This window comes from Microcoleus sp. SVA1B4 (assembly GCF_036700545.1).
Classification (GTDB): Bacteria; Cyanobacteriota; Cyanobacteriia; order Cyanobacteriales; family Microcoleaceae; genus Microcoleus.
This window is the reverse complement of the sequence record NZ_JAUBPB010000056.1, coordinates 1-45,796: the sequence shown is the minus strand read 5'-3', so window position 1 is coordinate 45,796 and position 45,796 is coordinate 1. Positions and strand designations below refer to the sequence as shown.

Annotated in this window: 42 protein-coding genes and 3 rRNA genes; 23 read left to right on the top strand and 22 right to left on the bottom strand. The window is 44.3% G+C overall.

Annotated elements, in window-relative coordinates; translation table 11 throughout:
- Window positions 1-168: 168 nt before the first annotated feature.
- Both QT987_RS22095 and QT987_RS22090 read right to left on the bottom strand, forming a co-directional pair.
- The gene (locus QT987_RS22095) at window positions 169-642 is read right to left on the bottom strand and encodes a TspO/MBR family protein (protein ID WP_333244364.1); all 474 of its coding nucleotides are present in this window, start codon (window positions 640-642) and stop codon (window positions 169-171) included.
- A gap of 230 nt (window positions 643-872) precedes the next feature.
- Complete coding sequence (locus QT987_RS22090) at window positions 873-1,454, bottom strand: hypothetical protein (RefSeq protein ID WP_333244361.1); 582 nt, start codon at window positions 1,452-1,454, stop codon at window positions 873-875.
- A 72-nt stretch (window positions 1,455-1,526) separates the two neighbouring features.
- Here QT987_RS22090 and QT987_RS22085 point away from each other — a divergent pair, with 72 nt between their 5' ends.
- On the top strand, window positions 1,527-1,679 hold the full coding sequence (locus QT987_RS22085) for a hypothetical protein (RefSeq protein WP_333244358.1): 153 nt from the start codon (window positions 1,527-1,529) through the stop codon (window positions 1,677-1,679).
- A gap of 144 nt (window positions 1,680-1,823) precedes the next feature.
- Window positions 1,824-2,138, top strand: a complete 315-nt coding sequence (locus tag QT987_RS22080) for a zinc ribbon domain-containing protein (protein WP_333052014.1) — start codon at window positions 1,824-1,826, stop codon at window positions 2,136-2,138.
- A gap of 271 nt (window positions 2,139-2,409) precedes the next feature.
- Here QT987_RS22080 and QT987_RS22075 read toward each other — a convergent pair whose 3' ends face one another.
- Window positions 2,410-3,294 (bottom strand): DUF1232 domain-containing protein, encoded by an 885-nt coding sequence (locus QT987_RS22075; RefSeq protein ID WP_333244355.1) that lies wholly within the window; start codon window positions 3,292-3,294, stop codon window positions 2,410-2,412.
- Between the two features lie 79 nt (window positions 3,295-3,373).
- Here QT987_RS22075 and QT987_RS22070 point away from each other — a divergent pair, with 79 nt between their 5' ends.
- Window positions 3,374-4,198, top strand: a complete 825-nt coding sequence (locus QT987_RS22070) for an NAD-dependent epimerase/dehydratase family protein (RefSeq protein ID WP_333244352.1) — start codon at window positions 3,374-3,376, stop codon at window positions 4,196-4,198.
- A 60-nt stretch (window positions 4,199-4,258) separates the two neighbouring features.
- On the opposite strand, the gene QT987_RS22065 is transcribed toward QT987_RS22070, so the two are convergent.
- From QT987_RS22065 to sufB, 7 genes are all read right to left on the bottom strand, one after another.
- Entirely contained in the window at window positions 4,259-4,891 is a 633-nt protein-coding gene (locus QT987_RS22065) for a Uma2 family endonuclease (protein ID WP_333244349.1), read from the bottom strand.
- A gap of 148 nt (window positions 4,892-5,039) precedes the next feature.
- Complete coding sequence (locus tag QT987_RS22060) at window positions 5,040-5,468, bottom strand: Imm1 family immunity protein (protein WP_333244345.1); 429 nt, start codon at window positions 5,466-5,468, stop codon at window positions 5,040-5,042.
- Window positions 5,469-5,555: 87 nt separating this feature from the next.
- Window positions 5,556-6,500 carry a hypothetical protein gene (locus tag QT987_RS22055; protein ID WP_333244342.1) on the bottom strand — a complete coding sequence of 315 codons (945 nt, stop codon included), beginning with the start codon at window positions 6,498-6,500 and terminating at the stop codon, window positions 5,556-5,558.
- A gap of 114 nt (window positions 6,501-6,614) precedes the next feature.
- The gene (locus QT987_RS22050) at window positions 6,615-7,877 is read right to left on the bottom strand and encodes a SufS family cysteine desulfurase (RefSeq protein WP_333244338.1); all 1,263 of its coding nucleotides are present in this window, start codon (window positions 7,875-7,877) and stop codon (window positions 6,615-6,617) included.
- Between the two features lie 170 nt (window positions 7,878-8,047).
- Entirely contained in the window at window positions 8,048-9,412 is a 1,365-nt protein-coding gene (sufD, locus tag QT987_RS22045; protein WP_333244334.1) for a Fe-S cluster assembly protein SufD, read from the bottom strand.
- Complete coding sequence (gene sufC, locus QT987_RS22040) at window positions 9,409-10,200, bottom strand: Fe-S cluster assembly ATPase SufC (RefSeq protein WP_333051994.1); 792 nt, start codon at window positions 10,198-10,200, stop codon at window positions 9,409-9,411. Before sufC ends, sufD begins: the two co-directional genes overlap by 4 nt.
- Before the next feature lie 282 nt (window positions 10,201-10,482).
- On the bottom strand, window positions 10,483-11,922 hold the full coding sequence (sufB, locus tag QT987_RS22035) for a Fe-S cluster assembly protein SufB (protein ID WP_333244331.1): 1,440 nt from the start codon (window positions 11,920-11,922) through the stop codon (window positions 10,483-10,485).
- A 186-nt stretch (window positions 11,923-12,108) separates the two neighbouring features.
- Here sufB and sufR point away from each other — a divergent pair, with 186 nt between their 5' ends.
- The 7 genes from sufR (at window position 12,109) to QT987_RS22000 (ending at window position 15,579) form a co-directional block, all read left to right on the top strand.
- Window positions 12,109-12,816, top strand: coding sequence for an iron-sulfur cluster biosynthesis transcriptional regulator SufR (gene sufR / locus QT987_RS22030; protein WP_333244328.1), 708 nt, complete (start codon window positions 12,109-12,111; stop codon window positions 12,814-12,816).
- A 107-nt stretch (window positions 12,817-12,923) separates the two neighbouring features.
- Complete coding sequence (locus tag QT987_RS22025; RefSeq protein ID WP_333207740.1) at window positions 12,924-13,331, top strand: hypothetical protein; 408 nt, start codon at window positions 12,924-12,926, stop codon at window positions 13,329-13,331.
- Between the two features lie 208 nt (window positions 13,332-13,539).
- A 5S ribosomal RNA gene (rrf, locus tag QT987_RS22020) occupies window positions 13,540-13,656 on the top strand.
- A gap of 416 nt (window positions 13,657-14,072) precedes the next feature.
- A 5S ribosomal RNA gene (gene rrf, locus QT987_RS22015) occupies window positions 14,073-14,189 on the top strand.
- Between the two features lie 448 nt (window positions 14,190-14,637).
- A 5S ribosomal RNA gene (rrf, locus tag QT987_RS22010) occupies window positions 14,638-14,754 on the top strand.
- A gap of 155 nt (window positions 14,755-14,909) precedes the next feature.
- Window positions 14,910-15,128 carry a DUF2283 domain-containing protein gene (locus QT987_RS22005; RefSeq protein WP_106332875.1) on the top strand — a complete coding sequence of 73 codons (219 nt, stop codon included), beginning with the start codon at window positions 14,910-14,912 and terminating at the stop codon, window positions 15,126-15,128.
- Between the two features lie 52 nt (window positions 15,129-15,180).
- Window positions 15,181-15,579: a transcriptional regulator gene (locus QT987_RS22000; RefSeq protein WP_333244325.1), complete on the top strand. Its 399-nt coding sequence runs from the start codon at window positions 15,181-15,183 to the stop codon at window positions 15,577-15,579.
- Between the two features lie 72 nt (window positions 15,580-15,651).
- Here the strand turns inward: QT987_RS22000 and QT987_RS21995 are convergent, their stop codons facing one another.
- Window positions 15,652-15,879 carry a hypothetical protein gene (locus QT987_RS21995; protein ID WP_333244322.1) on the bottom strand — a complete coding sequence of 76 codons (228 nt, stop codon included), beginning with the start codon at window positions 15,877-15,879 and terminating at the stop codon, window positions 15,652-15,654.
- A gap of 169 nt (window positions 15,880-16,048) precedes the next feature.
- On the bottom strand, window positions 16,049-17,956 hold the full coding sequence (locus tag QT987_RS21990; RefSeq protein WP_333244319.1) for a hypothetical protein: 1,908 nt from the start codon (window positions 17,954-17,956) through the stop codon (window positions 16,049-16,051).
- Window positions 17,957-18,156: 200 nt separating this feature from the next.
- On the opposite strand from QT987_RS21990, the gene QT987_RS21985 reads away from it, so the two are divergent.
- Window positions 18,157-19,311: an ISL3 family transposase gene (locus tag QT987_RS21985; protein WP_333244317.1), complete on the top strand. Its 1,155-nt coding sequence runs from the start codon at window positions 18,157-18,159 to the stop codon at window positions 19,309-19,311.
- Here QT987_RS21985 and QT987_RS21980 read toward each other — a convergent pair.
- On the bottom strand, window positions 19,277-19,678 hold the full coding sequence (locus QT987_RS21980; RefSeq protein WP_333244314.1) for a hypothetical protein: 402 nt from the start codon (window positions 19,676-19,678) through the stop codon (window positions 19,277-19,279). The genes QT987_RS21985 and QT987_RS21980 overlap by 35 nt on opposite strands.
- Before the next feature lie 387 nt (window positions 19,679-20,065).
- Here QT987_RS21980 and nadC point away from each other — a divergent pair, with 387 nt between their 5' ends.
- A complete protein-coding gene (nadC, locus tag QT987_RS21975; protein WP_333244311.1) occupies window positions 20,066-20,950 on the top strand; it encodes a carboxylating nicotinate-nucleotide diphosphorylase in 885 nt (294 codons plus the stop codon).
- 318 nt (window positions 20,951-21,268) lie between these two features.
- On the opposite strand, the gene QT987_RS21970 is transcribed toward nadC, so the two are convergent.
- Both QT987_RS21970 and QT987_RS21965 read right to left on the bottom strand, forming a co-directional pair.
- Entirely contained in the window at window positions 21,269-22,297 is a 1,029-nt protein-coding gene (locus QT987_RS21970) for a C39 family peptidase (RefSeq protein WP_333051967.1), read from the bottom strand.
- A gap of 623 nt (window positions 22,298-22,920) precedes the next feature.
- The gene (locus QT987_RS21965) at window positions 22,921-24,249 is read right to left on the bottom strand and encodes a pitrilysin family protein (protein WP_333244308.1); all 1,329 of its coding nucleotides are present in this window, start codon (window positions 24,247-24,249) and stop codon (window positions 22,921-22,923) included.
- A gap of 182 nt (window positions 24,250-24,431) precedes the next feature.
- Here QT987_RS21965 and QT987_RS21960 point away from each other — a divergent pair, with 182 nt between their 5' ends.
- From QT987_RS21960 to QT987_RS21945, 4 genes are all read left to right on the top strand, one after another.
- On the top strand, window positions 24,432-25,304 hold the full coding sequence (locus QT987_RS21960; protein ID WP_333244305.1) for an ABC transporter permease: 873 nt from the start codon (window positions 24,432-24,434) through the stop codon (window positions 25,302-25,304).
- Window positions 25,305-25,668: 364 nt separating this feature from the next.
- Complete coding sequence (locus QT987_RS21955; RefSeq protein ID WP_015176940.1) at window positions 25,669-25,878, top strand: DUF2997 domain-containing protein; 210 nt, start codon at window positions 25,669-25,671, stop codon at window positions 25,876-25,878.
- Window positions 25,879-25,918: 40 nt separating this feature from the next.
- The gene (locus QT987_RS21950; protein WP_333051955.1) at window positions 25,919-26,305 is read left to right on the top strand and encodes a DUF1257 domain-containing protein; all 387 of its coding nucleotides are present in this window, start codon (window positions 25,919-25,921) and stop codon (window positions 26,303-26,305) included.
- An 80-nt stretch (window positions 26,306-26,385) separates the two neighbouring features.
- Complete coding sequence (locus tag QT987_RS21945) at window positions 26,386-26,856, top strand: ferredoxin (RefSeq protein ID WP_333244302.1); 471 nt, start codon at window positions 26,386-26,388, stop codon at window positions 26,854-26,856.
- Window positions 26,857-26,950: 94 nt separating this feature from the next.
- On the opposite strand, the gene QT987_RS21940 is transcribed toward QT987_RS21945, so the two are convergent.
- The 6 genes from QT987_RS21940 to QT987_RS21915 form a co-directional block, all read right to left on the bottom strand.
- Window positions 26,951-27,232, bottom strand: a complete 282-nt coding sequence (locus tag QT987_RS21940; protein ID WP_333244299.1) for a YiaA/YiaB family inner membrane protein — start codon at window positions 27,230-27,232, stop codon at window positions 26,951-26,953.
- Between the two features lie 452 nt (window positions 27,233-27,684).
- Window positions 27,685-28,764 (bottom strand): hypothetical protein, encoded by a 1,080-nt coding sequence (locus QT987_RS21935; protein ID WP_333244296.1) that lies wholly within the window; start codon window positions 28,762-28,764, stop codon window positions 27,685-27,687.
- Between the two features lie 76 nt (window positions 28,765-28,840).
- Window positions 28,841-29,818 (bottom strand): hypothetical protein, encoded by a 978-nt coding sequence (locus QT987_RS21930; RefSeq protein WP_333244293.1) that lies wholly within the window; start codon window positions 29,816-29,818, stop codon window positions 28,841-28,843.
- 56 nt (window positions 29,819-29,874) lie between these two features.
- Window positions 29,875-30,243 carry a hypothetical protein gene (locus QT987_RS21925; protein ID WP_333244290.1) on the bottom strand — a complete coding sequence of 123 codons (369 nt, stop codon included), beginning with the start codon at window positions 30,241-30,243 and terminating at the stop codon, window positions 29,875-29,877.
- A 59-nt stretch (window positions 30,244-30,302) separates the two neighbouring features.
- Window positions 30,303-31,007, bottom strand: coding sequence for a hypothetical protein (locus QT987_RS21920; RefSeq protein WP_333244287.1), 705 nt, complete (start codon window positions 31,005-31,007; stop codon window positions 30,303-30,305).
- Window positions 31,008-31,102: 95 nt separating this feature from the next.
- A complete protein-coding gene (locus tag QT987_RS21915; RefSeq protein WP_006634886.1) occupies window positions 31,103-31,369 on the bottom strand; it encodes a hypothetical protein in 267 nt (88 codons plus the stop codon).
- Window positions 31,370-31,623: 254 nt separating this feature from the next.
- Between QT987_RS21915 and QT987_RS21910 the strand changes: the two genes are divergently transcribed.
- The 4 genes from QT987_RS21910 to QT987_RS21895 all read left to right on the top strand — a co-directional run bounded on the left by QT987_RS21910 (window position 31,624) and on the right by QT987_RS21895 (window position 36,489).
- Complete coding sequence (locus QT987_RS21910) at window positions 31,624-31,947, top strand: helix-turn-helix domain-containing protein (RefSeq protein ID WP_006634885.1); 324 nt, start codon at window positions 31,624-31,626, stop codon at window positions 31,945-31,947.
- Window positions 31,948-31,962: 15 nt separating this feature from the next.
- On the top strand, window positions 31,963-32,652 hold the full coding sequence (locus QT987_RS21905; RefSeq protein WP_333244284.1) for an ImmA/IrrE family metallo-endopeptidase: 690 nt from the start codon (window positions 31,963-31,965) through the stop codon (window positions 32,650-32,652).
- 86 nt (window positions 32,653-32,738) lie between these two features.
- Window positions 32,739-33,581, top strand: a complete 843-nt coding sequence (locus tag QT987_RS21900; RefSeq protein ID WP_333244281.1) for a YheC/YheD family protein — start codon at window positions 32,739-32,741, stop codon at window positions 33,579-33,581.
- A gap of 28 nt (window positions 33,582-33,609) precedes the next feature.
- Window positions 33,610-36,489 (top strand): tetratricopeptide repeat protein, encoded by a 2,880-nt coding sequence (locus tag QT987_RS21895; protein WP_333244278.1) that lies wholly within the window; start codon window positions 33,610-33,612, stop codon window positions 36,487-36,489.
- Window positions 36,490-36,593: 104 nt separating this feature from the next.
- On the opposite strand, the gene argS is transcribed toward QT987_RS21895, so the two are convergent.
- Window positions 36,594-38,351 carry an arginine--tRNA ligase gene (gene argS, locus QT987_RS21890; protein ID WP_333244275.1) on the bottom strand — a complete coding sequence of 586 codons (1,758 nt, stop codon included), beginning with the start codon at window positions 38,349-38,351 and terminating at the stop codon, window positions 36,594-36,596.
- Window positions 38,352-38,700: 349 nt separating this feature from the next.
- Between argS and QT987_RS21885 the strand changes: the two genes are divergently transcribed.
- The 3 genes from QT987_RS21885 to QT987_RS21875 all read left to right on the top strand — a co-directional run bounded on the left by QT987_RS21885 (window position 38,701) and on the right by QT987_RS21875 (window position 45,674).
- Window positions 38,701-39,096: a hypothetical protein gene (locus QT987_RS21885; protein ID WP_333244272.1), complete on the top strand. Its 396-nt coding sequence runs from the start codon at window positions 38,701-38,703 to the stop codon at window positions 39,094-39,096.
- 862 nt (window positions 39,097-39,958) lie between these two features.
- Complete coding sequence (locus QT987_RS21880) at window positions 39,959-41,350, top strand: malic enzyme-like NAD(P)-binding protein (RefSeq protein WP_333244270.1); 1,392 nt, start codon at window positions 39,959-39,961, stop codon at window positions 41,348-41,350.
- Between the two features lie 481 nt (window positions 41,351-41,831).
- Entirely contained in the window at window positions 41,832-45,674 is a 3,843-nt protein-coding gene (locus QT987_RS21875; protein WP_333244267.1) for a PAS domain S-box protein, read from the top strand.
- Window positions 45,675-45,796 lie beyond the last annotated feature (122 nt).

The window sequence follows — 45,796 nt, the reverse complement described above, 5'->3', positions numbered from 1 at the left end:
CAAAAAGGACGGGCGGGACGCCCATCCCACAATAACAATTAAAATTGTAAGTTATTTAATTCGCGATCCTAAAGAAGCCGGGGATCTAACAGCGAGCACATTTTAGGTTTAAAAGGTGCTTTTTTTCTCTGCGTGCAATCCCATTAAAATGACTAATTCCATGAGAGGCTAAACATCCGCCGGATTTAGGTGCATCATTGCCCAAGTGGTGTAAGTGCCGATCGGACTCCAAAGTATGTAAGGCAGCAATAACAGGGCGGCTGGCTCGGAAACTTGCAACACACTTAAAGCTAGCATTACGCTTAAAATAGCGCCCGTTCCGCCGATTATTGTGCCGACTTTTAGGCTCCTAAGTTTGCACATAACCGAGGTATAAGACATAGTTACTATTTCTAAAAGTAGGTACAAACCCATTCTCAGCCAAGTCTCCTGAGTTCCTGGTTGTTTTTCCCACACTATCACTGCTGACCAAGCTGCACAAATAAAAATTACTGTCCAAATTAGCGGAATTGCTTTTTCAATTACTAGCCATCTCGGACGCTGCAATCGGTTGAACCATTGGATGTCGCTGGGCGCGATTATGTTAGCAGCTAGTGCTACTACAAAGGCGACGCCTCCAATTACCATCCAGGATTTAATCATTTTTTTACCTTGGGCTAGATTTACGTCTTAGATCAAACATATATTTTAGGTAATTCCAGCGCAAAATATATCTGCATCCAGTCTTAAATTTATAATTCACAGGTAACGGACACTTGAAAAGAGTAAATTTATTGCCTTTACAGTCCTGGAGGCAGAACCTAATTATGTAGGGTGCGCTAGGCGCACCTTACCGCTATAAGTAACGCTTAGTCTTTCAACGAAATCGGCAGCTAGCCGAGTCGGTGATGCTGTTCTAATTCTAAGCTAGAGTCATCTTCTTTTTTGGGAACCAGAAGCGTATTTTCGCTGCTCGGTTGCAACACGGCTTTAATCACTTGGAGAAAACGGTTAGGCTTTTTGGTTTGACCGTTGAGAGTGCGGCGGTCTTGCACTTTTTTAGAAAGGTGCCGCATCACAGATAAATCGAGTTCATCGATGAAATGGTCTGCTATACGTTCTCCCATTAAATCAATAGCTTCAGCATACTGATCGGTCAGCGTTTCTATAGCATCGTATGCTTCGTCAGCAACTTGACTTGCTACTGTTTTATTTTGGTCGCCCGGTGTCTGGGAATTGGTGCGGCGTCGGTCTAAAAGACTTTGGTACTCAGCAATGCTCATTCCCAAATTGTAGAGATGGTGGTGAGCGTGATCCATCAAATCTACTTCACTGGGATAGAAGAAACCACGGGTGCTGTTGATGCCGTGCAGTTTTGCCCAACGCCGCAGAGTTGTCTCATCTTGCAGTTGGTATCGCTCCAACATTTGAGCTGTGTTCAGCTCTACTTCTGGCGTAACTTTGAAATCGCTCATCGGTAAATCCTCGGTGGTGAGTAAATAAATAAATTTGAAACTTAGAATCTGTGATTTGCGTACAGTCTGAAAATGATGATCAATCCTTTGACGGCATTCACGGAAGTCTTGCGGGCATTTGCTAGCCGTCGATCGTGCGATCGTGCGATCGAGTCAGAGGATTTCAGGGTAGCGTACTTTTGGGCTTTGTCTCGATCGCATCCGGGAGCAAGCACACAGGGTTAATAATATAGCTGATTTATGGTTTCAACAACCGTTAAAAATAGTAAAGTTTAATTTTTAGGGTTGAATTATTAGTAATGTTGAGCTATAATATTCTCAATAACCGTGCAATTAGTAATTTTAGTAGTTGCAAACGAGATTCTTAGTATGCCTGTATACGATTATTTGTGTCCCGAAAACAACCAGCAGTTAGAAGTTTGGCACAGCATGAACCTGGAAGTTTCGACTTGGGGCCAACTGTGCGAGTTGGCGAAGCGCGAACCCGGGGAGACTCCCGCAGATGCGCCGGTACGCCGACTGCTGAGCGCTCCGAGGTTGATGAAGCCGACATCGGACACCGATTATAAAAATCAGGGGTTCAGCAAGTACGTGAAGCGGGATGAAGGGGTTTATGAAAATGTCACGGCTAAGGATGGTGAAAGCCGTATTGTCAATCGAGATGGTAAGCCGATTAAAGACTGAAAATCCACAATAACTAATCAAGTTTTCAGTTGAGTCAATTACAGATATTGGGTAGGGACACGGCAGTGCCGTGTCTTGTATCTTACCTGTATTTTATCCGATTGACAACTGCTATATTCTTCAGATTATGTTAGTCCGATTCATATCATGTTCGGTCGAGCGATCGCGATTGTTGTAGGGGCGGGTTCACCAACAATACCTGCCAATAATTGATAATCTTAAAAACCCGCCCGACCGGGATATTACGGTTAATCGATCGGACATAATATTATTAGCCAAACCAATCTTTCATTTTCTGTTTGGCTTGTTCTTTAGTATCAGCATTAATGTATACTGAAACAGTAGCTATTGCCGCCAGCAATACTCCCAAATCGTCGGTAAATCCGATACCGGCTAATATATCGGGAATAGCATCAACAGGAGATATAAAATAGGTCAAAGCTCCAACTACAACTCCTTTTGCCCAAGCAGGCACGTTTGGGTTATGAGCCGTATAGTAGAGAATCAAAGCTTTTTCAACTACTTCTATTCCTGCGGTTAAAGCAAAGTTTTTAAGCTTAACCCAAAAACTTTCATCTGAATAGTTGATTGGGGGGTTGCTGAGGTTTCTTGTGGTTCCTTTTCGGTCGATTAAATCGAGAGGAATGCCCTTAGTTTTAAGCTGGGAAACAGCAGAATTGAAGGATTCTGATGCCTGATTTTTATTAGGCGCGGCCTCCCGTGTTTGTTTCATGTCTGCGATGAATTCCTGCATGGCTTGGATTTGCAAGTCGGAAACCGCCAGCAGTTTTTTTGCGGATTGGATCGCCTCGCTTTCTGCCGGATGCAGCGTCTTATTTGCGCCAGCAATATTAATTAAAAAATACATGACTCCCAAACGCAGCGGTTGTTGTGAATGGCTGAGTGTTTGCAAACAGTCGCCCAGTGATGGGGGACTGGCTGTGTAGGATTGGATTTGAGTCTTTGCAGAGTCAGAAAATTTGTCTAAATTTATGGTTTTAAACAACAAATCTAGTTCGTCAATATCAACGGTACCATCGGCGGCTGCGATCGCAAACAAAGAACCATAAAAAGCTAAAAGTTCGCTTTCTGAGGAGGTGGCAAAAATATCTCTCTCGGACATGATGCTACTCCGATTGATAACGATGCTTTGCATTTTACCACAAAACTCAGCGCGCCATGATTTCAGAAACCGGCAATAATTTGAGAGAGGATGACACAATGGAGAATTTTTTATGAAAGTTGCGATCGTCGGCTGCGGCTATGTGGGGACTGCGACAGCCAAGCATTTACGCGGTAAATCTGATTGTATCGTGACGGCGACAACTACCACGGCAACGCGAGTAGTTGAGTTGGAGGGTGTCGCGCAGCGGGTAGCCGTGCTCAAAGGAAATGACAAAGATGCAATGACGGCTGTACTGCAAGAACAAGATGCTGTTATGCTGTGCGTCGGTGCTCCAAATTCTCAGGCTTATCGGGAAAGTTATTTAGATACTGCGACAAATTTAGTATCGGTTTTACAGCAGATACCGACAGTCAAGCAGGTTATTTATACGGGTACTTATTCTGTGTATGGCGATCGCCAAGGTGAATTGGTAAATGAAGAATCACCCGTAGCGCCGGCTAATCCAAATGGTGAAATTCTCGCAGAAACAGAACGGGTTTTATTAGCAGCATCGAGTCCCAATCTTCACGTCTGCATTCTCCGTTTGGGAGGAATTTATGGGCCGGGGCGAGAATTAGTTAAAATCTTTAGAGGCGCGGCTGGTAGCACTCGTCCCGGTAAGGGGGAAGATGCTACTAATTGGGTGCATCGGGATGATGTGGTTGGGGGGTTAACATTTGCTTTGGAAAATCGATTGCAGGGAATTTACAATTTAGTCGGGGATGTGTCGCTATCCAGTGGTGAATTGCTCGATCGCATTTTTGAAGCTCATAATCTGCCTAAAGTTTCTTGGGATGGAAGTGCTAGCGTGCGGCCTTACAATGCGAGGGTGTCGAATCAAAAGATTAAGGCGGCTGGTTATCAGTTTGTTCATCCTGAGATTAGGGAGTTTTAATAGTCTTGGGCGCAGCACCTAATTATGTAGGGTGCACACTACGCACCTTGCTAGAGAATATTATATTTTCCCTTTAACCCAAGTTCTAAAGGATTTCAGCAAAGCAATTTCTCCTATCGTTTGAGTGCGACTGAAAAACCCAGCCATTTCTACTACCGATACAAAGGGAAAAGCAATACTAAAGTCGCGCTCAATATATTCAGTTTCTACCAACTGATAAAATTTCAAAACTCGCCCGTTATATAGCCAGAGTTCCGGGACGCGAAGTGCGGAGTAAATGGCCAACTTATCAACTGAACTGCTGGTAATATCTATTTCAATTGCTAAGTCGGGCGGTGGGGCAGTTTCTAAATCTAGTTCTTGCCTGCCTCTAACTGCTGCTTCATTTTGGATATAATAACAGTTATCTGGTTCTATGCCTTTTTTGGCATTTTTGAGTTTGAGAGTAGTTGAGCCAGCACTTTTAATTTCAATGTCTAGTTCTTCTGCTAAAGCAAGGATGAAATTACCGAAATTGCTCTTGTAGTTCTCATGTTCAAATAGTGGCGCCATAATTTCCAGTCTCCCTTCATCGTAAGCTATGCGATAACCTCGCTTATCGCCTATTTCTTGGAGCAACGTTTCAAAGGTCTGCCAGCTAATGTTTTCTAGCAGTGTTCTCTGTTCGGCTAAACTTGAAGTAGTAGCAATCATCTCAAAATCTCCTTGAGCTGAGAAAACTCTAGTTTTATTTTACCACAAGCCAAGATACTATCAAAAAAGGGCGCTCTTTTTTAAACCGCAGATGCACGCTGATGAACGCGGATGAAAAAAAAGGCGCTCGCACTTCACTTAGGTTGTGTTAAATCTTATTTGATGACACCGCTAATTCTTTTTCTTCTTCCCAAGACAGTGATATTTGAAGTTGTCCTGATACTGTAAATGTTTGAGCTGCCAACAGTGCCGTCTCTAAATTTACACACATCCTGGCAGAATAATTACCTTCTTGTCCGCCGACAACTAGCTTTTCTATTGCATCTGGTTTTGATGGATCTACTAAATTATGGAAGCTAACGTTATCAAAAGTTACGTTAACAATATATTTGCCGGATTCGCCGCCACCAATGCTCATATAACACTCGTCATCTGCACCCAAGGTAACTAAAGTTTTAGTTTTCCCATTTAACTCGCGGATGGCTTGTTCTATTTGACTCCAAGTAGGACTTTCTATTAAGTCACCTTCATCCTGGTTGCCCAACCAATTTTCTGCTGATAGGTTTAACACAAACATTATCGCCTCCTTGTATTTGGGGTGTGATCGCTCTCTTCTTCATCCGCGTTCATCCGTGTTCATCTGCGGTCAAAAAAAGGGAGATCGCTAGATTAAATAATTATCTCTATAGCGCTCCTGTGCCATTTGTCGTGCTTCAAATTCATTCCATTGCTGGATAGGTCGTAAAGTTTCTACAGTTGTCAATTCATCGGGAATTGGTGTACCTATTATTTGATTGATTACTTCCGCTATTACCCGACAACAGCTTTGTGGCCAACAGACTACTTGCTCCTCAGCAAATCTAATGACTATCCATCCTTTTTCTAAAAATAGTTGATGGCGCTGATTTTCTTGGACAAGCACTTCGTAATTTTTAGGCTCCCCGCTTTCATAGTGATAAGGTTTATCAATTGTTATATCAATACGTAAATTGGTTAAATTATCAAAATAACAAATTTCTATACAGTAAGGTTGATAAGAATGGTTTTTTTGGATGATTAAATTGTTATTAATTTTATTTGGGAATAATTCCTGTAAGTTATTATAAAATTTACTTTCAAGCCACTGAGACTTTGTACTGACAATTCTACCTTCAGGAGGGACGGTTTTTATGATAATATCTTTAATTATCTGATAGCGATACTGTTTTATCTTTTCAGGTTTTTGGGATTCTGCTATCTGCCGTTTATGCTGAATCTCACGCTTTTTCCATTCTGCTAACAAATCTTTATAATCTCGCATTTGTTGCTTGTATTGATTAAGTGTCCGTAAGTAATACATTTGTTGTTGCCAGAAGTTCAAGGCAGTAACAAAAATTCCCCCTACAGAAATATAGACAGTGATGGTAATATTTCTACTGGCAATCAGAGAAAGAGTTGCAAAAGGAATAATTAATGGGAGAGATTTATAAAAAAACAAAAATACATCAATTGGTTGGGGCTTATAACTAGGAGGTAAAGGTTTTGGTTCACTAAATTTCCATGTGAATGGAACTGCATCTAGAGCTTGAATAACAGGGTCGGGCATGAGGATAATAGGGTATTGATTCATGTTTTTTAGTGGTTGTATTATTAAACTATAATACTCAACTATTTTCACGAGATATTCCGTTCGCCAAAGGCAAACAATGTTCTAACAAGGTGGGCAAATGCCCACCCTAGCAAATTATCCCATAATCCCACCAAAAAAGTCGATCGTCTCTTTCAACGCTTTCACAAACACATCAATCTCCTCGCGAGTATTGTAAAAATACAAACTCGCCCGCGCCGTAGATGAAATGTTCAAATAGCGGTGCAAAGCTTGCGTGCAGTGATGCCCGGAACGAATCGCAACTCCCTCCTGATCTAACATGGTAGACAAGTCTTGAGGGTGAATTTCTCCCGCAGTAAATGCCGCCAAAGCTGCCCTACCTTCGCCGTTGCTGTCTGGTTGTGGCCCGTAAATTTTGATTTCGGGAATTTGCCGTAATTGTTGGAACATATAAGCATTCAATTCTGCTTCGCAAGCGTGAATCTTATCCATGCCAATGTTACTAAGATAATCGATTGCTGCACCAAGGGCGATCGCCTCGCCGATTGCAGGCGTGCCGGCTTCAAATTTGTGCGGCAAATCGGCATAGGTAGAATAATCGAGAAACACGTCAGCAATCATCTCGCCGCCGCCGAAAAACGGAGGCATTTCTCTCAGCAAGTCCAGCTTACCGTACAGAAAACCGATGCCAGTCGGAGCGCACATTTTGTGACCGGAAGCAACCAGCCAATCACAATCCATTGCTTGCACGTCTACTATCATGTGTGGCACGCTTTGGCAAGCATCTATTAAAACTTTTGCGCCGAAACTGTGGGCAATTTCGCAGATTTCTTTGACAGGACTAATGCAGCCTAAAGTATTAGAAACGTGAACGGTTGACACCAATTTAGTTTTATGGGAAATCAGCGTTTTAAACTGTTCCAAATCAAACTCGTTAGTTTCCGTTAACTCGACAAACTTCAGCACCGCACCGGTTCTTTGAGCCATCATTTGCCACGGCACGAGATTGCTGTGGTGTTCCATTACCGACAGGATAATTTCATCTCCGGCTTGCAGATTGCTCAAACCCCAAGAATAAGCAACCAAATTAATCGCTTCGGTGGCGTTGCGAGTGTAAACAATTTCTTGTCGCGACGCCGCATTTACAAACGCAGCAACTTTATCTCTAGCACCTTCGTAAGCATCAGTCGCTTTGGCGCTGAGAGTGTGAGCGCCGCGGTGCACGTTTGCATTGTATTGTCCGTAGTAATCACGCCAAGCGTTGAGCACAGCTAGGGGTTTTTGAGAAGTAGCTGCATTGTCTAAATAAACTAGCGGTTTACCGTTAACTTTTTCATTCAAAATTGGGAAGTCGCCGCGAACTTTTGATGCAAGTGTTTTTTCTTGAATAAGTGTCATATTTTTTGAAGTTAGTGATTTGTCGTTGGGTGGGGGCGGGCTTACGAGATTGTTGGTTTTAGGCAATTAATTATTATTCGTGAAACCCGCCCCTACAGGCTGTTAAAAATGGTGCAAGATGTTGTAGGGACACAGCAATGCTGTGTCCTCTGTATCCTCATTTGTATGAGTTATCCTTGGACTGCCACGCAGGTAGAAAGCATTTTCGCCACCCCAATAATTGGTAATTGATTGAGCATTTCCGCCGCAAAAGCATCGATTAGCAAATAGCGGCTTCTTTCTAAATCCAAACCGCGACTTTGCAAGTAGAAAAGTTCATCATCTTCTAATTGACTGACAGTTGCACCGTGGGAACATTTAACGTTGTCGGCCACAATTTCTAACTGCGGTTTAGTGTCTACGCGAGCTCTCGGCGACAGCAACAAATTACGGCTCAATTGTCCGGCATCTGTTAATTGTGCGGCTTTGCGAACGAAAACTTTGCCGTTAAATACAGCGCGAGCTTTGTTGCCGATAATGCACTTGTGCAATTGGCGGCTTGTACCGTGGGGGTGATTGAAATCGATTACACTGTGAGTGTCTGATAACTGTTCGCCAAAGGCTACGGTTAAGCCGTTTAAAGTTGTTTCTGTGGCTTCGCCGCGCTGAAAAACTTCTAAATTGTGCCGCGATATTTTGCCTCCCAAGCTGATAGCATGACAAGTATAACGGCTGTTGCGAGATTGTTCGATCGCACTTTTGCCGATATGAACAACTTCCCCACCTTCCCGCTGCAGCCGAACGTGATTCACAGTGGCGTTTTCGCCGACAATAACATCCGTTACAGCATTAGTAAACGCTGGTACATTACCGATAGTTGCGTAATCCTCAACTAGCGTGACATTGCTTCCAGGCTCAGCTATGACTAAGCAGTGCGGCTGGGACATCGTGGGAGATGCACCGGGCGCTGTCAGGAACAGCAAGTGAATCGGAAGGTCGATCGACATATTGGCCGGCACGAACACCACCGCAGAATCCGCCAAACCCGCAGTATTCAGCGCCGTAAACACCTCGGTTTGCTGTCTGTGCTTGCTCAAAACATCGCTGATGCGCCCTTGATATTTTTCGGGTACATTGGATAGATTACCTGCGTAAAAGTCGATCCTCTTCGAGGGCTCCGCTAACGGCAAATTCGGAAAAACCGACGACTCCACCGTTGACAAATCCGGCGCATAAAAACCGTTGACAAATACCAATCTTAATGGTAAATCTGCCTTGTTTTTCACTGGCATAATGATATCAGCCAGCTTAACTTTTGACTGATTGCTCTGCGGTATATGAAAAGGAATTTGCAACACCGACGACAAATCAGTAAAGCGCCATTCTTCATCCTTCACCGTCGGAAAAGTCGAAGAAAGCACGTATTCAGTCGCCGCATCCCGCAAATCCTGCAACCCGTAAGCCGCACTTTTGTTATTAACAGCCTCCAACTTGCCGCACTGATTCACCAAATCAGTCAAAAACATTTCCCTACTAGCAACTTGCGTATTCATCATCGCGCGCCCACTCCTGCTGCTTCCTCTTCCACAACCCAGTCATAACCGCGCTCTTCCAATTCCAGCGCCAACTCTTTCGGGCCAGTCAAGATAATTCTGCCCGCTTCCATGACGTGAATAAAATCAGGAATAATGTAATTCAGCAACCGCTGATAGTGAGTAATCACCAACATCGAATTCTCAGCAGTTGACAACTGATTCACACCACCGGCGACAATCTTGAGAGCATCGATATCCAAACCTGAATCAGTCTCGTCTAAAATAGCTAATTTCGGTTCCAACAAAGCCATTTGCAAAATTTCATTTCGCTTTTTCTCGCCACCGGAAAAACCCTCATTTACGCTGCGGCCTAAAAAAGAATCATTCATCTTGACAATATCCAGCTTGTCCTCGATTAAATCTTGGAAATCAAAAGCATCCAATTCTTCCAAGCCGCGATGTTTGCGGTGAGCATTGTAAGCCACGCGCAAGAAATCCAGATTGCTAACGCCGGGAATTTCTAAAGGATATTGAAAAGCTAGGAACACGCCAGCCAGAGAGCGTTCTTCCGGCGCTAATTCCAGCAAATTTTGACCCAAAAATGTCACTTCTCCACCCGTTACTGTATAAGCAGGATGACCCGCTAATATCTTGGATAAAGTGCTTTTTCCAGAACCGTTCGGGCCCATAATCGCGTGAATTTCACCTGATTTAATTTCCAGATTCAAACCCTTCAGGATTTGGGTATCTTCCACATTCGCAGTTAAATCGCGGACGGATAGCACCACTTGACTATTTTCTACAATCATCTATTTTTGTCCTTTTCCTCAATGCACTTTACAGTTTTTTCTTGTCGTTCCTAGGCTGTACCCATTGGTGACAATTTAACGTTAAACCGATAGTCCGCCAGGGAATGAATTCCCTGTCTCAAAGCTAAAGTCCTCTGAAGAGGACTGAGAAGAAAATTTTTAAACTCATTAGTCCTGTTTAGAGGAGTTTAGCTATTAGCCAAGGAATTCATTTCCTGGCGGACGGGGAGCTTAAGTTGTCACCGATGGACTCGGCCGGGAAGGGTTTATCGGCCGCGAAAATTATCCGACACTTCCTTCTAGCTTGAGACTCAACAGCTTATCAGCTTCCGCCGCAAATTCCATCGGTAACTGATTGAAAACATCTTTACAGAAACCGCTAATCATCATCGAAATAGCATTTTCTGCGGAAATTCCTCGCTGTGCGAAGAAGAACAATTGCTCTTCTCCAATTTTAGAAGTAGAAGCTTCGTGTTCCACTTTAGCAGTGTGGTTCTGCACTTGAATATAAGGGAAAGTATTCGCTTGAGCGTTGTCGCCAATCAGCATGGAATCGCACTGAGAGTAATTGCGAGAGCCTTTAGAGTTAGGCCCCATTTTCACTAAGCCGCGATAGCTGTTGGATGAATTTCCGGCAGAAATTCCCTTAGAAATAATCGTGCTGCGAGTGTTTTTGCCCACGTGGATCATTTTGGTGCCGGTGTCAGCTTGCTGCTTGTTATTTGTCAGCGCTACCGAGTAGAATTCGCCTACTGAGTTGTCGCCGACTAACACGCAACTGGGATATTTCCAAGTAATCGCGGAACCGGTTTCTACTTGTGTCCAAGAAATCTTAGAATTGACTCCTTGACACAAACCCCGTTTCGTCACGAAGTTGTAAATGCCGCCTTTGCCGTTGGCGTCGCCAGCGTACCAGTTTTGCACTGTGGAGTATTTGATATCCGCATTGTCCATTGTTACCAATTCCACGACGGCGGCGTGCAGTTGATTGGTGTCAAACATCGGGGCGGTGCAGCCTTCTAGGTAAGACACAGAACTGTTTTCTTCTGCAACAATTAGGGTGCGCTCGAACTGGCCGGAATCTCCGTTGTTGATGCGGAAATAGGTTGACAATTCCATTGGGCATTTGACGCCTTTGGGAATGTAAACAAAGGAACCGTCGCTGAATACGGCGGAGTTGAGGGCTGCGAAAAAGTTATCGCCGACTGGTACGACGCTGCCGAGATATTTTTCTATTAATTCGGGATAATCTTTGACGGCTTCTGAGATGGAACAGAAAATAACACCATCTTTGGCTAACTTTTCTCTAAATGTTGTGGCAATTGAAACGCTGTCGAAAACGGCATCGACGGCGACATTTCCCAGCCGTTTTTGTTCGGAGAGGGGAATGCCGAGTTTCTCGAAGGTTTCTAGGAGTGTCGGGTCTACTTCATCCAAACTGTTGAGCTTTTTGGGCTTTTGTTTGGGCGCGGAATAGTAGATAATTTGTTGGTAGTCGATCGCGGGATAGTTGACGTGGGGCCAGGTGGGCTCGGTCATTGTCAGCCACTTCCGGTATGCTTTGAGGCGGAATTGCAGCATGAATTCCGGTTCGTTTTTCTTGGATGAAATCAGGCGGACTACATCTTCGCTTAAGCCGCGGGGGATGGTGTCTGACTCGATGTCGGTGACGAAACCGTATTTATACGGCTGGTTGACTAGGGTTGTGACTGTAGAGCTCATTAATTTTGCGCTTTCGAGTGTTCTGGATATGTCTCTCAAAGATGGCAGACGCTGAACTGTCGGGGGCCCGGCGAGTTCTGGGGGCTGCTCTGGAAAGTTAAACAACTGATTTGTTGCTTTAGTATATTTTAAGCTACATTAACAACAGTGATATTGTCAAAGTCAAATTAATAATTTTTTGTGAAGATGATGGAGACTACTCAGCAGACTTCCACGAAACAAGACATCCTGCAATATTTGCTCAAGGGGGGGCAGGGGACAGCTCTTGAGTTGGCGGAGTCTTTGGATATCAGTCCGCAGGCGATTCGCCGTCACTTGAAGGATTTGGAAGCGGAGGGGCTGATTCAGTATCAGTCGGTTCAGGCTGGGATGGGGCGGCCGCAGCACATTTATGAGCTTACCAGTCAGGGGCGCGATCGATTCCCGAATCGTTACGGTGATTTTGCTGTCTCTTTTCTGGATACGTTGGCGGAAACCGTCGGCCGCGAGCAAGTGATTACTATCCTGCAAAAACAGTGGCAGCGCAAGGCGACGGAGTATCGGCGGCTGGTGGGTGCGGGCTCGCTGCAAGAACGGGTGACTAAGTTAATGGAACTCCGCAGGGCTGAAGGTTATATGGCTGAGTGTTATCCTGTAGAATCGGTAGAGGTTGGGATGTGCGATCGCGCTGGGAAGGGCGATCGATTTGTGTTGATGGAACACAACTGCGCGATTTCTAATGTTGCGGAAACTTTTCCGAGTGTGTGTGGCAATGAGTTGGAAATGTTTGCGGCGGTTTTGCCGGATTGTATTGTGGAGCGGACTCACTGGATTATTGATGGGGAACACCGCTGCGGTTATTTGATTGCCAGAAGGAAGGAAGAAGTTCGGCAACAGGCAATGTACGGGATTTAACGGATGTCACGCATGGAAGTTCGACAACGGATGAGTGTAACGGATGTCACGGATGTCAGGGATTACCAATTACCGATTACCGATTAGCAATTACCAATTTTTAATATATGGAACCGCTAGCAGATTTTTTAAAGCCGGAAGAGTGCGCCGAAGTTGATATGGCGCTGCTGTCGTCGAAGGAAAAGTTTTCGGCGCGGCTGGCAATTTATGCTTTGAGGGTGCTCAAGCAAATTGCTGGGGAGACTGGGAAGCCGGTGGCTGAGGTGACTAATGGGCAGGTGATGGATTGGATTAAGAATGATGAGAGTATTAAAGGGTCGATCGAACTAGATGCGAGTTTTGAAAACTTTTTTACGAATTTGGTAATTGCGTCTTTGCGGCCTTTGAGGCAAATTGCGACAGAATCTGAAAGCGCGATCGAACAATTAACAGTTAAGCAGGTCGTGGCGTGGTTTGTGAAGGACGGGAAAATTCGCCGAGAACAGGGAACCGAGGCGGCTTTTTTGGATTTGTGAGTTAAAGGTCGATCGGGCTCACCCCTAAACCAAGCCTCAAACCCCGATAATTCCAGCGGTTTCGGGCGATCGAAAAAAAGTTTTGACAAAGGGGTTGACAGACAAAGGAAAACTTGATAAGGTAATTAAGTCGAGCGAAAGAGATGCAGCGCATCAAGCTTAAAATTAAGCTAAACGCAGACACAGGATTAAAAGTTTTCAAAGCTTTCCTGGTGCTTATGATGTAATGGAACCACTCCGATCCATCCCGAACTCGGTTGTTAAACGTTGCTATGGCGAAGATACTCGGCGGGTCACTGCCCGGTAAAATAGCTCAGTGCCAGGTTAATAATAAATTAAAGCTCTTTTCCCGCAACAACGGAAAAGGGTTTTAGTTTTTTGGTGATTATTACTCATCTACACAAAAGCTCGTCTAGGGCCCTTTGTAGAAATCTCAATATTCTGGGCCAGCAGCAGATTTTGGGTCGATCGAACTTGATGCGAGTTTTGAAAACTTTTTTACAAATTTGGTGGTGGCGTTTTTGGATTTGTGAGTAAAAGGTCGATCGACCCCACCCCCAAACCCGGCCTCAAACCCCGATAATTCCAGCGGTTTCGGGCGATCGAAAAAAAGTTTTGATAAAGGGGTTGACAGACAAAGGAGAACTTGATACAGTAATTAAGTCGAGCGAAAGAGATGCAGCGCATCAAGCTTAGCATTAAGCAAAACGCAGACACAGGATAAAAAGTTTTCAAAGCTTTCCTGGTGCTTATGATGTAATGGAACCACTCCGATCCATCCCGAACTCGGTTGTTAAACGTTGCTATGGCGAAGATACTCGGCGGGTCACTGCCCGGTAAAATAGCTCAGTGCCAGGTTAATAATAAATTAAAGCTCTTTTCCCGCAACAACGGAAAAGGGCTTTAGTTTTTTGGGGAGTTATTAGGCATCTACACCACAGCAAGTCTTGGGCCCTTTGTAGAAATCTCAATATTCTGAGCCAGGAACAGATTTTGGGTCGATCGAACTTGATGCGAGTTTTGAAAAGTTTTTTACGAATAGGGTGGTGGCGTCTTGGCGGCATGAGAGGCAAGTTGCGACGAACCGATGCGGCTTTTTGGGATTTGTGAGTTAAAGGTCGATCGGCCCCACTGGCAAATAATACGTCAAACTCGGCGATTGGGGGCAGTTTCGGGCGATCGAAAAAAAGTTTTGACTTTGGGGTTGACAGACAGGGGGAAACTTGATACAGTAATTAAGTCGAGCGAAAGAGATGCAGCGCATCAAACTAAACGCAGACACAGGATTAAAAGTTTTCAAAGCTTTCCTGGTGCTTATGATGTAATGGAACCACTCCGATCCATCCCGAACTCGGTTGTTAAACGTTGCTATGGCGAAGATACTCGGCGGGTCACTGCCCGGTAAAATAGCTCAGTGCCAGGTTAATAATAAATTAAAGCTCTTTTCCCGCAACAACGGAAAAGGGCTTTAGTTTTTTGGTGAATTATTAATCATTCTCTTTATGGCTTGGCGGTTGAAACCGCTACTACAAAAACGAAGTCCGCCTCCGCGGACTGAAGAATAAGAGGTAAAAATTTATGAAGATTAGTTATGATTCCGAAATTGATGCTCTCTACATTAGACTTGTAGAAGGTAAGCATCAGTGTCGCACTTTACAGTTAACTGACGAAATTGCTTTAAATATTGGGGAAAATGAGTTATTGGTAGGGATAGAAGTTTTAGATGCTACACAGGTTTTAGGTAGTGGAAATGTACCTAATGTAGTGCTAGAAAATATAGCTTTTACTGTAGCTTAAATAGGGAAATCAATCGCTACCTGTGTAAAGATAAGTAAGGATGAGTGGAAAAATGATCCGTACTTTTGATGCAAAATTTTATACAGATTTACTTGTTCGCTATCAGCCAAAACCGATCGCAAATGAAGCAGAAAACGAGGCCGCGATCGCTCTCGCTTGCGAACTGGAACACCGCCCTATGCGATCGCTGGAGGAAGAGCTATTTCTGGAGCTTTTGATAACGCTGATTGAAAAATTTGAATCTGAAAATTATCCGATTCCTGCAGGAAATGCTGCTTCAATGTTGCAACATTTAATGGATGCGAGAAATTTGGAGAAATCTGATTTGATTCCTGTTTTGGGAACGGAAACAGAGGTTGATAAAGTTTTTGTTAGCGGAAGGGCGATCGAAATAGATGAAGCCCGGAAATTAGCCGATTTTTTCCAAGTTGATATTAGTTTTTTTCTTTAAGTGCGATCGGGTTTACTGTTATCAAACAGAATCGCACTGATGATTGCATTTGTATCAAAAACGTAGCGCATCTCACTCCTCAAAAAGAATTGAATCCAAAATTTCTGGGGTCAATCCTCGCGCTTGAGCATTCCGACTAATCTCACTCATTACCTCCTCTAGAGGTCTTTTGTTTCGAGTTACATCACTAAGTTTCAGGCTAAGTAATGCCTCCAATTTACGACGCTGTTCTTCAGAAGCAGCCTCAAATATCTTAGCAACTTCAGCATTAACGCGAATTGTGATCGTTTTGGTTTGCATGATGGTTATGTGATGTTTCAATGGCTGTTTTCAAATAAGCTATAGAATTGCGGGTCGAACCATATTTTAATACCATCATAACCAGCGATCGCCCTTAATTTTAGCAGTCAATAGTGGGCGATCGCCTTCCGCCTCCCTCATAGCCAGAATCGCGGGCAAAAGTTACTGCCTAAACTGTGCTATATTTTTGGCTAATTTGTCGAAGCAATTTAGTAAAATTGTCCTTGTCAGATTCATTTAAAAACCTATCTACTACCTCTTTTAACCTAGACAAGTCATTGGTATAGTTCTTGTCAGATAGCTGTGACACTACTTGCGACGAGAAAAATCTTACTAAATCAGGTTCATTAGATAAGACATCTACAACATCTTTCAACTTAGACAAGTTCTGACTGGACTTCTCGTCTGATAAAATAGCTACTGCATTTTTTAATTTTGGCAACTTGTTTTTATACTTCTCATTAGAAACCAGATCCGATAAGTTTTGGTCACTCCCCACTATAGCTACTAACTCTTGCAACTTAGATAAATTGGTAGAGTATTTCTCGTCTGACAAAATATCTACTACTTTTTTCAACTTAGACAATTCCTGTTTCTGGTTCGGCTCTGATAGCAGTGAAGTTAATTTGCTTTCCGCCTTGACAAATTTTGCTAAGTTTTCATAGTTAATGACCTGAGCATCTGAAAGAATTATTTTCCAAGCCATTTTTGCGTTTGTAAATACAACCCCCTCTTTGGCATCCTTAAAAACACTGTTGTCTATCAAAGCGATTACTTTTTCTCCAGACTCAAGAGATAGCCATGAAGACAGCGCTTTGGATAGTTTATCTAATGGAATATTAGGAGCAGAAAATCCATCTTTAATGCCATTTGTTGGACTTACATTCTTTTGTAAAAAATCTCCGAAATCATCCGCAATGATATTTTCAGTATAGGTGTAGGATCGAGTTTCTAACTGGTGGAGCACGGATGAATCGCGAGTCTTTCCACCTTTGAGTAATGACCAAATTAAAAATGCTGTACCCGATGCAACAAGAGCTGTACCGCCCGTGATTAAAGTGAGTCCACCAATAGCCGAAATAGTGGCAGTAATAGCAGCAGCACCAGACAATGTACCGGCTACTCCCAAAGCACTCGCAGCAGTCCAAGCAGCTAAAACAGTTGCAGCACCGGCGATTGTTCCTGTACCAATTGCAATTCCCAGATTTTTTTGGTCTTCGCTATCCATTTCTGAAACTAACGCAATAGACAGCAGTCCTGCGGCTCCTATTAGCGCTGCTCCTCCTGTTGCTACTGCTAAACCACCCAGCATTCCTAAACCACCAGATGCGACAGAACCACCACCTAAAACAGCTAAAGTCGCGTTGGTTGCAGCCGCTCCTGATAAACTACTAATACTAACACCCGTAGCGGTTTCTACTCCAAGTGTACTAAACACTCTCGTAGCTTGTGGAACAATTGCTGCTCCTTTGTCTTTAGCATCCGTCAGTTTCTTTTTCAATACTTTAACAGTTTGGATAAAATCATAGGCTTTTTCAGCAGAAGCCATTTGACTATCTAAATTTTGTTTCCTTGCTATCGAGTAAACAGCTTTAGCATTTTCTGGGATTTTGGCTTTGTCAATGAAGGAGTCTAGCGACTTCAAGGTTGCTGTATCTTCTACTGTCTTGCCATCGCGCACCTGCTGATAAGTTGACTGGTAATTTTTCTTTTGTTCATCAGTCAATTGGCTTTCAGTAATCTGTTTGACCAGAATAAAATCAACTGTTAATGCTCTTGAGTTGGCAATGGCTAAAGAGTAGTTCTGCTTGATTTCTAAAGGCAGTGCAGAAGCGGCAACAATTGAGTAAATATCTGTGAGTGCCTTAAAGTCAGGAACAGGTTCGCCGGCGCGGACGTATGCAGAAGTTCCTCTGATTAGTTTCTTCTTTGCCTCAGTCAGTTTAGATTGAGCCAAGGTCGATTCAATGGCTTGCTCAATTCCGAGTAAGCGTGAATTGGTACTGGCGATTTGGTAGCGCTCTTTAATTTTGTTGTCTAGCTTTGAGGACGATATCACATAATCAAGAAAATCCAAGGCGATCAGATCGTCAATATACTCACCATCTTCAACTTGCTCGTAAACAAATTTGCATTTCGCTTTGCTTGCTTCTTCGACAAATTGCGTATTTTTGTCAATTTCTTGATAAATTTCCTCTTTTATTCCGAGTTGTCTATCGTATAAGGGGCTCTCCTGAGTTTATGGTGTAAAATGTACCTACTAATACATTTACCGTTATGAGCTTCCATCTAGACTATCTATTAGCCTTGCCGGGAGTCAGGGTTGAAACTTGTACTCAAGTTGAGGGAAAAATTTTCTTGGGACTGAGCATTTTATCAGAAGGAATTGTTTGTCATCATTGTAACAATCCTACCGAAAAACTGCATCAAAATCGACCAATTTTAGTAAGAGATTTGTCTGTTTTTGGTCGTCCTGTATATCTAAAAATCCCACGACGGCAGTTTTACTGTCCTCGTTGTCAACGGTATCCCACAGAAAAATTAGATTTTTTGGACGTTAAAAGACGGCATACTCAACGATATGAACAAGATATTTATGAGCGTGTAAAACAATCGAGCATGGAGCAAATTGGACGAGAAGAAGGACTGAGTTATGACGAAATAAAAGGAATATTTGAGCAGGTAAACACCCTCAAGAAAAAACCGAATTGGCAAGGGGTTAAACGAATTGGTCTGGATGAGATAAGTATGCGAAAAGGTCAAGGAAATTTTGTGACTGTTGTGAGTGACCTCGGCGAAGGTAATTTAATTGAGATGATTGATTCTCATCGCTGTGAACAAATCATTGAAGTCCTTATAGAACAACCAATTGAGGTTCGTGAACAAGTTGAGGAAGTGAGTGTTGATATGTGGGGAGGATTCCCTAAAGTTATCAAAAAAGTATTCCCAAACGCCAAAGTTATTATTGATCGTTTTCATGTAATGAAAGTAGTTAACAAAGACTTAAATAAGTTACGTAGAGCAGCCGGAATAACAGACAGGCAAAGTAAATATTTATTATTAAGTAATCGAGTAAATTTAAATCCTCTTCAGATTGATAAATTAGAATTGACACTAGGAAAATCCGAATGTTTGCGAATTGCGTATGAGATGAAAGAAAAATTTAGAGAAATATATGAGACTAATTTGACGGTCAAAGAAGGGCAGAACAAAATCAAAGAATGGCTAAATCATGCACAAGTATTTTTTAGAGAATCTGCATCAACAATTGAGAATCATTTTGAGGGTATTTGCAACTACTTTCTTCATCGCACCACAAGTGGAGTCATGGAAGGAATCAACAATCGGATTAAGTTGATAATGCGGCAAGGGTATGGTTTTTCTAATTTTAATAATTTTAGGAATCGCGTATTAGCTTGCTTTTCTGATTAGATAAACTTATAACCATAAGTTCAGGAGAGCCGTATAAGGTATGCAAAACTACAGTAATATCTTTACCGTCTTGACCGCGCCCTTTGATGGTAATCTCTTGGCTATCTTGAGCTTTGGAGGGAATTTCCACCAGGCAAGGTTCTCCCGATCGCAAAGTAAAAGTTTGCTTTCCTCCTACTCGGGCTGTGGTATAAGGAACAAAAATATGATAGTTCTCCAAGGTAGAGAAATTTTTGCCTAATCCCTCGCTATCAGCCATAGCGCTAGCTGGATCAAGCAAGTCTTTTGTCAATAAACCCAAAGTACCTAAAGCAACATAACTAAGAAAAGAGCGACGGTTGAGAGGAGAAATATTTAGGTGAGTCATAACTGAGTATTTGTAGCTTGAATGTAGTTTTTAGGCGAAATAATCAAATCCGAACTCTAATTTATCAAGTTCGTTACTTCCAAATTTACTAGCAAACTTACCCTTAGCCCTAGTGGCCCACCCCAAAGCCTCTGCTTGCTCATAAATCAGATGAGCTTGTTTCTTCGGCGCCAATTTTCCTTGCGACAAAGCAAACTCACTCTATTAAATCACCGACACCCAACTTTGTCAACAGGTGATTGACTACAAAAGTGCCCCTGTTGAGCAAACTGTAATTAAGCCAACAAGGACATCCGCGTGGCCAGATTATCTTGCAACTTGCCTAAAATTACCCGATCGACTATTGTTCCTAATAGATATCATCTTGATATAACAACCAACAAAAACATGACAGCAATATTACCGCCTTGGATAGTTTTAGACTCCCTATTGCACAACTGGCTACTAGAAGATATCGGTAGGGGCGATCGCACAACATCGGCTTTATTTCCCGCAAACAGCATCCAGGGTACTGCTAAATGGATAGTCAAAGAAGCTGGAGTCATTGCCGGATTGCCAATTGCCGATCGCACATTTAAACTTTTAGACAGCGGCCTCAGTTTCATCCCCCAAGTACCGGAAGGGAAACTGTGCGAAAAAGGAGAAGTAATCGCCGAGATTTCCGGCAATTTCGATGCGCTGCTAACCGGAGAAAGAGTAGCATTAAACTTGGCAATGCGTTTGAGCGGCATCGCTACTTTAACTCAAAAATATGTTGACAAAATTGCCGATTTACCCGTGCAATTAGTGGATACGCGCAAGACAACGCCGGGGTTGAGATTGTTGGAAAAATACGCAACTCAAGTCGGCGGTGCTTGCAATCACCGGATGGGATTAGATGACGCGGTGATGATTAAAGACAATCACATTGCCGCGGCTGGAGGAATTGCAGAGGCGATCGCCCTAATTCGCAATTCTATCCCCTATCCGCTGACAATCGAAGTCGAAACCGAAACTCTGGCTGAAGTAGAGACAGCTTTGCAGCACAAAGCCGATATTATCATGTTAGATAATATGTCCTTTGATTTGATGCGGCAGGCAGTGGCAATAATTCGCCAAAAGAGCGATCGGGTAAAAATTGAAGCTTCCGGCAATGTTACTTTAGAAACAATTAGAAGTGTAGCGGAAACCGGAGTGGACTATATTTCTACCAGTGCTCCGATTACGCGATCGACTTGGCTGGATTTGAGCATGAAAATTAATAGTAATACCCGCAGTCCGGCAGAGGTTTAAACCCCTGCCTCAAAGCTGAAGTCCTCTAAAAGAGGACTAAGAGATATCTCCAAAAAAGAACTTGAAACCCAAGTCAAGCCTAAGCTAAAATCTAATTTCTGGAGAAGTCTAATGAATTATTCAGTCCTCTTTTAGAGGACTTTCGCTATGAGCCAGGGGTTTAAACCCCTGGCGGTATTTGGGGTCGGATCGATATTGCGGCTGAAGTTGGTACCAATGGGCAATGCCGTGTCCGACCTTGCTGAGAGTCAACTGTCAACTATTGGTTAGTTATTACCAATAACCAATAACCAATAACCACTAACTACTAACAAATTACTACTTAGAGATAAAATGAACCCAAAAATGCCCGTCAGGTATACAGAGGCTGCGGATTAAGCGGTAAGTATAGTGCAAGTAAGCACCGCTGACACTTGTATCGTAGCCAGTTCGGAACCACTCGCCATAGGGATCGTGAACGAAGAATCCCTCGCTGTCGTAGCCTGCGACAACTATAATGTGACCGAAAGACGTGAAGTATCCGTGGATGACAGCGGGATTTCCGCTGGCTAGCCAATCTTGAACGTCATCAATAGTTGCATTCTCGGTAAAGAAATCTTGAGCGCCGTAATCTCTAACAATTTTTGCTAAATCGTAGGGATCCCAACGACTGTAACCTTTGGCGATCGCATATTCGTAAAGTTCGTCTTCATATTGCCCGGTTTGTTTGCGCCGTGGCACCTTCAAAAAGTCCAGACACATCGCTAATGAAGTTACATTGCAAGAACCTGTAGGATTATTCAAGTTATCCATTTGCGATAGATAAGGAATGCCAAGCCTGACAGTTGGGGGATTAGGTTTCGGAAAAAGCAGAATGCTGTCTTGAGTAATTTGAGCGTGTCCTCCGAAAACATACCAAACCCCTGAACCTTTGAAAGACTCGTTGCGGAGAGCAACTCTGATGTGACAGCGAGCCGGAGCAAAAGCCAGGATCTCCAACTCTTTTCCGGCTGGTATTACTTGTTTTTCTGAGTCCTGAAGTTGAGAAGACGCGACCGGTTTTGATTTAAAAATGGTGTCTCTGAGCGTTTTCAGGATCAGGGGCTGTGTGGGAATGTCCTCTGGTTTGGTTTCGATCAGCTTTTTGGCTGTGACTGCTCCCAAAAAACCCGCTTCGCCGCACTTCATCAGAGTTTGAAATCGGTGGAGGGTGGCGGTAGAGAGAGGGCCAAAAATTCCGTCTACGGGAGGTTTCAGTAAACCTAGGTCAATGAGGCGACTTTGAATTTGGCCACTGAGTTCGTCGTCTGCAGCGATTGCTTTGGCATCGTACCTAATGTTTGAGTTGAGAAAGTTTTGTAATTTCATGCTTGCGTGCCCTGTCAGTCGATTTTAGATTTTAGATTTTAGATTTTAGATTTGACAATTACGACCGCAGATAAATCAGGTGGCCCCAGACCAAATTGCTTGATTGTCAATAATTCCCTGTTTATCGTCTCATAAAATTACGGTGATTTTACCGATCAATCGATTTTAGATTTTAGATTTTAAATTTTAGATTTTAGAATTACGATCGCCAATAAACCCGGTTTTCCTAGAGTACATTGCTGGCTCATCAATAATTCCCAGTTTATCGTCTCATAAAATTACGGTTATTTTGCCGATCGATCGATTTTAGATTTTAGATTTTAGATTTTAGAATTACGATCGCCAATAAACCCGGTTTCCATAGAGTACATTGCTGGCTCATCAATAATTCCCAGTTTATCGTCTCATAAAATTACGGTTATTTTGCCGATCGCCCGTACCTTAAAGGCTTCATACTAATTATTGGATACAAAACCTTCAAGGCGAGAGCCGATCGAATTTCACGCACTATTGACTAAAAATCCCTCGTGCGCGTTGACATTGTTTCTGCCGAATTCCGAATGCCGTTGGATGGCTCAAAAGCAGAGGGATGGCAGAATTGCCCTGTTGAGGCGAAGTCAGATTTATGCTTCTTCCGGGCGAATTACCACAACACCCATCGCGTCGGGAGACAGATATTTGACAGCAGCTTCTCGGAGATCCTCGGCAGTCTGAGCTTGGATGCAGGCGGCATAGTTGAGGGCGGGAGCGATATCTCCTACCATCGACTGATAGTAACCGTACAAACTTGCTCGATCGCTCGGAGTTTCGTTACCAAAGATAAACCGATTTGCTACTTGAGTGCGGATGCGGGAAATTTCGGCATCTGTCACCAGTTCGGTTTGGAGAGTGCGGATGTGTTGGACGATGGCTGCTTCCACTGCGGCCAAGTTTTCTGTCGGTAGTTGAGCGGAAATTGAGAATACACCGCCTAGTCGCTGAGTCATGTTGCTGACCGAAATTGACGAAACTAGCCCTTTTTCTTCGCGCAAATCCTGAACCAAGCGAGTTGTGCGGCCGTGTCCCAAAATTGTCGCCAAAACGTCGAGGGCATAAGTTTCGGACATTTCCATGAAACCTGGCACTCGCCACATCACGATCAGTCGGGCTTGCTGAAGGGCAGAGTCTACAAATTCGCGGCGGACTGTTTCTGTAAACGGCGATTCTTGGCCGTAGTTCAGGATTTGGGATTCTGGGTGAAAGTTACCGACAGCAGGCACATTTATTTTGTTGTTTTGTGCTGTACTTTTTGCTGCAAAACTGTCTGCGACAATTTCTATTAGTTGATCGACTGGCAAATTGCCTACAGCTACGGCTGTCATGGCCCCTGGGTGATATCTGCTGCTGTGGAAATCCCGCATTTGTTGGGCTGTCAACTGTTCGATTACGGCAGTCGGGCCGAGTACCGGTCGCTTGTAGGGCAGGACTTCAAAGGCTAATTCCATCGATCGCTGATAGGTGCGGCGGCGGGGATTGTCTTCCGATCGTCTAATTTCTTCTAAGACTACCAGCCGTTCTCGATCGAAGGCGTCGTCGGGAATGCTGGCGTTGAGCAACACATCGACTTGCAGGGGAGCTAGTTCGGCAAAATCTTTAGGAGCTGTGGTGATGTAGTAGTTAGTGTAATCTTGGCTGGTGGCAGCATTGGTGACAGCGCCGCGCTGTTCGATCGCGCGTTCAAATTCGCCACTGGGAATGCTGGGAGTTCCCTTAAAAATCATGTGTTCTAAAAAGTGAGCCATGCCGTTAATGTCGTCTGGTTCGACGGCTGAGCCTAAATTGAGCCACACGCTGAGGTTAACAGCATCGACCGGCAGGTGTTCGGCTATAACTGTGAGGCCGTTGGGGAAATGGCGGATTGTTGGGGCGTTGAGGGGCGATCGGGCGGAGGTTTTGATTAGGGTGGATGTCATTGCGCTTTTAAATTTATCTTGTTCTTTATATCTTAAAGGGTCATCCGATTTTAGATTTTAGATTTTAGATTTTAGATTGATCCCACGGCTGATGGTTGGTGGGGATGTTGTCGGGGGCGCTCGCGAGCGTTAATTTATCCTAATAGTTGCCTAATTCCTCAGTTTTTTTGTGATAGCAAAAGATGGAAAATCGAAGATGGAATAAAAACTTAATATTTCCACAGCCGGCTTTTCAACGATTTTGGCGATCGACTTCGGGGAAAATCGGCTTAATTTTGACTGTAGCGCTGACGATCGCGGCACTGTTGGCCCCCCTACTTTCCCCTTACGATTCGGCGGTCGATCGAGATTATTTGTCGCGCTTAGTGGCTCCTAGCGCTAAACATTGGTTTGGCACCGACAGTTTGGGGCGAGATTTGTTGGTGCGGGTGTGGCACGGATTGGGGATATCTTTACTCGTCAGCCTGGTTTCTGTGGGTGCGGGTTTAATTGTGGGAACGCTTTTGGGGCTGGTGGCCGGGTATTTTCGGGGGTTGCTGGAAATGGCGATCGGCACTTTGGCGGATATTTTGTTAGCTTTTCCTTCGATTTTACTGGCGATCGGCGTTGTTACCGTCACCGGGCCGAGCCTGCAAAGCGTAATTATCGCCGTCAGCCTCGTGCAAATTCCGATTTACATCCGCTTAACTCGCAGTATGGTGCTGTCTCTGCGGGAACAAGAATTTGTTTTGGCTGTCAAGGCCTTGGGCGCCAGCGACTTGCGGATTATTTTTCGCCACATTTTGCCCGGAAGTCTCGCGCCTTTAGTTGTACAAGCAACTCTTTCGACTGGTACCGCGACACTAGAAGCTGCCGGTTTGGGTTTTTTGGGTTTGGGCGCACAGCCGCCGGTTCCTGAGTTGGGGACAATGCTTTCTGATGCTTTTAAGGGCGGATACGCTCTTTCGTCTCCTTGGACTATTTTGTTTCCCGGTTTGCTGATTACCTTGACTGTTCTGGGTTTCAACCTTTTGGGGGATGGCCTGCGAGACGTTTTAGACCCCAGAGGGAATTAGAGGGGAAGTGGGGAATTTATACTTTTGCCTTTTACCTTCTGCTTTCTTCCCTCTGCGCCCTCTGCGCCCTCTGCGGTTCATGCCCTCTTCCTTCCTCCTCCCTCTAAAATCTAAAATCTAAAATCTAAAATCGATCGACTTGACTGCTGTCACGATCTACGCGAAACTTTACATACAACTGATGTATTGCTTCTACCTATTAATAACTTCTGTTAAGTTGTGACTCAAAACCTATCAATTAGTCAAAATTGATATAGCGCTTTGTCAGTCAGCCAACTCTCAAGAAGCTACTTCAGGAGGCATCGTCCCTGGCTTGCTGGTGTCGGTGTCTGTTCTCAATATTCCTATTCAGTCAGCCCGCATTATGGAAACACTAGAGTTTGTGATCTATCCAGATGGCCGCGTACAGGAAACAGTCACCGGCATTGTCGGTGCTTCCTGTGCTGAGGTAACGGCTGCAATTGAAGCTCAGCTCGGCGTGGTGCTTCACCAAGAGTCAACATCTGAATATTTCACGCAAGCGCTGCATCAGTCAGCCGAAGCGACGGCCCAAGTGGCTTTTAGCGATTGGTAATTTTTTTTGTTGAGTTCACTTAAATTTTTTTGGAATCACCATGTCACACTTTAGCCAAATTAAGACCCAGATCCGCAATTTGAATTCTTTGGAAGCTGCTTTAACTGACTTGGGTATCGACTGGAAGTCGGGTCCAACTGAGGTGCGTGGCTATCGCGGCCTAACCAGCACCGCTGAGGTCGTGATTGAGCAAACAAACGGCTACGACGTAGGTTTTAGCTGGAACGGGACTGAGTATGAATTGGTGGCTGACTTGCAGTTTTGGCAGCAAGCTTGGTCTGTAGACCGTTTTCTGAATAAGGTGACTCAGCGCTATGCTTACCATACTGTGGTGAATGAAAGCGCTAAGCAGGGTTTCCAAATTTCTGAGCAAAAGCAAAATCAAGACGGTTCGCTCCGCTTGGTGGTGCAACGCTGGTGCGCTTAATAATTTTTTTTCGAGATTTTTGCAATCTTGTCTCATCAAAGTCCGCTTTTGCGGACTTATTTACTATTGTGGGGGTCTAAATGTCTGAGCTTTCTGGACTCGGAATAGATACAGCAATCGATCGCTCTGGTTTAGAGCCGGAGTTGGGGGGATTTTTGCGGGATGCGCCCGATCGCTCTGGTTTGGAACCGGAGTTGGGCGGGGTATTGCGCCAAAAAGGTGTCTATGTTGATGAAATTACCTGCATTGGCTGCAAGCACTGCGCTCACGTTGCTCGCAATACTTTTTATATTGAACCGGATTACGGTCGATCGCGCGTAGTTCGACAAGACGGGGATTCTGAAGAGTTGATTGCTGAGGCGATCGACACTTGTCCGGTGAATTGCATTCACTGGGTTGATTACACCGAACTCAAGAATCTGGAAGAAGAACGCAAGGATCAGGTGATTCCTGTCGTTGGTTTTCCGGTGGATATGGCGACAGTTCAGGCCGGTATTCGCCAGCGCCAAAAGAATAAGTTGGGCGATCGTAAGTTCAAAGGTAGCCATTGAAATCCCCAATTCCCATCCGCAGCTTGAAACCTGTGGCTCAAAAAACAAAAACAGCCCGCCCGGGCTGTTTTTTGTATACATTGTATAATTAAATTTATTTGAGAGGATGGTGCTCAGCGAGAATTTTCTCAACTCTAGCTTCGTCGATTCTGGCAGTTAATGTTGTTGCCTCGTTGTTATCGCGAATGGTTTTTGCTAAAGTAAAAGACGAGCCGACTGAAAAAGTTAAACCCATACCCATAAAAGCTTTCTGCCAGGGGTCTACCTCTAAATAAATGATACCTACAGTAGTGGCGGAAAGCGCAAGAATAAAAGAAACCCAGCACTGAAGTATCCAAGCATTAGTATCTTTTTGGCGTATGATTTGTTTCTGCATAGTGCCTCTAAGTCAAATATATCTTTTGGTGGATTAACTTAAAGCATAGAAAGCGTGAGTGAAGCGGTCAGGAGAGCAGGGGACAGTTTCGATAAGTGAACAGTGCGATCGAACTTTTTACTAAAAATTAAAACGCTGTAGATAGGGTTTGAGCCTCAAGGAAGACTCGCAGCGAGTGGACAGTTTTAAAACAGGACTAAGGAAAGCTTGTTTTTTCTCAAAATAGCGTAATGCACCCAGTACGCACAGGAGACGACCTGTGTAGTAAGCTTCTCCTAGTCTCGTGTTGCGCGGACGAAAGTTTGTCTAGGATCGGTTTCAACCGCCGACTTATCTTAAGCTGTTGTGCATTTAATTTGAACTGTTTATTGAAACTATTGTGGGGTGGGCTTCTAGCCCGCCCGGAATATTCCATTTAAACGCACAACAGCTTTTCTACTTATCTTACTTATCTACTTATTTTTCTGCTGAGTCTTCGCTTGTTCGATCGCAATTTCCCTCACTGCTTGGAACGAATTCAAATTCGACGCACCTTCAATTGCTTTTACCGCCAAATCTTGAACCTGTTTCAAAGCAGAATCCAGTTGTTTCGACAAGCTAGCAAGGCGCGCATCTTGATTTTGAATTGTCTGCAACATCCCTTGAATTTGCAGTTCATAATTTTGCTTTTGCCCTTCGATATCTTTAGCAGACAAATCAGCCTTAACTTTAGCTTGATAATTGCCAATATTGCGGCCGTTATCTTTCCCGTTCTTGATATTCGCTTCCAGTTCTTTCGGGAAAGCTTCTACCTTAGCTTTAACTTCGGCAGATAGTTTTTCGCGTTCCGCAATTAATTTTTCGCGTTCCGCCCACTGTTTCTCCTGTTCTTGCTGAAACTCTTCGATTTCTTGATACAGCCTTTTCTGGCGCTGTTCATATTCTTCGATGTCCATATCTCGCTGAAGATTCAAATCGTAACTATACAATTCTTCATCCCGCTGGCGAGCTTTTTGCTGATTCTCATTGCGTTCTTTAACAGCCAACTTATGGAGTTCCTGCTCTTTTTCCCACGCTTGCCGCCGTTCCAACAATTCCTGTTCAACAGTTTCGCGCTGTTCGCTGAGTTCGCCAGCAAAAGTTTTCGCGCTTTCTTCGTACTGTTGAATTAAATTGTCCAGCGTATCTTCTGCAACATCTTCTAAACTGTGCAACTCTTGCAGTTGTTGAATTTCCTCGCCCACAGTGCGCCGCAATTCTTCGACTTTACCAGCTTCTGAAGTTAATTTTTCCGACAACTCGCTGACAGCCCCACCAAAGCCAAATTGCAGCAAAATCAAATTGTCGATTGTGGACTGCATTTTTTGTTGATTTTGAGTTAAAGCCATTGGTTTTGCTGCCTCCACAATAGGTTTTTCTGGGACTGTTGCTTGTTTTTGGGAAGCGTTTAGCTGTTGGATTTGCGATTCTAACTGCGCTTTTTCTTGCGCTGCTTCCTTGTACGCTTCTAAGATTTCAGCCTTGGTGCTTTTGTCGCTAACTTTTTTGTTCATGACTTTTCATTTCTTAATAGCGTGGAAAATTTCTGTCATTTTTTCGTAAGGTGGGCATTGCACACCCTACTAGGTTTTAAGCTTTGCTGGCAAAAGCTTTCATTGCCAAATCTTGCGCTTGCTTCATCGTGGCTTGCAGTTGGGCGGAAATTTCGGCAATTTGTTCGGTTTGTCGCCCAATTGTCTGCTGTAGAGATTGGACTTTCAATTCATATCCTTGCTTAGTGCTTTCCCATTCTTTATCCACTAAATCTGCCTTGACTTTAGCTTCGCGGGAAACTTCTTGAATTGCTTCTTCTTTGGCTTTGACATAAGCCTGTTTGAGTTCTTCTTCAAATCCGGCGGCTTTTCTTTGATTCTCTTCAAACTCCGCTTGATTGTCGCTGAGGAATTTTTCCCGTTCCACCCAATTTTTCTCTTTTTCGCGAGTAGATTCTTGCAAGTCCCGTTCTAGTTTGCGCTTCGTTTCTTCGTATTCGTCGGTTTCTATTTTGCGAGTGCGCTGTAATTCGTATTGATAATCTGCTGTTTCTTCCTGGCGCTTTTTAGTTATGAGTGCAGCCTCTTCTTGAACTACTGCCTCGAATTCTTGCTGTTCTTTTTCCCAAACCTTGCGTTTTTGGGTCGTGTCTTTTTCGATAATTTCGCGTTGGTTAGCAGCGTTTTGTTCGAGCAGGGTCAATTTTTCTCGGTGCTCTTGAGTTAAAATGTGGAGGGCGTCTGCTACAACTCTGATTTGCTGCAACTCTTGCAATTGTTGGGCTTCGATTTCGATCGCGCGTTTTAATTCGTCTAATTTGGAAGATTCCGCCTTTAGTTTTTCGGAAAGTCCGCTGATGATGCTGCCGAAATCTAATTGTAAGTCGGCCAAGCCTTTGACGATGCTGTCAATTGTGTAGGTGGAAGCGACTTCTAGGAGTTGTTTGTTTTTGGCTTTTTCGGCTGACTGTTCTTTGGTTTCTACTTTGGATTCGATCTTTTTTTTGTCTGCTAAAATCTGCTGAAAGTTTTGCAAAATTTGGGCTTTGCTATCCTTGGCAGTTGCTAGTGTCATAATTGTTTCTTCTCCTGATTATAACTTTTCGAGGCTTTTGAGTGAGACTTTCTCAGTTATTCTAAGTTGCGGAGTTGGCTGAGAATAGCTTGGTATTTTCTGGCTGCGTCGGGTTTTTCTTCGGGATTGGCGCTGGCTAGAGTTCTGAGAATTTTCCAGCAGCGATCGCACCGATTTCCTTCCCAGCAGGCGCACTCATCAATTATACTCAAAAGTGCGCCTTTTAGCAATTGATTTTCGGCTAACAAAGCTCGGTAATTCCGCTGGACTGATTCGGCAACTAAAGTCATGTGCTGGAAGTCTTCGGTGAGACTTTCGATGTCGTTAACTGCGTCTGCCCGAATTTGGTCGAGCAGCTCAAGATTCTCTCTCAAACGACTTTCTTGCAGGTTTGGTTTGGTTTTCAGCTTGGTTAATTTCTTCATTTCAGTCTGTTATAACAGTTATGGCAAAGGCGCGATTAAATCGCGCCTTTACAACAAAATTAGAACAAGTCAGCAGTTAATTGCTCTTCGGCTGGCGGCAGCGAAATACTGCCGTTGGAATTCAAAGCCATAGCATCGTTTTCACCGCCAGCGTGAGCAGCCATCAAGCAGGCAACTTGCTGCGCCGGCAGGTTATCTAAACACACCATTGCCCTTGTTCCTTCTAAGTCAATCATCCGCGATTGATTGCTAGAATCTGACAAAACTGCTGCGGCTTGGTCGATAACCGCCCAATCTTTCCGCTCGTTCCAAGACCATTTTAAGCTGTAGTAGTTGATCGGTTTTACTACTCCGCTGTCGTCTGGTTTCTGGCCGGAATGCTTGACAAATTCGGGAACAAAAATTCCGGTTGCAGGTTCTACGCCGCGAGATTGAACTGATGCTACCAAGCGGTTAAAATCGTTCAAGCTGCGGTTTTTGATGTAGGTCACCATGACAACTCCTTGCGGCAGTTCGCCACTTTCTGCGACAAACCACAGTTGACCCCACAGTGTGTGGGAAGTTTGACCGAGGGAACCGAAGAATTTGGAGAATTTGAGGATTGTCATGGAACACTTGGAACCGTAGTCTGTATCGCCGATCGCCCATTGGCCACTTTGGCAATTGTTACGCACTGCGATCGGGATTTCTGGTACTAGCAAAGCATTGCTCGGTTTGGCACCAAATACTGAAAATGTAGGTCTTTCTTGTGTTTTAGTAGTCATTGTTCGTTTTTCCTTAGTTATTTATTGCTGCTTTACGGAGAATTGGTAGTTGGTAATCCGTTAAATCTCGTACATTGCTCGTAGCAGAACTTCGATTACCTAATGAGATGTGTTGTCGCTTTTGGTTCTGGATAGGTATACTCAAGCATCGCCTCTTGTTGAGCTTTGATAATCCGCAGCGCGGCGAGCAAATGCTCTAACGTTTCTAAGTGCGCTGGGGTGAAGTGGATGCTGAAGCCTTCGCCATCCCGCGCGTAGCCCGGACAAACCAGTGAGGCTGAGCTTTGTTCTTCGTGGGTGGCGATGTATAGCCAGTCATCGTCTTCGAGCTTGTAATGCGTGTCTGTCCAGGTTCTCAGCATTTGCGATCTGCTCCTCCTTATTTGCTGCGTACAAGCGTTTTGACGCCCAGCGCTTCTCACTCCTCTGAATTTAAAGGCGCTATATGTAGCGTGTGAGCTAGGCTAATTTGCACCGTTAAATCTACCAGTCTGGGTTAGCGGGTTGATTAAACCGTCAACTAACCTCATGGTAGCGCGGGTTGATTTTCCCGTCAAGTATTTTGTTGAACTTTTCATCAAAACAGGCTAGAATGCTTGTCAGGAGGCGAAAAACCGTGGAACAAACATTTGGAAGACTGATCCGTCAAGCTCGCAAGGACAAAGCTTACTCACAACGTGAGCTAGCAGCTATGCTAAGTGTGGACTTTACTTATTTGTCGAAGTTGGAGAACGATCGAGCGGATTATGCGCCAAAAGAGGAGGTAATCCGAGCATTAGCGCGAAATCTCGACATAAACGAAGAGGAATTGATTTTCCTGGCGGGGAGACTGCCGCAGCAGTACGAAGCGCTGCTGAAGCAGAATCCGAAGGAAATGCAGGCTCTTTTCCGCCGGATGCAAGAAAATCCAGATTGGCTCAAACAGTCTTTTGAAGCGTAAGAGAGGCCCCTCATAGTGAGTATTTTTAAGCCGTATTGCTTCTATCCCAAAGAATCGATCGAGCGTTTGGCAAATGACATCTTGATGCAGATGCAGAAAACGCAAAATTTTGCTCCGAGATGGCCTTTTGATGCGACAACGGTTGCTGATTTTCTGGATTTGGGCGTAGTTTGGGAGTGCATTGAGCCGGATGAAGAAGGTGCGATCGCGGCGAGGATTTTGCCGCAGCAGCGGTTAATCGAAATCAACGAACAGATTCTCGAAAAACCCCCAGGCTTCATCGAATCGACGATCGCCCACGAAATCGGCCACTGGGTGCTACACGTCAATCAAGACGAAGCAGACGGCACTGTGGAACAGTTGGAATTAAACTTAGGGAATGAAGGAAAAACCGCCCAGGATGTCGAGGAACCGTTTGTTTGTCGGGGTGCGAGTGCTGAGAATAAGGTTTTGTCGATCGAATGGCAAGCGCAATATTTTGCAAGCTGTTTGTTGATGCCTCGGTGTATTTTGGAGGAAAAAAGACAGGGACGCGATTTAACTAAGTGGTCGCATTTATACAAAATGAGAGATGAATTGGGAGTGAGCATTTCCAATTTGACCAACCGCTTGCAAGAATTCGATTGGATATATATTCCCAAGGGAACTCGCGAGATTTATGCCGGGAAAGATGCCGCAAACGGGCAGCAGCGGTTGTTTGGATAAAATTTGATTAAATTTGAGATGAGAGAATTGCGATCGGTTCTCCAATCTCAGATATTTAAAATTACTTTCTAATTAAGTTACATTTTATGCTAACCAATATTGAAATCCTGCTGGCAGCTTGTGAGGAATTAAATATCCCTTACGAAATCCTGCATCCTTCCCAAAACTTGATTAGACTCAAACAGGGCGGCGAAGAATTTTATTTTGTCAATTACATGACGCCATTTAACAGCGCGTCAGTAGCAGAGATTTTTAAAGACAAAGAATATACCGATCAACTATTAAACGGCAAAATAAATACTCCCCGAACTCTCGGTTTTGTCTCCCCTCACTGCGAGGAGAAGTATAAAAAGTATTTGATTTTCCCAGATATTGAATCAATAGTTTTAGAAGTAAACAAAAAATTCGCTTTCCCGGTGATTCTCAAAAGAAATCGCGGTTATGGTGGCAACAATGTTTTTTTGTGTGAAAGTAGAGAGCAAATTAAAGCAGCCCTAGAAATTATATTTAACGTCAACAGCAAAGATTATGACTATGTGGCGCTAGCTCAAGAATACATCGAAATTGCCCACGAATATCGGGCTGTATTCTGCAAAAAAAAGCTAGTTTTGCTGTACGAGAAAGACAAATCTCAGGCGAAATTTGCGGGGAATTTAAGCCCGCTGCACTGGGAAGGTGCAAAAGCCAAACATATAATTAACCCAAATCTCATGTCTGAGATTGAAGATTTTGTTAAACCTGTTTTTGCCGAAATGGCGATTAATTATGCGGGGCTTGACATAGCACTAGATAAAAACGGAGCATATTGGTTAATTGAAATTAACTCAAGTCCCAATTACGATATATTTGTCAGAGATAACGATCGCCAAATTGTCGTAACAATGTTTAAAGGTATTCTGGATACCTTGGTTGTTAACAAAAAGTCGTAAATGCTCGATTTTAGAGAGGACATAAACTATGGACTGTCAGCAGCTTAGACAACTCATCAGCCAGCCCGAAGGTTTGAAATTAGACTTCAAACGGGAACTGCACAAATTAAAACACCCCAATAAAGATTATGCCAAGCAGCAACGCGATGAGTTCATCAGAGATATTCTATCACTAACTAATGGCAATTTTAACACCGCTGACCAAACAGGCTATCTGATTATAGGGGTTGGAGATGAGTTAAGGTCTGATGGTACGAGAGATTTATTTGATATTAGCAACCCGCTCATCCCCAAACAAATTCTGCAAAGGGTGAACTCGGCCTGCGCTCCTCCTATTCCAGATGTTCACTGTGAAACAGTTGAGATAGATGGCAAAAATATTTTCGTTGTTTCTATCCCGCCGAGTCCCCATTTACACTGGACGATCAGAGATTTAACAACACCGAGTACAACCTATTCTGCTGACACTGTTTTTATCAGGCGAAATGAGGAAATATTTCCGGCAACTCCAGAAGAGTGCGATGTCATTCTGAGGGAAAAGGAGCGATTCTTTGCCAAACCGAGGCGTGAGAAATACGATAATCTTACTCGCAGTAGTGTGGTGGAGTTTGTAGGGCGAGAACAGGATATTGAAAAGCTAGATGAGTTGTTCCAGCAACAGAAAAATCTGCCTGCTGTCGCTATTATTGGCATGGGCGGGGTTGGCAAAACAGCACTTGCCGATCGCTATGGGCAGCGACATTTACAGCGGTTAGGTGACGGTGCAGGCGGTGTTTGTTGGATTGATGTCAGAAATGGAGATGTAGGGCTTCAAATTGTGAGTTTTGCGCGGAGTCTCTTAAACCTGAAGCCGCCAGAGGATTTGGATTTACCAAATCAGTTGAGGTACTGCTGGCAAAATTGGCCATCGGGAGAGGTGCTGATTGCGTTCGATAATGTCACAGACTACAAGCAGGAGGTAAAGCCTTATTTGCCGCCAAAATCATCTGGGTTTAAGGTGCTGATTACATCGCGGGAACAGTTGGGGCGAGGTTTGGCGTATTTGCAATTGGATGAACTGAAAGCAGAGGCGGCACTGAGACTGTTGGAAGTGCTGATTGAAGATGGCCATCGCTTTCAACAGGAATTAGATGTTGCCGAACAAATATGTGAGTGGCTTGGCTATTTGCCCTTGGGGTTGGAATTAGTGGGGTGTTATCTCTATAATCGCCGGGATTTGTCGTTGGAGGCAATGCTGTCTTTACTGGAGGAAAAGCGACTCAGACACATAGCTGTCCAAAAACCTGACCCGACAATGACGGCCCAATTAGGGGTAGCTGCTGCTTTTGAGTTAAGTTGGGAGCGATTATATGAAAACGCCCAAAAATTGGGCTGTATGCTGAGTTTATTTGCCTTAGCTGACATTCCTTGGTGGCTAGTGAAAGGAGCATACCATTATCTGCTCACCTCAGAAGATGAGGAGATTGATTTAGAACTTTTGGAAGAAGCGAGAGCTGATTTATTGAATTGCCATCTGCTAAAGTATACGAGTGATACAGCCTGTCGTTTGCATCCCCTAATTCGAGAATTTTTGAGGGGGAAGCGAGAAGAATCAATACAGGTGAATGAACTGAAAAAAGCATTTGTAAACGCAATGGGGACAGTCGCGGATCAAATCCCTGACTCACCCACTTATCAGAAGATTCAAATAGCTGCTCCTGCTATTCCCCATGTCGCAGAGATAGTCAAAGACAAAGAGTTGCGGGATTTACTGAATGACAAGTATTTAACAGTGCCTTTTGTAGGCTTGGGTCGATTTTATAAAGGTCAAGGATTATACGATCAAGCATTACCTTGGTTTGAGCAATGTCTATCCGTAACTCGATCGCATTTTGGCTCAGAGCATTCCCAAGTGGCAACCAGCCTCAACAATTTGGCTTGGGTCTACCGAGCTCTAGGTCGCTATAGGGAAGTTGAACCCCTATTAGTAGAAGCTTTGGAACTGGACAAACGCTTACTTGGAGAACAAAATGTTTGCGTATCAATCAGCTTAATCAATCTCGCTAGCCTCTGCCAGCTTCAAGGTCGTTATGATGACGCTGAAACTATGTTTTTGCAAGCCTTAGAGCTAAGCAAATACTGGCGTGAAGAACAACACAAAACTCATCTAATAACCTGCTTGGAACATCTGGTAGCACTATATTTTGAACGAGGTGAATATGAAAAAGCTAAATCTCTATTAATGCGAGCTATAGAGGAGAGGAAAGACTTTAGCGATGTCAACCACTTGCCTACTTTACTGACCTATCTAGCACGTATTTACAAGCATCAGCAACGCTACCCTGAAGCTGAAAAATTTTATAAGCAAGCCTTGGAAAAAACAAAGCAGTTGGTGGGAGGAAACCATCCTGATGTCGCAATAAATCTGAATAATCTAGCGCTGTTCTACCTTGAAACAGAGTGGCACATCAACAAAGCAGAATCTTTATTGATTCAAGCTTTGGAACTGAGAAAAAAATTCTGTGGAGAAGAACATCTTGATGTGGCAACCGTTCAACATCATTTAGCAGCATTATATGATATTCAAGATCGCTATAGTGAAGCAGAGCCTCTGCATTTACAAGCTTTAAAAACAAGGATTCGCTGCCTAGGAAAAGAGCATCTGGATGTGGCAAGGAGCTTCAAAAGTCTGGCTATTTGTTATTTGCAACAGGAACACTATAGTGCAGCGGGGAGGTTAATGCTACAAGGTTTAGAAATTCTTCAGCAAAAGTTAGGCTCGAAGCATCCTGAAACTATTGAGTGCCAGATAAGCCTTGCAATGCTTTACCAATTGCTCAATTCCACAGAGAGAGACTTGCCAAATTTTAAACATAAAGGTAAGAAAGGAAAATCTCCGAAAAAGCGAAATAAATTCTGGGAACTGTAAAATTTATAAAATACTGTTTGGGGCGGTGCGTGAGTATAAACAGTCTCATCATCTAGATTCAACTATTTATTGCTCTCACGCACCCTACAGCTACAAACTTTATATCACATTCTTTCCAACACCTTAATCCCCAACAACTCCAAACCCAACTTCAAAGTCCTCGCAGTCAAATCGCACAAAATCAACCGCGAAGTCCGCAACGGTTCCTCAGCTTTCAAAACCGGACATTGCTCAAAAAATTGATTGAACTTTTGACTCAATTCAAACAAATACTGACAAATTCGATTCGGCAACAAATCGCCGCCAACAGCATTTACAACTTCATTCAACTGCAATAAATGCTTTGCCAATACCAACTCGGCATCGGATTGCAAAATCACTTTTGCACCAGCATCTAAGTTATCAAAATTAATCTCACCTTTGCGGCGAATTCCCTGCACGCGCACGTAAGCATACAGCATATATGGAGCGGTATTTCCTTGCAAAGCGAGCATTTTGTCGTAACTAAATACATAGTTGCTGGCGCGATTTTGACTTAAATCGGCATACTTAACCGCACTCAAACCAATTGTTCGAGATACGTTAGCAATGAATTCCTCAGTTTCCTGTCTTTCCTCGGCTTTTAATCTGTCTTCCAAATCTTGGCGCGTGCGGACGATCGCCTCATCTAACAAATCTTGCAGCCGTACTGTTTCCCCAGAACGAGTTTTGAGTTTTTTGCCGTCTTCTCCCAATACCAAACCGAAGGGAATGTGGACAATTTCGACATCTTCAGGAATCCAACCGGCTTTTCTCGCTACTGCAAATACTTGGGCAAAGTGGTTTGCTTGTCCCGAATCTGTGACGTAAATTATGCGCTTTGCATTGTCTTTTTGGATGCGGTAGCGCACTGCTGCTAAATCTGTTGTGGCGTAGTTGTATCCGCCGTCGGTTTTTTGGACAATTAGCGGGAGGGGTTCGCCTTCTTTATTGGTGAAACCGTCTACAAAAACGCATTTCGCGCCGTCACTTTCTACTAGCAAACCTAGATTGGTTAAATCTTCGACTACTGCGGGCAATAATGGATTGTAAAACGATTCGCCGCGTTCGGTTAATTTGATATCGAGCAAATCGTAGATTACTTGGAATTCACGGCGGGATTGATCGCACAGCAATTTCCAAGCGCGGCGGGTGTCTTCGGCGCCTGCTTGCAGTTTTACTACTTCTTGGCGGGCGGTTTCTTTGAAGGTTTCGTCTGTGTCGAAGCGCTGTTTTGCTTGGCGGTAAAATGCGACTAAATCGCCTAAGTCTAAGGCGTCAGCGGTTGTGAGGGCTTCGGGGTGAACTTCGCGCAAGTATGCGATCAGCATTCCGAATTGGGTTCCCCAGTCGCCGATGTGGTTGATTCTGAGTACGTCGTGGCCTTGAAATTCGAGGATGCGGGCGATCGCATCTCCGATGATTGTCGATCGCAAGTGTCCGACGTGCATTTCTTTAGCGATATTCGGACTCGAAAAGTCGATCGCGATTGTCTGAGGAGTTTTCGCGGGTTCAATCCCCAAACGCGAGTCGGCGGCTATGGCGCTAATTTGCGCTTCCAAATAAGCGGGTTTGAGCTTCAAATTGATAAAACCGGGCCCGGCGATTTCTGGGGTTTCGCAGATGTCAGTAATATCTAGGTTTTCGATGATTGTCGAGGCGATCGCCCGTGGGGGCTTTCCTAACTTTTTCCCCAAACTCATCGCCGCGTTGCACTGAAAGTCCCCAAAGTTGGGATTGCTGGCGGCGGCTAGCATCGGATCTGCACCTGCATAACTTTCGCCGAATGCAGCGGTGAATGCTTTTTCAAATTTTGCTTTTAACTGTTGGGCGATCGAGTTCATGTTTAATATTTTGATTGGATGTTTATTTTAAACTCTAGATTCAGCACTTTTTGCCAATAATACTCTTACTACTTAGGTAATTTCCCTCTGGTTCTCTCCCTCTGCCCCTCTGGCCCTCTCCTCACCTACTAGGAAATTTTGTACTTAGCTTTGAGCTGGTGATGCGATCAAAATCGCTGACCGTAATAGCACAGAGTACATTTTATCACAGTTGTGATCGCTACACAAATTAAAAATTATCACATCTAGCCAATGATCTCGATCGCTAGATAATTTTGTTAAATCGCTTACATTAAGGTATGTTAAAATTTTTTCAATGCACCCAAAAATCCTACGAAAGGAAGTAGTTATGTTACCTCAACCTATTTTTGGCGATCGCTCTCTGACAATCGCCTTTTATCAAGCAGTAATCGATCGCTTCTACGACGGTTTCAGTCTCTCCACCCAAGCACTATTGCGAGAGTGTACCCTCGGCTTTGCCCCTTGTCCCGATGGAGTCAAAACCTTTTTCATCATCGCGCCGAGTCTGGATGCAGCAGAGCAACTAATGGAAAAAATGGACAGTATTTTGGAGCGAGTTGCCGAACTCATGGCTGGAGTCGGACAAGTTGCCCTGTGTATAGTTCCCGCCGGCAGCGAAGCAGAGCAACCGGTTGATCTGCAAGACTTAGAAAAAGTTCCCCCAGATTGTCTGGCTTGCAAATTCTTTACAATTATATGGGCCGATGCTGCGGCCGATCGATAACTTGACAGTTAGCAACCAGCAACTCAACAAGGTTCGGCTGAACCTGTGCCTGTACCGGCGCGGGGTAGATTGTCTGTTAGTTACAATCCCTGGAATTATCGGGCAAAGCGTGTAGGTAATTCGATCGTTGGCAAGGTTGCAGTCGCAATCCTTTGCAAGTGTCAAACAAGCAGACAAAATATATATCAAAAGCCCGCTTGTCAGTCGCTCAAATTTTTACCTGCCGGCTCAAACAGCCGTGCATCTACTTTTTACATTCCCAATAAAGGCCACCAAAAAGCCGCATCAACTCTTCTGGGTGTCTCGCTTCAAAAGACAGCAGCAGGAATTAGGCGGTATCGCTAGACAATAGATTTTTGCGAAATATCTGCTGATGTTCAGAATAAGCAGAAATATTCTCAAAAATAGATAAGACTTTCGCACTTTGACCGAAAGCATCCCGGATACAAGCCCCCGGATTCATCCGTCCCGAAATAAAAAACCTGTATCCGATAAAGGAGTCCCCGAATTTATCCGTGGGGTCAATGCTTCAATTCTTTAATCTAAAATCTAAAATCTAAAATCTAAAATCGATTGACCTCAGAAACCGGGTTTCTACCCCCGCGCTTCATATTCGCGGTTGGCGGGGAAATTGACAGAAAATAGGCTATTTGTGGGAGAGTCACCAGCTAGAAACAGAGCAAAGCTTTACTCAAAAAAAGAGCAGTTTTCCAGCGACACCCCTGGCAGTGCAGAGCGATCGCACCACAGGCTCATAGAATTTGTTAAAAATTTCCGTTGAAAATTTGAATTATTAAATTTTATGCCTAACATTGGCGATAAAATCTAAGATTGAAATTCTCAAATCTGAAATCAAGGAATCATGGTAAAACTGACACCGAACCCCAGCTTTAGTTTAACAATTCGGGTTGCTCTGCCGAACCAGCCGGGAATGCTGGCAAGAGTCACCAGCGCGATCGCATCTGTGGGAGGCAACTTCGGCCAAATCGACTTGATCGAGCAAACCCGCGCCACTACCGTTCGCGATATCACCGTCGATGCTTACAGCCTCGAACATAACGAAGAAATAGTCCAAGCAGTTAAAGGACTGCCAGATATTAAAGTGATCGAGGTGTACGATCGCACTTTCAACTTGCACCGCGGCGGCAAAATCAGCGTAGTTAGCAAAATTTCCCTCAAACGCCAGTCGGATTTAGCTATGGCATACACTCCTGGAGTGGGCCGCATCTGCACGGCGATCGCCAATGACCCCCAACAAGTTTATAACCTCACAATCAAACAAAATACTGTTGCCATTGTTACCGACGGTAGCGCAGTTTTGGGATTGGGAAACCTCGGCCCTGCCGCCGCACTGCCAGTCATGGAAGGCAAAGCCATGCTATTTAAAGAATTTGCAGGTATTGACGCCTTTCCTATCTGTTTGAACACCCAAGATACCGAGGAAATTATTCGCACAGTGCAGAATATCGCCCCGGTTTTTGGCGGCGTTAATCTCGAAGATATTTCTTCTCCCCGCTGCTTTGAAATCGAAGCAAGATTGCGGGAAACCTTAGATATTCCCATTTTTCACGACGACCAGCACGGCACTGCAATTGTCAGTTTGGCAGCATTAATTAATGCCTTGAAAATCGTCAAAAAAACCATCTCAGAAGTGTGTATCGTGATAAACGGAGCCGGTGCGGCCGGAGTCGCGATCGCCCGCTTGCTGCGTAAAGCAGGTGCCCAAAACATCATCATGTGCGACTCCAAAGGCGTCCTCTCCGAAGACCGCACGGATATGAACCCAGAAAAACTAGAATTTGCCGTGGCTTCGAGCGGTACTTTGGAAGATGCGATCGCCGGTGCCGATGTATTTTTAGGCGTCAGCGCCCCCGGCGTAGTCACCCGATCGATGGTGCGTTCGATGGCCGAGAATCCCATTGTTTTTGCAATGGCAAATCCCATTCCCGAAATTCAGCCAGAATTAATTATGGAAGATGCGGCGATCATAGCAACCGGACGCAGCGATTACCCGAATCAAATTAACAATGTTTTGGCATTTCCGGGGATATTTCGAGGCGCTTTGGACTGCAAAGCTGCCACGATTACGCCCACTATGTACTTGGAAGCAGCTTATGCGATCGCCTCTTTAGTCAGTCCTTCTCAGCTTGACAAAGAGCACATTATACCCTCGGTTTTTGACGAAAGAGTTGCCATTGCTGTCGCCGGTGCAGTGCAGTTGGCCGCTCGATCCGAAGGTATTGCCCGCGATTAATTGAAGGAAGTTCGGCAACGGATTCGCTCGACGGATGTCACGGATGTCACGGATGTAATGGATGTCCGTCGGAAGAGGGAAGAAGGAAGAAGGTTGGAGGGAAGATACCATGTATAAATTAATGGTCTTTGTACCAGTTTTGTACTTCTTCTTTTGTGATTTTTCGGGTTTCTTCTCATTCCCTCTTTCCTCCTCCCCGGTGATTATTACTCACTTTTGTTTCCCCATCTTGTCTTTTTCCTCAACATCCATCCGTTAAATCCCGATCGCGCGATCGTTGCCGAACTTCCCTCGAACCTTGAACCTCCAACCTCTTCCTTCTTCCCTCCAAGCTCAGCATTTATCCGTTACATTTGTTAAATCCCGTAGAGGGATCGTTGGCGAACTTCCTTCTTCCCTCTTTTTTAATTAAGGATAAAACTCACAGCAATAAACAAGATAATAAAGATATAATTAAATAAACCAAGTCCAGCTAGGTCAGATGCAAAGCCAGTTAGGAAAAGCCAAGCGCAATCGCTCCCGTTGCCAATTGTTAGAACTGTGCCCGATAGGGCTGGCATTGTGCCGGACGGACGGGACTTTTCTCGACGTAAATCCAGCTTTTGCAAGTATTATCGGCCGCACAGTTGCAGAAACTCTCCACCTCAACTACTGGGAAATTCAGCAAACACAGTGCGCGCACCCAGAAAAATATCTAGAATGTCAAGCAGAAAATAGCCACACGCACCTGTGCGAAGCAGCATACAAACATAAAAACCAGCATCTCGTACCCGTGCGAGTTTCCGAGCGGGCAATTGAAACAGAGGGACTGTGCGCGATTTGGCTAAGTGTTGAAGAAATCTTTAATAATCGGGATCAAAATAGCGCTCCCCTAGAATCAGCGTCGCCACACAGCAATTCACATCTAGAAAAATTGCTGACAAAGCAGACTGCGGAACTGGAAAAAACTCATAAACTACTCGAAGAAAAAATCGCCGAACTGGAACAGGCTCAAGAAAAATTGCGCCTGCAAAGTCAAATTATCGACCAAATTCACGAGGCGGTAATTTCTACAGATATGGACGGCTCGATCACCATGTGGAATCAAGCCTGCCAAAAGTTATACGGCTATGAAGCAACTGAGGCTATCGGACAGCACATTTCTCTAATTTACCCGCCAGAAGAACACGAATTTTTGTTACAGCAAGTCATCAAACCGCTACAAGAAAAAGGCGAGCATGAAATAGAAGTTATAACACGCCGTAAATCGGGAGAAAAATTTTACTCGCACCTGATGCTCTCGCTATTGAAAGACAACACGGGAGAAGTTGTGGGGATGATGGGATCTTTAACCGATCTCAGCGTTTGCAAAGCTTTAGAACAAGAATTAGCACAAAGACAAGGACTATTTGATGCCTTTTTAAATGAGGCTCCGGCGGGACTTTGTATTTTGGACTCGCAGTTGCGCTACGTGCAAATTAATCAATTTTTAGCAGAAATAAATTGCCTGAGCCCAGCAGCTCACATCGGCAAGACTGTACGCGAAATATTGCCAAATATCGCTCCCATAATAGAGCCTTTGTACGAAAAAATTTTGAGGACAAAACAACCATTAATTAACATAGAGATGAGTGGTGACAACCCCAGAAAGCCTGGGTTTGTCCGACACCTAACAGGCTCTTATTTTCCCTTGCTAGACAAAGATGGCGAGGCGATCGGCATCGGTGCAGTTGTAGTTGACATTAGCGATCGCAAACAAGCAGAAGCTGCGCTGCAAAAAAGCGAACAGCTTTACCGCACTATGGCAAGCAACATTCCTAATGGTGCGGTGATGTTGTTCGATCCAGAAATGCGCTACACGCTGGTAGAAGGTACAGAATTAGCCGCCGTGGGACTTGCAAAAGAATTGATGGAAGGCAAGACAATCTGGGAAGTGTTCGAGCCAGATTTTTGCGCTGCTGTCGAGCCAAATTATCGGGCGGCACTGGCAGGAGAAACAGTTGTTACAGAATTTATTTACAGCGATCGCGTCTACGTCGGTTATACTTTGCCAGTCAGAAACGAACGGCAAGAAATTATCGGCGGATTGCTAATGACTCAAAACATTACGGCTCGCCAGTTAGCAGAAGAAGCGCTCAGAGAAAGCGAGGAAAAATACAGGTGCATTGTCGAGACAGCAGACGAAGGAATTTGGATGATAGATACGGAGGGTAAAACTACTTTTGTTAACCAAAAAATGGCTAATATGCTCGGCTGCACTCCAGAGGAAATGATCGGAAAGTCGCTATTTGCTTTCATGGATGCAGAAGGCATCGCGATCGCACAAATCAGCCTCGAACGTCGCCGTGAAGGAATTCGCGAACAGCTCGATTTTAAGTTCCGTAGCCGAGACGGCAGGGACTTGTGGGCGATGGTTTCTACTAATTCCTTGGTAGATAAACAGGGACGCTATGTGGGCGCTTTGGCAATGGTTGCCGACATTACCGATCGCAAGCAAACAGAAGCCGCATTGCAGCAGTCGGAAGCCAAATTTCGATCGCTCTACGAATTAACCAGTTTGCCTGTTTTTATGCTATGTGACAATGCCATCACCGATGCCAACACAGCCACCCTAAAACTATTCGGCTGCACCGCCCCGCAACAGTTGTACGGCCAAAACCCTGGCACACTCTCGCCTCCTTTTCAACCCAACGGCAGAGATTCTTTGAGCTTGGCCCACGACATGATAGCCATCGCCTTTGAGCGGGGAAAGCACCGTTTTGATTGGGTTCATCAGCGCTTAGACGGTACTGATTTTCCCGCAGAAGTGGTGCTGACAATCATCGAGGTGGGAAATGAAAAAATTATCCAAGGAGTGATCCAAGATTTAACCGATCGCAAACTTGCAGAAGAAACTTTAGTGCGATCGGAACAAGCCCTCAGACAGCAAGCTCAGAGAGAACAACTACTCAATCAAATTGCCAACCAAATCCGCACTTCTTTAGATTTAGACACAATTGTAGAAACCGCAGTTCAAGAAATTCGCAATCTGATGCACCTAGATTGGTGCATCTTCACTTGGTATCGCCCCAACAACAATCCTCCGGTTTGGGAAGTAACTTACGAAGCGAAGAATGCAGATTTGCCGAGTATGATTGGCACTTATTCTGTAGAGGACAAATCTAGTCTCGCAGTGCGACAGATTTTGCGGCGAGAAATTCTGCGAATTGATGATGTCAGCACTTTTGAAGATGTAGAATTGCGCGAACTTTTCCAGGCTTCAAATTTTAACTCAGTGCTGTCGCTGCCAATTCATACTGCTGCCGGCGATATTGGGGTGATTACCTGCTATCAGGCTATCTCCGTGCGAAATTGGAGCGAATCGGAAGTCGAACTGATGCAAGCGGTGGTCGCTCAAATTGCGATCGCGATCGACCACGCTGAACTTTACACCCAAACCCGCAAAGCTGCCAGACTAGCTCAAGCTCAAACTCAACAGCTAGAAGAAACTTTGCGCGAACTCCAACGTACCCAAACTCAATTAATTCAAAGTGAAAAAATGTCTAGTTTGGGACAGTTAGTAGCAGGTGTCGCCCACGAAATTAACAACCCGGTTAATTTTATCTATGGCAATCTCAGCTACACCAGCGAATACACTCAAAACTTGCTAAAAATGCTGCGACTTTACCAGAAAGAATACCCGCAGCCTACCGCAAGAATTGTAGATGCAAGGGAAGACTTGGAAATTGATTATCTCATTGAAGATTTACCTAAAATTTTAGCATCTATGAAAGTCGGAGCCGATCGCATCCGCGACATAGTTTTGAGCCTGCGGACTTTCTCAAGACTTGACGAAGCCGAAAAAAAACAAGTTGACATTCACGAAGGCATTGAAAGCACGCTGCTAATTTTGCAAAACCGCCTGAAACATAAAGCCGATCACCCGACAATTAATGTGATTAAAGAATACGGTAATTTGCCTTTAGTTGAATGTTATCCCGGTCAGTTAAATCAAGTATTTATGAATTTGTTGAGCAATGCGCTAGACGCATTGGAAATGGAGATGAAGAAATCCGATCGCACCGACAAAAATCTCGCAATTACGATTCGCACCCAAGTAACCGACAATAACAGCGTTGCCATATGGATAGCTGACAGCGGCCCTGGGATGAGCGAAGATGTGCAAAAGCGCTTGTTTGACCCGTTTTTCACTACTAAACCCATTGGCAAAGGAACTGGCTTAGGATTGGCAATTTCGCACTCTATTATAGTAGAAAAACACGGTGGCAAGCTTTCTTGCAATTCTGTATTGGGAGAAGGTTCCGAATTTGCGATCGAGATTCCTCTGCAGCAAAAAATAAATTAAAACCCGTTGCATTGGTATCATATCATCTCCGATCGATCGACCGGATTTGATAAGGATCGCGAATTAAATAACTTACAATTTTAATTGTTATTGTGGGATGGGCGTCCCGCCCGTCCTTTTTG

Coding starts and splice junctions, on each gene's coding strand:
- QT987_RS22095 (WP_333244364.1), bottom strand. CDS start 642: ATGATTAAATCCTGGATGGTAATTGGAGGCGTCGCCTTTGTAGTAGCA.
- QT987_RS22090 (WP_333244361.1), bottom strand. CDS start 1,454: ATGAGCGATTTCAAAGTTACGCCAGAAGTAGAGCTGAACACAGCTCAA.
- QT987_RS22085 (WP_333244358.1), top strand. CDS start 1,527: ATGATGATCAATCCTTTGACGGCATTCACGGAAGTCTTGCGGGCATTT.
- QT987_RS22080 (WP_333052014.1), top strand. CDS start 1,824: ATGCCTGTATACGATTATTTGTGTCCCGAAAACAACCAGCAGTTAGAA.
- QT987_RS22075 (WP_333244355.1), bottom strand. CDS start 3,294: ATGCAAAGCATCGTTATCAATCGGAGTAGCATCATGTCCGAGAGAGAT.
- QT987_RS22070 (WP_333244352.1), top strand. CDS start 3,374: ATGAAAGTTGCGATCGTCGGCTGCGGCTATGTGGGGACTGCGACAGCC.
- QT987_RS22065 (WP_333244349.1), bottom strand. CDS start 4,891: ATGATTGCTACTACTTCAAGTTTAGCCGAACAGAGAACACTGCTAGAA.
- QT987_RS22060 (WP_333244345.1), bottom strand. CDS start 5,468: ATGTTTGTGTTAAACCTATCAGCAGAAAATTGGTTGGGCAACCAGGAT.
- QT987_RS22055 (WP_333244342.1), bottom strand. CDS start 6,500: ATGAATCAATACCCTATTATCCTCATGCCCGACCCTGTTATTCAAGCT.
- QT987_RS22050 (WP_333244338.1), bottom strand. CDS start 7,877: ATGACACTTATTCAAGAAAAAACACTTGCATCAAAAGTTCGCGGCGAC.
- sufD (WP_333244334.1), bottom strand. CDS start 9,412: ATGATGAATACGCAAGTTGCTAGTAGGGAAATGTTTTTGACTGATTTG.
- sufC (WP_333051994.1), bottom strand. CDS start 10,200: ATGATTGTAGAAAATAGTCAAGTGGTGCTATCCGTCCGCGATTTAACT.
- sufB (WP_333244331.1), bottom strand. CDS start 11,922: ATGAGCTCTACAGTCACAACCCTAGTCAACCAGCCGTATAAATACGGT.
- sufR (WP_333244328.1), top strand. CDS start 12,109: ATGATGGAGACTACTCAGCAGACTTCCACGAAACAAGACATCCTGCAA.
- QT987_RS22025 (WP_333207740.1), top strand. CDS start 12,924: ATGGAACCGCTAGCAGATTTTTTAAAGCCGGAAGAGTGCGCCGAAGTT.
- QT987_RS22005 (WP_106332875.1), top strand. CDS start 14,910: ATGAAGATTAGTTATGATTCCGAAATTGATGCTCTCTACATTAGACTT.
- QT987_RS22000 (WP_333244325.1), top strand. CDS start 15,181: ATGATCCGTACTTTTGATGCAAAATTTTATACAGATTTACTTGTTCGC.
- QT987_RS21995 (WP_333244322.1), bottom strand. CDS start 15,879: ATGCAAACCAAAACGATCACAATTCGCGTTAATGCTGAAGTTGCTAAG.
- QT987_RS21985 (WP_333244317.1), top strand. CDS start 18,157: ATGAGCTTCCATCTAGACTATCTATTAGCCTTGCCGGGAGTCAGGGTT.
- QT987_RS21980 (WP_333244314.1), bottom strand. CDS start 19,678: ATGACTCACCTAAATATTTCTCCTCTCAACCGTCGCTCTTTTCTTAGT.
- nadC (WP_333244311.1), top strand. CDS start 20,066: ATGACAGCAATATTACCGCCTTGGATAGTTTTAGACTCCCTATTGCAC.
- QT987_RS21970 (WP_333051967.1), bottom strand. CDS start 22,297: ATGAAATTACAAAACTTTCTCAACTCAAACATTAGGTACGATGCCAAA.
- QT987_RS21965 (WP_333244308.1), bottom strand. CDS start 24,249: ATGACATCCACCCTAATCAAAACCTCCGCCCGATCGCCCCTCAACGCC.
- QT987_RS21960 (WP_333244305.1), top strand. CDS start 24,432: ATGGAAAATCGAAGATGGAATAAAAACTTAATATTTCCACAGCCGGCT.
- QT987_RS21955 (WP_015176940.1), top strand. CDS start 25,669: ATGGAAACACTAGAGTTTGTGATCTATCCAGATGGCCGCGTACAGGAA.
- QT987_RS21950 (WP_333051955.1), top strand. CDS start 25,919: ATGTCACACTTTAGCCAAATTAAGACCCAGATCCGCAATTTGAATTCT.
- QT987_RS21945 (WP_333244302.1), top strand. CDS start 26,386: ATGTCTGAGCTTTCTGGACTCGGAATAGATACAGCAATCGATCGCTCT.
- QT987_RS21940 (WP_333244299.1), bottom strand. CDS start 27,232: ATGCAGAAACAAATCATACGCCAAAAAGATACTAATGCTTGGATACTT.
- QT987_RS21935 (WP_333244296.1), bottom strand. CDS start 28,764: ATGAACAAAAAAGTTAGCGACAAAAGCACCAAGGCTGAAATCTTAGAA.
- QT987_RS21930 (WP_333244293.1), bottom strand. CDS start 29,818: ATGACACTAGCAACTGCCAAGGATAGCAAAGCCCAAATTTTGCAAAAC.
- QT987_RS21925 (WP_333244290.1), bottom strand. CDS start 30,243: ATGAAGAAATTAACCAAGCTGAAAACCAAACCAAACCTGCAAGAAAGT.
- QT987_RS21920 (WP_333244287.1), bottom strand. CDS start 31,007: ATGACTACTAAAACACAAGAAAGACCTACATTTTCAGTATTTGGTGCC.
- QT987_RS21915 (WP_006634886.1), bottom strand. CDS start 31,369: ATGCTGAGAACCTGGACAGACACGCATTACAAGCTCGAAGACGATGAC.
- QT987_RS21900 (WP_333244281.1), top strand. CDS start 32,739: ATGCTAACCAATATTGAAATCCTGCTGGCAGCTTGTGAGGAATTAAAT.
- QT987_RS21895 (WP_333244278.1), top strand. CDS start 33,610: ATGGACTGTCAGCAGCTTAGACAACTCATCAGCCAGCCCGAAGGTTTG.
- argS (WP_333244275.1), bottom strand. CDS start 38,351: ATGAACTCGATCGCCCAACAGTTAAAAGCAAAATTTGAAAAAGCATTC.
- QT987_RS21885 (WP_333244272.1), top strand. CDS start 38,701: ATGTTACCTCAACCTATTTTTGGCGATCGCTCTCTGACAATCGCCTTT.
- QT987_RS21880 (WP_333244270.1), top strand. CDS start 39,959: ATGGTAAAACTGACACCGAACCCCAGCTTTAGTTTAACAATTCGGGTT.
- QT987_RS21875 (WP_333244267.1), top strand. CDS start 41,832: ATGCAAAGCCAGTTAGGAAAAGCCAAGCGCAATCGCTCCCGTTGCCAA.